Here is a 44273-nt window from a genome sequence, read left to right on the forward strand (position 1 = left end):
GCCCCCTTCCCCGTAGGGCGCACCGCACACCGCGTACCCCCGACCCGCGGACATGCGACCGGGCGGGCCGATCGGCCCGCCCGTTCGCATGTCCGGAGGTGTTACGCGCCCAGCAGCGTCCGCACCCGGTCGGCACCCACCGCGAGGAGCAGCGTGGGCAGGCGCGGCCCGGTGTCCCGGCCCACCAGCAGCCGGTACAGCAGCGCGAAGAAGGAGCGCTGGGCCGTCTTCAGTTCGGGCGTCGGCTTGGCGTCCGGCTCCAGGCCCTCCAGAACCTTCGGCACTCCGTAGACCAGAGTGGTCAGGCCGTCCAGCGACCAGTGCGAGTCGAGCCCTTCCAGGAGCAGCCTGAGCGACTCACGGCCCTGCTCGTCGAGGGAGCCGAGCAGCTCCTTGTCCGGCTCGCTCCGGACGATGGTGCGCGCCTCCGCCGGGACCTGGGTGGTGATCCAGTTCTCGGCGCGGTCGAGCCTCGGCCGCGCCTCGTCGAGCGAGGTCAGCGGGTTCTCCGGGTCGAGCTCGCTGAGGATGCGCAGCGTCTGGTCCTCGGCGCCCGCGGTGATGTCGGCGACCGAGGCGAGGGTGCGGTAGGGCAGCGGTCGCGGGGTGCTGGGCAGCGTCCCGGCGGCCGTGCCGACGGCCCGTGCGTAGGACGCGGCGTCGGCAGGCAGGACCGTGCCGTCCGCGACCTTGCGGACCAGCGAGTCCCACTCGTCGTAGAGCCGCTGGATCTCCTGGTCGAAGGCGATCTTGAAGGACTGGTTCGGCTTGCGCCGGGCGTAGAGCCAGCGCAGCAGCGGCGCCTCCATGATCTTCAGCGCGTCGGCCGGGGTCGGCACGCCGCCCTTGCTGGAGGACATCTTCGCCATGCCGGAGATGCCGACGAAGGCGTACATCGGGCCGATCGGCTGGACACCGTCGAAGACCTCGCGCACGATCTGCCCGCCGACGACGAACGAGGACCCCGGAGAGGAGTGGTCCACTCCGCTGGGCTCGAAGATCACGCCCTCGTAGGCCCAGCGCATCGGCCAGTCGACCTTCCAGACCAGCTTGCCGCGGTTGAACTCGTTGAGCCGGACCGTCTCGGCGAAACCGCAGGCCGAGCAGGTGTAGTTCAGCTCGGTGGTGTCGTCGTCGTAGGAGGTGACGACGGTCAGGTCCTTCTCGCAGTTGCCGCAGTAGGGCTTGTACGGGAAGTAACCCGCGGTGTTCGAGCTGCCGTCGTCCTCGTCCGCCGCGCCGGAGCCCTCGGCGGCCTCCAGCTCGGCCTCGTCGACCTTCTTCTGCTGCGGCTTCTTCCCGCCCGCGGCAGGGTCCTTCTTGGTGCGGTAGCGGTCCAGGACTGCGTCGATGTCCGCGCGGTGCCGCATCGCGTGCAGGATCTGCTCGCGGTACGTGCCCGCGAGGTACTGCTCCGTCTGGCTGATCGGGTCGTACTCGACGCCGAGCTCCTCCAGCGCCGCGGTCATCGCGGCCTTGAAGTGCTCGGCCCAGTTCGGGTACGCGGAACCTGCCGGGGCCGGCACCGAGGTCAGCGGCTTGCCGATGTGGGCCTGCCAGGAGTCGTCGACCCCCTCGACGCCGTTCGGCACCTTGCGGTAGCGGTCGTAGTCGTCCCAGGAGATCAAGTGGCGCACGGTGTACCCGCGGCGGCGGATCTCGTCCGCGACCAGGTGCGGGGTCATGACCTCGCGGAGGTTGCCCAGGTGGATCGGGCCCGACGGGGAGAGACCCGAGGCGACGACGACCGGTTTGCCAGGCGCACGTCGCTCCGATTCGGCGATGACATCGTCCGCGAAGCGGGAGACCCAGTCGGTCTCGGTGCTGCTCTGACTCGAAGCCACGGTCGGCACGTCCTTCTCTCGTGTAGGACTCGTAGGGGGCACCCCCGTCAGGGGTGCATCCATTCTCCCAGGTACCACCCGCAGCGCGAAAACGGCTTTGCACCCCGTGGGATACTGGGGTGATCCCTTGTCCTCTACCGAAACGGCAGCCGGCTCATGGCTTCGGTCCCTTCCCTCGCTTCCACGCTCCAGCAGCAGCTGGCGGACGCCCTGACGGCAGCTCTGCCGGAGGCCGGCACCGCGGACCCGCTGCTGCGCCGAAGCGACCGGGCCGACTTCCAGGCCAACGGCATCCTCGCGCTCGCCAAGAAGCTCAAGGGCAACCCGCGTGAGCTGGCCTCCAAGGTCACGGCGGCCCTCCCGGCCGGCGACCTGATCAAGGACATCGAGGTCTCCGGCCCCGGCTTCCTGAACGTCACCCTCACCGACCGGGCGATCACCGAGACGCTCGCCGCGCGGGCCGCCGACGGCGACCGGCTCGGTGTCCCGGCGAAGGCCGCCCCCGGCACGACCGTGATCGACTACGCCCAGCCGAACGTCGCCAAGGAGATGCACGTCGGCCACCTGCGCTCAGCCGTCATCGGTGACGCGATGGTCCAGATCCTGGAGTTCACCGGCGAGAACGTCGTCCGGCGCCACCACATCGGCGACTGGGGCACCCAGTTCGGCATGCTCATCCAGTACCTCTTCGAGCACCCGGACGAGCTGCAGCACGAGGGCCACGAGGGTGGAGAGACGGACGGCGAGGCGGCGATGTCCTCGCTGAACCGCGTCTACAAGGCCTCGCGGGTCCTCTTCGACTCCGACGAGGAGTTCAAGGCGCGCTCCCGTGACCGGGTGGTGGCACTCCAGGCCGGTGACCCCGAGACGCTCGCCCACTGGCAGCGGTTCGTCGACGAGTCGAAGATCTACTTCTACTCCGTCTTCGACAAGCTCGACATGGAGATCGACGACCCCGACATCGTCGGCGAGTCCGGGTACAACGACATGCTCGAGGAGACCTGCCGGATCCTGGAGGAGACGGGCGTCGCCGTCCGCTCCGAGGGTGCCCTGTGCGTGTTCTTCGACGATGTGAAGGGCCCGGACGGCAACCCGGTCCCGCTGATCGTCAAGAAGACCAACGGCGGGTACGGCTACGCCGCCACCGACCTCTCGGCGATCCGCGACCGGGTGCAGAACCTCAAGGCCGACAGCCTGCTCTACGTGGTGGACGCCCGGCAGTCCCTGCACTTCAAGATGGTCTTCGAGACGGCCCGCCGCGCCGGCTGGCTGAACGACGACGTCAAGGCGCACCAGCTGGCCTTCGGTACCGTCCTCGGCAAGGACGGCAAGCCGTTCAAGACCCGTGAGGGCACCACGGTGCGGCTGCAGGACCTGCTGGACGAAGCCGTCGAGCGGGCCACCGCGGTCGTCCGGGAGAAGGCCGAGAAGGTGGGCCTCTCCGAGGAGGAGATCGTCGAGAACGGCCGGTACGTCGGTGTCGGCGCGGTGAAGTACGCCGACCTGTCCACGTCCGCCGTGCGTGACTACAAGTTCGACCTGGACCAGATGGTCTCGCTGAACGGCGACACCTCGGTGTACCTCCAGTACGCCTACGCCCGGATCCGCTCCATCCTGCGCAAGGCCGGCGACGCCCGGCCCGCCGCGCACCCGGAGCTGGAGCTGGCCCCCGCCGAGCGTGCGCTGGGCCTGCACCTGGACCAGTTCGGCGCGGTCCTGGAGGAGGTGGCCGAGGGGTACGAGCCGCACAAGCTGGCCGCGTACCTCTACCAGCTGGCCTCGCACCTCACCACCTTCTACGACCAGTGCCAGGTGCTGAGCGACGAGAACGCGCCTGAGGTCGTCGAGAACCGTCTCTTCCTCGTCGAGCTCACCGCGCGCACCCTGCACCAGGGCATGAAGCTGCTCGGCATCAGGACCCCCGAGCGCCTCTGACTCCGCCCTGCCCTGCCCTGACAGCACGGAATCGCCCGTGCGGGACCTCGTCCCGCACGGGCGATCGCCTTTCGGGCGCCGTCAGCCGTGCGCGGCGGCGAACATTCCCGGCTCGTAGGAGCCGCCCTTCTGGTGCGTGATCACGGCCAGCCGGTTGGCCGCGTTGATCAGACCGACGAGCACGACCAGAGTGGCCGTCTGGTCGTCGTCGTAGTGCTTGCGGACCAGCGCCCAGGTCTCGTCGGAGACCCCCTGGTGGGCGTCGGCGAGCCTGGTGCCCTCCTCCGCGAGCGCCAGCGCCGCCTGCTCGGCCTCGGTGAACACGGTGGACTCCCGCCAGGTGGCGACGAGATGGAGCCGTACGGCCGTCTCACCGGCGGCAGCGGCCTCCTTCACATGCATGTCGACGCAGTGCCCGCATCCGTTGATCTGGCTCGCGCGCAGCGAGACGAGTTCCTGTGTGGACTGCGGCAGCCCGGACTGCTGGAGCACCTGGGCCAGACCGGCGAACCGCTTGGCGAACCGGGCACCGGTCTCGTTCTCGAACAGGTTGAACCGTGCGTCCATGACGTCGTTCCTCACTCGTGTTCCTGCGGTTGACGAACACGAGATGCCTGCGAGCCGCGCCCTGTGACGGCGACCGGGTGTGACGCACCCCACGCGCGAGGGGTGTCACGATCGGATGCCACCCGGCGTCTTGTGCGCGTGGAACCGACGGGACCCAACCGGAACCGACAGGCGGGAGCAAGCGGATGGAACACCTGGACGCAGACGCGCAGGAGCAGTCCCCCGGCCGTGGCGGCCCGGATGCCGCCACCGAGTCGTTCGTCGCCCACCGGAACCTGCTGTTCACCGTCGCCTACGAGATGCTCGGCTCGGCCGCGGACGCCGAGGACGTCCTGCAGGAGACCTGGCTGCGGTGGTCGGGGGTCGACCTCGACGAGGTGCGGGACCGGCGCGCCTACCTGGTCCGCATCGTCACCCGCCAGTCGCTGACCCGGCTGCGCACGCTCGGCCGCCGCAAGGAGTCCTACGTCGGCACCTGGCTGCCGGAACCCCTGCTCACCACGCCCGACGTCGCCGAGGACGTCGAGCTCGCCGACAGCGTGTCCATGGCGATGCTGCTGGTGATGGAGACGCTGACGCCCAGCGAACGCGCCGTGTTCGTGCTGCGCGAGGTGTTCGGCCTCGGCTACGACGAGATCGCGGACGCCGTCGGCAGGAATCCCGCCGCGGTACGCCAGATCGCCCACCGGGCCCGCGGGCACGTCGCGGACCGCCGGCCCCGCGAGGAGGTCTCCCGGGCCGAGAACCGGCGGGTGATCGAGGCGTTCCGGAAGGCGACGGAGACCGGCGACCTGCAGAGCCTGCTCGACGTCCTCGCGCCCGACGTCGTCCTGCTCGGCGACGGCGGCGGTATCAGGCAGGCCGTGCTCCGGCCCATCGTGGGCGCGGACAAGGTGGCCCGCCTGATCCTCGGTGGACTCGGCAAGGCCCCCGCGCTCACGCTGCGCCTCGCCCAGGTCAACGGCGCGCTCGCGCTGATCGCCATGACCGGCGACGACCTCGACACCGTCATGGCGCTGAGCGTCACCGCCGGCCGCGTCACCGGGCTCTACGCCGTCCGCAACCCGGAGAAGCTGACGCGCATGGAGCGGGTGACCTCCCTGAGCCGCTGAACCGGGGCGTCCCCGCTCCACCGGACCGGGGACGCAGGCCGGCCCCGCCCCTGCGTCAGTGCTCCGACGGCACCCACTGCGCCGTGTCCGCGCGGTAGGAGTACTCCGGCCTGGTCGCGAGGCTGCTCGTACGGAACGGCTTGCCTCCGTCGTCGATGCGCAGGGTCCCGCTCCGCCCGCCGCTGGTCCACTCCAGCTCCAGGTACCAGGTCACGTCGTGCCCCTCCACGTGCGCGTCGAGGTGGAACACCTCCACGTCGGTGGAACTCACCTTGTACGGGAAGTCCTTGGCGGGTACGACCATGTCCCCGTCCTGCCCGGCGACGGGCTTCGAACGCGGGAGTGAGTCGTCGAGGTCCACATCGAAGCTCTGCGGCGTGACGCCGCTACCGCAGCCGCTCCCCATCGAGTACGCGTTCCATGCGAGCGCCGGGTTCCGCCCCAGCACCCGCACATGCAGCCCGTTCAGGACCACCGCCTCACCGGACGTCCCCTGGACGGTGAGCGCTAGCTTCATGGCACCCCCGTCGACACCGTCGAGGGAACGGGCCCAGCCGCGGGTGTACTGCGGTGCAGGCGGCGGAGGTACGTCGTCCGGTTTCTGGTCGAGCAGGTAGTACTGACCGCAGGGGGACTCCCAGTTGTACGAACTGATCGTCGCGCGCACCGGCACCCCGGCGTCCTGCCGTCCGCTCGCCGTGGGACCCGGTGCGTCCCGGCCGGCGCTCGCCGTCGGCGTGGGGGCGGTGGAGCCGGCCGTGGCACTCGGGCTGCGGCTCCCGCTCGGCCGAGGGCTCGCGCTCGCCTCGCCGCTGGGCACGGCCGGGAGGGGGCTGAGCTCCGCGTTCGACCGCTTGCCGTCCGCGGGCCCGTCGTCGCCCAGCCCGCGTACGACGAGAGCCGCGGGGACGACGAGCGCGACGACCGCCACTGCGGTGAGGAGCACCCGCAGCTTCCGCCTGGTCCGCGGACGCGGAGCAGGCCGGGCACCGGTGCCGGCTTCAGGTGTCACGTCCTCCGCGAGACTCTCCGCGCCTGAACTCCGGAAGCCTGAAACCTGAGCGTCCGAACCCGGAGCGCCCGAACCCTGGACGTCCGAACCCGGAGCGTCCGAGCCTTGGGCTTCCGAACCCTGGGCCGGGCGGCCCCGCCCGGCCTCCGGGACGAACTCCTCCGCAGCCGCGCCGTCGGCTTCCGGTACGGGATCCTGATCAGGTTCCGCTTCGCCGACCGGCACGGTCGTGGGCGCGGCCGCCCGAGCGGCCTCCCCCGCTTCGCCGACGGCACCGGCCGGATCCGGCTTCCGTGCGCCTCGCCTCTTCGCCTCGTCGGCCAGGATCCATCTCCGGTGCAGGGCCATCAACTCGTCGGCCGAAGCCCCGCACACCCGCGCGAAGCGCTCCACGGGTGCGTAGTCGTGCGGTACAGCCTCCCCGTTGCAGTAGCGGTGGACGGTCGAGGTGCTCATGTGCAGTCTCCGCGCGAGCGCCCCGTAGCTGAGCCCGGACCGCTCCTTCAGCCCCCTGAGCAGCGCCGCGAATTCCTGGATCTCTGTGCCCACCCCGACCGTTCCCCTTCTGTTCCTTCCCGGAACGGCGTCCCAGGGAGGTTGCGTTCGCGCAGGTCGGAGGGGGTACGAGCGTTCCAGCGTCCCGAACGCCCCGGCAACCGTTGCGACCGGAATCCGGCCCCGGAAAGGATGTGGACACACCGCGGCGTTCCCCGCGATCCGTACGTCCCACCCTCACCCTCGCACCGGGAGCCGCCGTGCGTACCCGACCTGACATCACCCTGACCGACACGCTCGCCACGGGAGTCCTGATCGCCTGCATCGCGATCGTCCTCTCACTCCTGTGACACCTCTGACCATGCGTCACCGACCAGTACACCCGCCCGCACCGCACGGCGCCAACCCGGCGCCCCGGGCGTTCACCACCTTGAAACGGGGAGATCCACTCATGCGCAACCTTCGCTTCCGCCACGCCGCCCACACCCCCGCCCTGAGCGTCGCCGCCCTGCTCACCGCCCTGTCCCTGACCGCCTGCCAGGGCGGCGGCCAGGAATCGGCGGACAGCGCCGGCAAGGCCGCTGCCACCGCCGAGGCCTCCGAAGCCCCGACCGCGGCCACCGACGGGAAGACGGACGACGGTGCGTCCGACCGACCGGCCACCGATGGTTCCGCTTCCGGCAATTCGAAGGGTTCCGGTTCCGCACCGAAGCCCGTCGCCGAGCCGGCCTCGCAGCAGCGGGGCGACCACGACGACGACACGGCGGAGGAGGACGGGCCGGTCACCCGTGCGTGCGACGGCTCCAACTCCCGGGTGAAGCTCACGACCGCGCCCCGGCCCGTCAACCACATGCTGCTCACCGTGACCAACACGAGTTCGCAGGCCTGCAGCGCCTATTACTACCCCTTCGTGCGGTTCGGCGAGGCGCAGTCCACCCCGCCGGTGTTCGAGGAGAGCAAGCCGCAGGCCGTGGTCACCGTCCTTCCGGGCGAGTCCGCGTACGCCGGCGTGCTGACCTCCTCGGCCGACGGGAGCGGCACGAACGGCTACTCCACGAAGAAGGCGACCGTGCACTTCCAGGGCAGGGACGGAGTCGGCTCCACCGGCCCGTCGGCGAACGCCCCGCTGAGCAAGGCCGTCTACGTCGACAGCACGCTGAGGGTGACGTACTGGCAGACGGACATCGACACCGCCCTCATGTACTGACCTCCGCGGGTGGTCCGCCGCGACCACCCACCCACTTCCCTCGGACGGGCGTGACACCGCACAACGGTGTCACGCCCGTCCGGCGTGCGCGGCCCCCGACCGCATAGCGTTCACGTTCAATTCATTGCAACGCTTCACTTCAGTTCATTGCATTAACCGTCTGCACCGTTGCAACGAAATTCCTCCAACTGCCTGCAATAACGGGTTCCTGACGCGACAACATAGTTGCCGCCCCATCGAACGCAACGTAGCGTTTGCGATGTCAGAAACACGAACCCAAGGAGTTGGCCATGCAGAACTTCGACACCCCCACCGCCGTGAACGCCGTCCTCGACATCCCCGCGGGCCGCATCCGGTTCATCGCCTCGGACCGCACCGACACCACCGTCGAGGTCCGCCCCGCCGACCCCTCCAGCAGCCGCGACGCCAAGGCCGCCGAGCAGACCGAGGTCACCTGGTCCGGCGGCGTCCTCGACATCAAGGCCCCTGAAGCGAAGAGCCGGATCCTCGGCCACTCCGGTTCCGTCGAGGTGACCGTGCAACTGCCCGCCGGCTCCCGGGTCGAGGCGAAGTCCGCAGCCGCCGAGTTCAGGGGCGTCGGCCGGCTCGGCGACGTCACCGTCGACGGCGGCCACGGCTCCGTCAAGCTCGACGAGGCCACGAGCGTGCACCTCGCGGGCCTCGACGCCCACATCACCGTCGGCCGGCTGCACGGCTCGGGCGAGATCAGCACCATGAGCGGCGACGTGACGGTCGTCGAGGCCTCGCGCGGAGAGCTCACGCTGAGCACCCAGCAGGGCGCCATCGCCGTCGGCGTCACCCAGGGTGTCTCCACCTCCCTGGACGCCGGGACCGGCTACGGCCGGGTCGACAACGCGCTCATGAACACCGGCGGCGCCCCCGCACTGACCATCAAGGCGACCACCCAGCAGGGCGACATCACCGCCCGCACCCTCTGACCGGCGTACGACACGCGAACGCCACACGGACCGCGAAGGAGCACCGGCATGACGAACACCGCCATCTCGGCGAACAACCTGCACAAGTCCTACGGGGACAAGACCGTCCTGGACGGCATCGGTCTGACGGTCCCCGAGGGGACGGTCTTCGCCCTGCTCGGCCCGAACGGAGCGGGCAAGACCACCGCGGTCAAGATCCTCTCCACCCTCGTCCGGCCCGGCCCCGGTTCCGGGGCGATCCGGATCGGCGGCCACGACCTCGCCACCGACCCTCAGGCCGTGCGCGCCTCGATCGGTGTCACCGGCCAGTTCTCCGCCGTGGACGGGCTGATCACCGGCGAGGAGAACATGCTCCTCATGGCCGACCTGCACCGCCTCTCCAAGAGCGAGGGGCGGCGGGTCACCGCCGAACTGCTCGAACGCTTCGACCTCACGGAGGCCGCGAAGAAGCCGGCGTCCACCTACTCCGGCGGTATGAAGCGCCGCCTCGACATCGCGATGACCCTGGTCGGCGACCCAAGGATCATCTTCCTCGACGAACCCACCACGGGTCTCGACCCGCGCAGCCGCCACAACATGTGGCTCGCCATCCGTGAGCTCGTCGCGGGCGGCGTCACAGTCTTCCTCACCACCCAGTACCTGGAGGAGGCCGACGAACTCGCCGACCGCATCGCCGTACTCCACGACGGGCGGATCGCGGCGGAAGGCACCGCCGAGGAGCTCAAGCGGCTCGTCCCCGGCGGCCACGTCCGGCTCCGCTTCACCGACCCCGACCTCTACCGGTCCGCCGTCGCGGCCCTGCCCGGCGCCACCGCGGATGCCGAAGCACTGTCCCTGCAGATCCCGAGCGACGGCACCCAGCGCGACCTGCGCGCCGTACTCGACCGCCTCGACGGAGCCGGCATCGAGGCCGACGAACTGACCGTGCACACCCCCGACCTCGACGACGTCTTCTTCGCCCTCACCGCCACCACCGTCCCCGCCCAGACCGGGACCCGGAACCAGGAGACCGCACGATGAGCAACCTCTCCCTCGCCGTACGCGACTCGTCGACCATGCTGCGCCGCAACCTGCTGCACGCCCGGCGCTACCCGTCGCTCACACTGAACCTGCTGCTCACCCCGGTCATGCTCCTGCTGCTCTTCGTCTACATCTTCGGCGAGACGATGAGCGGCGGCGCCGGACGCTCCGAGTACATCGCCTACATCGTCCCGGGCATCCTGCTCATGACCATCGGCTCCACCACGATCGGCACCGCCGTCTCCGTCTCCACCGACATGAGCGAAGGCATCATCGCCCGCTTCCGCACCATGGCGATCCACCGCGGTTCCATCCTGTTCGGGCATGTCGTCGGCAGCGTGCTGCAGACGATCATCAGCGTGGTGCTCGTCGGCGCGATCGGCGTCGCGATCGGGTTCAGATCCGTCGACGCCACCGTCCTGGAGTGGCTGGCCGCCTTCGGACTGCTCGCCTTCTTCGCCCTGGCCTTCACCTGGATCGCGGTCGGCATGGGACTGGGCAGCCCCAACGCCGAGGCGGCAAGCAACAACGCCATGCCGCTGATCCTCCTCCCGCTCATCTCCAGCGCCTTCGTCCCGCTCGACAGCATGCCGGGCTGGTTCCAGCCGATCGCCGAGTACCAGCCATTCACCCCCGCCATCGAGACCCTTCGCGGCCTTCTCCTCGGTACGGAGATCGGCAACAACTGGTGGATCGCACTCGCCTGGTGCCTCGGTCTCACCGTCCTCGGCTATCGCTGGTCCAAGGCCCAGTTCGACAACGACCAGAAGTAACCGGCATGAACGCGCAGCTCGTCCGCGCACCCTGCCCGACCCGTCCCACCCGGGGGCGGCGCACTCCGGCACCACACCGGAGAGCGCCGCCCCTTCCCGTTGTGGCATTGATCACAGGGAAATCGTGTACAGGGAAAGCAACTGCACCCTTTCACCCCATCCATCCACCCCGGCCATGTGATAAAGGCCGAGGCAGGTGAAGAAAGTGTGCAGCTCGACCGTCATCCCGGTCATACGATCACCTCAAGTCGCATCCGCGTGAGTCATTTCCGCTGCGACCCTTCATCTCTTCTTCCGTACCTCGAAGGGCCCTTGTGAAGATTCGCCGCACCCTTGCCACAGCAGTCGCAGCCGCAGTCACCGCCCCTGTGCTCCTGCTGTCGGTCACCCCCGCGTTCGCCGACGACAAGCCGGCCGCGCAGACGCAGAACAAGCCGTCGATCGCCGACCTGGAGAAGGCCGCTGCGGCCGCTCAGACCGCGTACGACGACGCTGAAGCCGCGGTTGACGCCGCGATCGCAGAGCTCGAAGCGTACGACCTGGACACCAACCCCCTGAAGATGGCGGCCGTGGCCGCCAAGACGGCGGCCACCGAGGCGGCCGCCGCGAAGGAAGCCGCCGACGAGGCTGTCATCGCCGCGCAGGCCGAGGTCGACCGCCTTGCCGCGGACGAGGCTGCCACCGAGGAGCAGAAGACCGACGCCGCGACGAAGCTCACGGAGGCGAAGACCACCGCCGAGACCGCCGCCACCGCCAAGACGGCCGCCGACGCCAAGCACGTGGAAGCCCAGGACACCCTGGACGACGCACGTGTCGCGGCCGCCCGGAAGATCAACCAGGCGCAGAAGGATGCCGCGAAGGCACTCGCCGACAAGAACGCCGCCGACGAGGCCCTCGCCAAGGCGAAGGAAGAGGAGGCCGAGGGCGGCGAGGACGGTGAGGACGGCGACGGTGACGGCGATGCCTGCGTCCCCGAGCCGAAGCTCACCACCGTCGTGAAGGGCCTGCCCTCCACCGTCGTCGCCGGCACGACGACCAACTTCACGCTCCGGGTGACCAACGGCACCAAGAAGACGCTGGACGAGGTCTACCCGTTCGCATACGTCCACGCCACGGACAAGAGCGGCATGAAGGACATCGACGACCTGGTGCACCTGCAGTGGTCCTCGTCCTCCTCCAAGTGGCAGAACGTCGACAACGAGCACTACATGGACGCCATCAGCCCCATGAAGGCCGGCGCCAAGGCCGACATCAAGATGCGTCTCAAGATCGACGCAAAGGCGCCTGCGGGCAACGGCGTCACCTTCGTCGCCGGTGACTACTGGAACGACAACGGTGACTGCGGCGGCACCCCGGACCTCGAGGGATACGAGTTCCTGATCGCCGCCGCCGGCAGCAACCCCGGCAAGGTCCCCGACGCCACGGCCGGCACGAGCAAGCCGAAGGACTCGGCCCTCACTCCGCAAAGCGGCGGGTCCGCGAGCCCGGCGGGCGGCACCCTCGCCTCCACCGGCTCGTCCTCGGCGACGTCGCAGCTCGCCCTCGCGAGCGGCGCGGCCCTGGCCATCGGCGCCGGTGCGGTGTTCGTCGTCCGCCGCCGCAAGGCGGGCGCGCACGTCTGACGGGTGAGGCGCGGTGCCGGCCAGGCACCGCGCTCCACGCGCTGAACATTTCGTGGGACCCGGCACCGGACGAGGTGCCGGGTCCCTCGGCATGAGGCCTCCCGCACCGCCGGGTCAGGGCCCGGTGACCCCGTCGACGCGCTCCCTCAGCAGGTCCGCGTGTCCGTTGTGCCGGGCGTACTCCTCGATCATGTGCACCAGGATCCAGCGCAGTGACAGACCGCGGTCCCCGACATACGCCGCCTCCGCGTCCGGCAGTGCGCCCACGTCGTCGAGCGAGGAAGCGTCCGTGACCAGCTGACGGCTCAGAGCGACCTCCTTGCGCCAGATCGCCAGCGCCTCGCCGATCCCCCGGTCGTCCGACAGCGCGAACCCGTCCCCGCTCCCCTCGCCCGCGTACACCGGCTCCACGTCGGCCCCGCCGAAGATCCGCTGGAACCAGTTGCGTTCGATCTCCGCCAGGTGCTGCACGAGCCCCAGCAGTGTCATCTCCGACGGCGCGACCGCCGCGGTCCGCACCTGCCGGTCGTCCAGCCCTTCACACTTCAGCACCAGGGTCTCCCGGTGGAAGTCCAGCCAGCTCTCCAGCATGTGGCGCTCGTCGGCATGCGGGGGCGGCACGGTCCGGCCGTCGGGCAGGGTGGTCATGAGACAGCGTCCTTACGTCGTTCCGGGGTGGGCATCAGGCGCGGAGAACGCGCACCACACGACCTTCCCGGGGTCCCGCTCCCCGACACCCCACCGGTCGGCAAGCGCCTCCACAAGCAACAGCCCACGCCCCGACTGCTCGCGAGGCTCCCGCACGACCGGCTCCCCACTCCCGCTGTCGTGCACCTCCAAGACCAGCTCCCTGCCCCGGTCCTCCAGAATCAGCCGTACGAGATATCCCCGCCCCGGCGGGACCCCGTGCCGCAAGGCGTTCGTCGCCAGTTCGCTCGCGCAGAGCAGCAGGTCGTCCACCCGCGCCCCGAAGCCCCACTCCTCTGCGGCGGCCCTCACGAACTCCCGCACGACGGCCACGGACCTGCGCTCACGTCGGCAGAGCCGCTCGCGCAGCAGAGAGGGTTGCATCGTCTCGTTCACGGGACGATGGTCACCCTGTGTGCATACCCTCCTGCAGTAGGTGAGCCCGTACAGATCTCTTGTACGGGCCGCGCATGCATGACGTACGTACGAGGACGGGGAGTTCCGACCGTATGCGCCCCACGAAACGCCGAAGCCGGAACGCCTCAGCCATGAAGCTGATCGGCAAACTCGTCGGCCTCTTCCGCGTCACGGCGGACCTCACCCAGGCCCAACTGGCCGACCGAGCAGCCGTGCAGCTCGAAACGATCGCCTCCATCGAACAGGGCCGCCGCGCGCTGCTGCCCGATCTCGCCCGCCGCTTGGACCAACTCCTCGATACGAAGGGGGCACTGGGGACGGCGGTGGACAACATGCCGGAGGTGGACCTGATCCCGGCGTGGGCGGAGACGTTCATCGATCTGGAGCGGGAGGCGTCCACCCTGTCCTTCTACGAGAACCAGGTGCTTCCGGGCCTCCTCCAGACGGAGAGCTACGCCCGCGCCGTGTTCAACAGCCGAGTGCCGGCCTTCTCCGAGGAGGAGATCGAGGCCCAGACCACCACACGGCTCGATCGCCAGGGAATCCTGCACAGCCATGTCCCGCCGTGCATCAGTTTCATCGTCGCCGAAGCCGTGCTACTCGACAGGCTCGGCGGTGACGCCGTGTACAAGGAGGCTCTGGAACACCTCCGCACGTGCTCAGCCCTCCCCGGTGTCACCATCCAGGTGATGCCGGCCGGCCGGCACTCCCATGCCGCCCTGGACGGGCCGTTCGTGCTGCTGGAGACGGCGGATCACCAGCATCTCGGCTACACGGAGACCCAGCGTGGCAGCCAGCTCATCGCCGACCCCGACGAGGTCAGCATCCTCTCTCAGAAATATGCGATGCTGCGGACACAAGCCCTGAACACGGAGGACACCAGGGCCTTGCTGGACCGGCTGCTAGGAGAGCAATGAGCACCGCACACGAGTGGTTCAAGTCGAGCTACAGCGGCAGCGAAGGCGGCAACTGCCTCGAAGTCGCCTACGCCCGCACCGAGTCCGCCGCCCACCCCACCACCGTCCACCTCCGCGACTCCAAGAACCCCGACGGCCCCACCTTCACCGTCACCCCAGCCGCCTGGGCATCCTTCACCACGTACGCGGCCGGGAGCTGACCGCCGGGACATGACGGCAGAGCCGGGCACGGTCGAGCTGACCACACAGGACCTCCGCGCGGTGGCGGCATTCGCCGCGGCCTGCGCGGAGCCGGCACTCGGCCTCTTCGAGGCCGGTCGGCCCGACGACTCACGCCCCCGCAAGGCGATCGAAGCGGCCTGGGCGTTCGCCCGGGGCGGCGAGCGCGGGAAACTCCTGCGCGACACGGCCTGGGCGGCGCTCAAGGCAGCCGGAGCCACGGATGACGCAGCCGCCGGCCAGGCGGCGAGAGCGGCGATGGCTGCGGCAGGCGCCGCGTATCTGCATCCGCTGGCCAAGGCCACCCAGGTCAAGCACATCCTCGGAGCGGCCGAGCTCGCCGCCGGCGACGACCGGACCCGGGGCGCGGAACACATCGCCCGCGCAGCCGCCACCGCGTCACCGGAGGTCGTGGACGTACTCGCCCGCTACCCGGCGGCCCCGGAAGGCGGAGGCCGCGTCGGTGAGCTGATCCGCCTGCTCGACACCGCCCTCCGCCCCGAAGGCACCCGGCACCGTCCGTTCTGAGTAGCAGCACTCATGTGAGGCTGTTCCAGCGGGTGTTGACTCGCGCACATGTCGGACAACCTCAAGGCGCCCAGCGACTCGAACACCGCCTCTCGCGACCCCCGCGCCTGGGTGGCGCCTCTGCTCTCGACGCTCCTCACCCTCCCGGCGGCCGGCTTCGCCTGGTTCTACGGAGCCCTGTCCCCGATGGCCTGCGACTCCTGCGACGGCGCCGAGGCCGACCGGTTCGACGCCTCCTACGGCGCGGCCTGGGGCGTGCTCTGCACCGGCCTGGTGATCGCGCTGGTCATCATGCTGGTCAGCTGGTGCGTGCCGTGGGAACGCCGGCACGCCGCCAAGCGCGCACTGCTCGCGGTCGCCGCTCCCGTCGTCGTCGGTGCGGCCCTCGTGGCCTTCCTCGGCATGGTCGACTGGCCGTGACGGCCGCACTCGGCACAGACGGCCCGGCCGGGCGGTCACGGCGTCAGTGGTGGTCGCGCAACTCCGCGAACCACCGGACGATCAAAGGCGTGGCCGCGACGTTCGACCCCACGTGCCGCGAACCCTGATGGTCCACGGGACCCACGTCGACGACCGGTGCGTACACGCCGTTCCCCGCCAGAGCAGCCCTGCACCGCTCGGTGTTGGCGGTGACGGCCTGCTCGTCCCCTGATGCCATGTACAGCCGCACCAGGGCCTCCGGTACCCAGTCCGTGCACACGGCGTCCGTCGTACGCAGCGCGTCCGCCAGCCGGCCGGTCGGATGCTCCAGCATCCTGCGGCCCCGCTCCGTCAGCAGCTCGTCCAGGGACCCCGGGGTGCCCTGCATGACCTCTGCGCCGGTGTGGGTGCCGTCGAAGAGCGCCTCGATGTGAGAGGCGTACCGCGCCTCGAAGACCTCACCGGGGTCGGCGTAGACGCGATGCAGCCGGTTGAAGGCGACCAGGGTGTACGCCGCGTAGACGACCCCGGACTTGGCCTCCACGTCACCGGCGAACAACGCGGGCAGTTCCGTTCCGCCGAAGTCGTACGCGCCGCTGACCGGCGCGAGGGCGCCGAGCCGGAACCACCGGTCCTCCCCGGCCTCCAGAGCCCGGCCGAGCCCCAGGGCCGCCGAGGCGCCCTGGGAGAAACCGGTGACCATGACGTCGCGCTCCAGGACGTGCCCGGTACGCGGGACGAACGCACGCGCCGCACGCAGCATGTCCAGGGACGCCGTGGTCTCCGATGGGACGTCCATCCATGGATGCGGACCGGGACCGGTACCCATGCCCAGGTAGTCGGGCGCGACCCCGGCCGCCCCCGCCGCCGCGTGCGCCACGGCAGGCGCGGACACGAACCTGGCCCGCTGCACGGACGGAGCGTCGCCCCTGTGGACACCCGTGCCGTGAGCGAACGAGACAGCGCTCAAACGGCGTTCGGAGGACAGCGGCAGTACGAGCAGCCCGCTCGCCGTCGTACGCCGCCCGTGGGCGTCGACGGTCCGGTAGACCAGCCGGTAGGCCACGACGCCGTGCCGGACGGTGTCGCCCGAGAAGCCCGCCTCGGTAAGTTCGCCGACCACGGCCTCCGGTGTGGGAAGCGTGTACAGCCTCTCAGCCGAGACCAGCGCGCCCCGCGTCCACATCGTCCCCCGCTGCTCCCCGGCCTGCTGTAATACCCGCGCGTACGACGTCGGCTCGACGGCGTGGGCGGCGGACGCGCCGAGCAGGAGAGCGCAGCAGGCGGCAGCCGCCACTGCTCTCAGCGGACGGCGGTGGGTCCGGTCACGACGAGCACGCACCCATAAGGGCCGGTGCCGGCCCCTTCTCAGAAGACGGGCGGCGCTGGAGACGGCCATGGTTCCCCCAAGTAGGTCGGGACTGCGGTCCGTCAAGCCTTACGGACCCCGGCCGCCACCGCACTGGTACTTCCCCCCGGCACCGGATGGGGCCTTCCCCACTCACACCGCCGACGGCGCCCGCCACGCGGATCCGGCGCGGGACACCGGGCTCCCCGCCCGATAGCGTCGCCGCCATGGACTCTTCGGAATCAGGGATCAGCCACATCAGCGTCCGCATCGACCGCCCCGCCGGTGAGGTCTACGACTACGCGTCGGACCCCCGGAACCTGCCCGCATGGGCTTCCGGGCTCAGCAGCTCGATCACGGAGACCGGCGGCCGCTGGGTCGCGGACTCCCCCATGGGCAGGGTGTCGGTGTCCTTCGCGCCCAGGAACGAATTCGGGATCCTGGACCACGAGGTCACGCTCCCCAACGGCGAAACCGTTCACAACCCGGTACGGGTGATCCCCGACACCGCAGGCTGCGACGTCGTGTTCACCCTGCGCCGCCAACCCGGCATGAGCGACGCCGACTTCCGGCGGGACGCCGAAACCGTCACCGCCGACCTCGCGACGCTCAAGCACCTCATGGAACGGGCGTGACGACAGAGCTGTCCTGATGTCGGACAGGGCCTGACGACGGAACGGTCCTGACCAGGAGGGCCGCCCGGCTCAGGTCCCCGTGATCCGGGCCTCGTCGCCGGCCCCGTCGGACAGGAACGACGCCAGGCTCCTGCCCTCCTCGACGACGGCACCACGCTCGCCCCTGGTGAAGGGACGCAGCGGCGTCACCGACACCGCGCCTGCCTCCACGGTCCAGGTCGCACCCACGCGCCCGTCGACCAGCACCACCCGCGCCCCCTCCACCGACAGGCCCCGGTGCGCGTCGTCGATGATCCGGCTCCGGTCGTGATAGCCGAGGATCGCGTTGTCGAAGGCGGGCAGGAACCGTACGGGCGCCGGGGTGTCGGGGTCCGGGCGTGGCGCGCCGGGCAGATCCAGCAGCTCGCGGCCCCGCTCGTCCCGGAAGGCGACCAGTTCGCCCCTGACGGCCGCCACCGCCTTCGGAAGCCCGGCAAGGCCGCACCAGGCCCGCAGATCCGCCGAGGCCGCCGGCCCGAACGCCGCGAGGTAGCGGCGTACGAGCGTCTCCCCCACCGGGTCCGAGCCCTCCGGAGCCGGGGGATCGGGGTCGCGGCCCAGCCAGTCGGTGAGCGGAGTGTTGCGGACGCCCGCCTTGACGCCCCACAGCCCGCGCGGCGGCATCTGGACCATCGGCACGAGGGCCACCACCATCTCGCCCAGGGCCCGCCGCCCCCGATCGGGCCACCGCTCTGCGAGCGCCTCGGCGATCCCGGTCATGGTCCGGGGCTGTCCGTCCGCCATCAACGTGCGTGCCGCCGAGGCCAGTTCGCCGAGGTCCACACCATCGAGCTCACGCCGGTACACACCCAGCACCTTCTGCCGGAGCATCGCGTCATGGCGTGTACGCCAGGCCAGGACGTCATCGGCCGCGACGAGATGGACCGTACGCCGCATGAGGTGCGTGCGCACCACGCTCCGCCCGGTCAGCAGGGTGTCCAGTGCCGGCGCCTCGAACCCGCTCAGCCGGGCCCACAACCCAGTGAAGGGTTCCTGCGGCTCCTGCGCCTGGAGCCCGCACAGGTGGACGACGGCCTCCTGCGGTGTCATCGCCGATCGCTCCAGCAGCAGTTGCCGGGCGAGCGCCGCCCGGTTCAGCGCGCGGTCGCCGAGTACGGTCACGCCCCCACCACCTGATGGCGCCGCGCTCCAGCCCTCGCACCCGTCGGTCTACGGACGGCGTTCACGCGGGGACCGCCCCCAGCCACTCCCGGGTGCCCCGGTCCGCCGCCGACGCGAAGCCCAGCCAGGTGTGCCGGTTACCCGCCCAGCACCAGCCGATCTTGGGGGCGTTGCGGCGCTCCCGGCCGTCACGGCCCGTACCGTTGCTGATCCAGATCGCCGGAGTACGCGCGTCCAGCGCGCCGTTCGCCTTGCGCAACCTCGAACCGATGGTCATGAAGCAGCGGTTGCGCTCCAGGGCGGCCGGCTGCTGAAGCACCCATTGGATGCCCTCGGTGAGCAGCAACGGGGTGCGCCCGTGCTTCGTGATGGCGGGCAGCGCCTCGTCCGGGCTCCAGTTGGACATGTCGTCGCCACGGTCGAGACCGGTGACGAGATAGACCGGCGCGTCCGGCAGCCCGACGGTGTCCAGCGGGCCGAACTCATCGACGTCGGTCATGTCACCGACCACGAAACCGGGTCTGCCCTCGCGGTTGAGCAGCGGCGCGAGGTCCGAAGCCGGTACGCGGCCGGGGTGCACCGCGAGGAGCGCGTCGCCGCCGCTGCCGTCCCCCTCGGCGCCCGCGGCGAAGGCACGCAGCTCGGTGGCGGAGATCCCCGCCCTCTCGTGCAGACCGAGCTCGGTCAGCACCTCGGCCTGGTCTACGAGTGATGGAAGGGCAGTCACGGCGGCTGTGGGTGTCGGCTCGGGCACGGGGCTCCCTCGGTTCGTGATTGCGGACGAAGCGGGCGCCGGGTCAACGAGGTGCCGCTCCGGATCGTTCCCGGCGCCGCCACGCCCCACGCCCCTCTCTCTTTACGTCCCCGGCCGGCATACCCGCTCACTCGGGCAGTGCGAGGAGTTCGCGGAGTCCTGCGACATAGGCCTTCACATCCCGGTCGGCGGGCGCCCCCGCATCGGCAGCCGTGGCAGTGCCCGCGTCCGTGGATGCGCCGGTCAGCGGTGCGGCCGGCTGACGGCAGGGGCGGCAGAGGCCGTCGAGAAGCGCCTCGGGGCGGCCGGGCACCCCGCACTTCACGCACTCCAGCATCGCCCGCCGGACCGGCGTCTGCCTAAGCTCCGACGCGGCAGCGGCAGCCCGGAGCCGAGGGGGCATCTTGTCGGCGAGGCGGCGGCGGACGAAGCCGACCGGCGAGTCGACGGACGCGGGAAGCCCGGCGGTGAGCGCCTGGGTGAGGCGGGCGGCATCGGCGCCGCGAGCCAGCCACTCGGCGGCCAGCGGCTCAAGGACCGCGCAGTCGGCCTCGGACAACCCCAGGCGTGCGTCCCGCTGTCCGAGCCGGGCGAGCGCGAGGAACGCCTCCGACGGCTCCTGGCGACCGGCCACCGCCACTGCGGGCACCGCACCGGCCTCCGGCGCGGGTACGGAGACCGGGGCGGCAACCGAAGCGGGCTCAGGCGCGGCAGGGACGAACGCCACGGGCTCCGGCGCGGCAGAGGCGGACGCCTCGACCGTATCGGCGCCCACAGGCCCACCGGGCGCCCGCTGCACCGGGACGGCTCGAACGGCGCCCGGCCGTGCGCCGGCTCGGTCGCCGGTGTCGGCGATCAGCGCGGCCCACCACTCGTTGTCCCGCGCGGTCCGGGACCAGAAGGTGCGGAACACCCAGCGCACCGGGCCGCCTTCGCCTCCCACGAGGCACCGCACCCGGCGCAGATACCCCGCCACCGACAGCGCCTTGAGCGCGGAGGCGACGGCCTGCTGGCCGTACAGGGGGAGTTGCTTCGCCAGGCCCTTGACGTCCATGGCCGCCCCGTCGGGCAGGCGGTCGACGAAAGCGGCGATACTGCGCTCCCTGACCGGTAGCAGCTCGAAGTCGGCCGCCGTGCGCGGCTGTTGGCCCGGAGCGGAACGCTTGCCGTAGCCGGGATGTGCCATTGGGTACGGGCGGGAGCAGGCAGGCGCCTGCGAGGCGGAGCTAAGGTGCTGGGTAGCCACGGGATCGCGCTTTCGATCTTGGGGTGAGACCCCGGCCTGGTGTTGTGAGCACCGTGTCGGGGTCGTTCGTTTTCGGCACCGTAAACAGTCGCGACTCTCCGCTGCAAGTCGCTCACGATTAGTCATACTTGCTGGCCGTGGCGGGTCTGGGAGGTCAGGGAGGTTTTCCCAACCTGCTTTTACCTACCGGATGTAAGAAGGCGCTCGACTCTCGGAGCCCGCATCCCGTCCCTCGGATCCCGAAACCCGAGCTTCGGGCCCGGAGGGCCGTCAGCATCCCTCGAACGAGTGAGACGACCTGTCCGACGCTCGAACCCCGGCTCTCGAATCCCGACTCTCGGAACCCGGCGCTCGACCCCCGAAACTCGACCCCCGGCTCTCGGATCCCGAAGCTCAGGCCCCGAGCCACGGGCCCGATGTCGGAACCCCGTAGACCTCACCCCAGCACCGGCACCCTGGCGACCACGAAGCCCTCACCGTCCTGGAACTCGATCAGCACCCCGTCATCCACGAGGAAGACCCAGCACTCGGGACAGTCCAGGACGGCGTCGGCGTACGCGCCCACCAGCGCGAGGTCCACGGCAACCGACGGCACACACAGGTTGCCCGGGAACACGACGCCCAGGCCGCCCCCGCCGTACTCGCCCACCAGCCTGCACAACTCGGCGGCGTCGAACCCGCTGGTCCGTTCCAGGACTTCGGCCCCGCTCCAGTCCAACCGCGTCGACCCCACCGAGCCGAAGCGGTTCAGGCTCAGCGCGGCGAACGCCCTGTCCTCCTCGAACGAGAGCACCATCGCCGAAGGCCCCGCGGCGTTCAGCAATGCCTCCACGGTTTCGCCCTGTGTCCCGTAGCCCTCGATCGCGCCCACTCCGCCCCTCAGACGAACCGCGAACTGCTCACAGGCCCCGCCGAGTGCAGCCCCGCCCGGTCGCCCCGCAGCCAGGTGCCGCGCACTCCGGCGACGAAGGCGGTCAGCACCTCGTCGGAGTCGGACGGCGTGGCCCCGTCCCCCTCCTCCGGCTTCGGATCCGCCGCCACGATCTCGGCGGCGATCTCCGCCTCCGGCCGGGTGTCCGGCTCCCCGAACCCCATCTCTCCGTCCTCGCCCGGCATCAGGCGCTCACCCCACGGGGCAACGACCGACTGGTACAGGAAGGTGACGCTGTCGGCCGCGACGGCCGGTGGATCGGTCCAGCAGCTCGCGTGCTCGTGCAGGACCTGCCCCGGAGCCCGGTCGAAGAGCTGCGTGACGACCTCGCCTCCCCCGTCCGCCCGCGCCGTCTCGTCGAGGTCGTGGGCGATGACTACGGTGTCCTCCCGGCCGGCCTCGAAGGGGACCGCGGGAAGGCCCAGCACCTCCGCGGCGGCCAGCCCCAGGATCCGGCTCCCCCGGTCCGGCAGCAGCGACACCGAACGAGGCCGTACCTCCGCGGCGGCGAGTACCGCCCGCAGCCGGAGCAGCCCGTGCAGACACAGTTCATGGCTGTCCTGCGTCCAGGCGTAGCGCCCCGTCATCCCCGCGTCGAATCCGAACGGGGAAAGGGTGCCCAGCACCGTGCCGCCCATGACGTACTGCCAGCCCCGCAGGTCCGCCTCGTCCAGCGTGCTCACCGCCTCGGCTCCCGCCGCGCGCTCCAGCATCAGGTTCTGCCGGTCCCGCGCCCTCAGCCACAGATCCTCGGACGGAGCGCCCAGACGTCCGTGGTGCAGCCGGGCGAGCTCCAGATCCCCCGCCAGCGCGGCGTTGAAGACCAGGAGATAGCGGTCCGGCCAGTCGGCCAGGCCGTCCTCATGGGCGAGCAGCACGTCGGCGGCGTCCCGGTGGCGCCCCTCACGCTCATATGCGGAGACCAGCTCGCGTATCAGCCCCGCCGTACCGGGCGCCAGCCGCAGCGCCTCGCGCATCGCGGGTATCGCCAGATACGGCACCCCGCGCTCCACGCAGGCGTACCCGTAGTCGTAGAGCGACTGCACCCGGTCGGGGTGCTTGGCCAACGCCCCGGCGGCCTCGGAGAGTTCGTCGAAGCCCGCGGCCTCCGCCGCACGCCCCACGACCGACGCGACCTGCTCCAGCGGCGCCGCGGGCACCTGCCTCAACGCGCGCAGCGCACCGGGGACATCATCCCCGTCGAGGCACTCCCAGGCGGCGGCAAGCTCGGGGGACGCGGGGCGTCGATTCCTGCGTGAGAACATGCGGGCGATCCTCCCCCTCAACCCGCAACGACCTCAACCCGATTGATCGCCGCCCGGTTCCTGTCCCCCGTGCGAGCTACGCGCAGGTGTCCACCGTGAGGTGACGATCGGGAACCGCCGGATCCGTAGCGTTCGAGGCGCCGCGGCACCTGGGCCGCGGACCCGGTGAAGGAGCGTTCATGAGGTTCATCCGGCAACTGCTGGCTGTCGTGCTGGTCGCCGTGATCGGTGGTCAGGCCCTCGGCGCCGTCGAGGACAATCCGTGGCTCCAGCTCGTCCTGGGGCTCCTGACGGCCACGGCCGCCGTACTCGTCTACGGATGGGTGGTGCGCAGGACGGAGCGCCGCCCGTCCACCGAGGTGGCCCGCGAGGGCGCCGAGGCCGCGCTCGGCCGGGGGCTGCTGATCGGCACGGCGATGTTCGGCGCCGTCATCACGAACATCTACTTCAACGCCCACTACGAGATCAACGGCCTGGGATCCCCCGTCGGCGCCCTCGGGCTGGTCGGCTTCATGGCGGCGGCCGCCGCGACCGAGGAAGTGATCTTCCGCGGCGTCCTGTTCAGGATCATCGAGGAGCGCACCGGCACCTGGATCGCGCTCACCCTGACCGCAGCCCTGTTCGGCGCCTCCCACCTGCTGAACCCGAACGCCGATCTGTGGGGCGCCACCGCCATCGCGATCGAGGCCGGCGGGATGCTAGCGGCCGCCTACGCCGCGACCCGCAACCTGTGGGTGCCGATCGGCCTGCACTTCGGCTGGAACTTCGCCGCGGCAGGCATCTTCAGCACCGAGGTCTCCGGCAACAACACCCCGCAAGGGCTGCTGGACACCGTCACCTCCGGCCCGGCATGGGTCACCGGCGGCGACTTCGGCCCGGAAGGCAGCGTGTACGCGGTGGTGTTCGGAGCCCTGATCACCGCGGCGTTCATATGGCTGGCACACCGGCGCGGCAACCTGGTGCCCCGCCGCCGCGGCGCCGGCAAGGCCACCGCCGCAACTACACTCCCCCGATGACCGGACTTCCGCGGATCCTGCAACGGTGGCGCCGGCCGAACGCCGTGCTCTGGTACACCCCGCTGGCACTGCTGCTCCTCGCCGCGTCGTTCCTGCCGGGATTCCGCAACAACGGAACGGAGCTCGGCGGCCTCCCGAACCGCCCCTTCGACGCGCTGGCCGTCGTGGCGATCGCCCTCCAGAGCCTCCCGCTCGCCGGACGCCGGCGGTGGCCGGTCGCCTGCCTCACCGCTGTATCGCTCGGCTTCGCCCTCGACCAGCTCCGCGGTTACCACACCCTCGCGGGCACCGCGCTGCCCATCGCGCTGATCAGCGTCGCGTCACTCGTCGAACACCGGCGGCGAACCATCGCGATCGTACTCTCCGCCGCGTACATCCCGTTGGCGGTCGCACTCCACCGGCTCGGCCCGGGCGACCCGCCCAGCGAGTTCGTGGCGTTCTACCTCGCCGTGGCACTCGCCTGGGGCGTCGGGCTGTGGCTTCGCAACACCAGGGCCATGGAGGCCGAGCGCCGCCGCCGCGTCGCAGAGGACACCCGCAATGCCGAACGGACCCGCATCGCCCGCGAACTCCACGACGTCGTGACCCACCACGTGACGGCGATGGTCGTACAGGCCGAGGCCGCACGCTATCTGACCGCCGCGCCCGACCGCCTCGACCAGAGCCTGCGGGCCGTCACGGACACCGGCCGAGAGGCCATCACCGATCTGCGGCACCTGCTCGACCTGCTCGACCCGAACCACGGCGCCGAGACCACCCCGCCGCCCGTCGGCAAGCTCCTGACGCTCGTCGAACAGACTCGACGGGCGGGGCAGCCGGTGGAGTTCACGGAGGAGGGCACCCCCGCCGAGCCGGCCGGCAGCGCCGTCCTCGTCACCTACCGGGTGGTGCAGGAAGCCCTGACGAACGCCCTCAAGTACGCTCATGGCAGCGCCACTTCGGTCCGCGTGCACCATGGCGAAAGGGAGATCTCCGTGGAGGTCAGCACGGACGGCTCCAGCACGGACGGCTCCAGCGCGAAGGCCGCTCCCACCCGCGGAAGCGGACGAGGCCTGGCCGGTCTCCGCGAGCGCGTCGACGTGCTGGGCGGCGACTTCAGCGCCGGCCCGCAGCCGGACGGCGGCTTCGTCGTCCGGGTCCGCATACCCGCCGGGAGCCCTTCGTGACCGACCCGATCCGCGTCCTGATCTGCGACGACCAGGTACTGATCCGCACCGGCCTGGCGACGATCATCGACGCACAGCCCGACCTCGAGGTCGCCGGCGAGTGCGGCGACGGCCGGACCGCGGTCGGCCTCGTCGAGAAGCTTCGCCCGGACGTCGTGGTCATGGACATCCGCATGCCGGTGCTCGACGGCATCGCGGCCACCCGCCTGCTGGCCGGCGCGGGAGTCCCGCACCCCGTCAAGGTGCTGGTCGTGACGACGTTCAACCTGGACGAGTACGTCTACGAGGCGCTGCGCGCCGGGGCGAGCGGATTCCTCCTCAAGGACGCCCCGCCGGACCGGCTGCTCCACGGCATCCGGACCGTGGCCGCCGGCGCGGCACTCCTGGACCCCGAGGTGACACGCCAGCTGGTGGGCCGGTACGCCGCCCGGATCCGGCCCACCGAGGACAAGGGCGCCGACATCCCACTGACCCCCCGCGAACTGGAGGTGCTGCGCCTCATCGCGGACGGCCTCTCCAACAACGAGATCGCCGCGTCCCTCGTGATCAGCCGGGAGACGGTAAAGACCTTCGTCTCACGCATCCTCACCAAACTCGGGCTCCGCGACCGCGTCCAGGCGGTCGTCTACGCCTACCGCCGGGGCCTGGTGTCCTGAACGGCCCCGGCCCCGGCCGGCCTCAGCGCCCCAGCCGCTGCGCGACCTCCGTCGCCCAGTACGTCAGGATCATCCGCGCTCCCGCGCGCCGGATGCCCGTCAGGCTCTCCAGGATCGCCGCGTCCCGGTCGATCCAGCCCTTCTCCGCCGCGGCCTCGATCATCGAGTACTCACCGCTGATCTGGTACGCCGCGACCGGCACGTCCACCGCGTCGGCGACCTTGGCGAGAACGTCCAGGTAGGGACCGGCCGGCTTGACCATGACCATGTCGGCGCCCTCCTCCAGGTCAAGCGCGAGCTCCCGCATCGACTCCCGCAGATTCGCCGGGTCCTGCTGGTACGTCTTGCGGTCGCCCTTCAGGGAGGAGCCGACCGCCTCGCGGAACGGGCCGTAGAAGGCGGAGGAGTACTTCGCGGTGTAGGCGAGGATCGACACGTCCTCGTATCCCGTCTGGTCCAGCGCGTCACGGATCACCCCGACCTGGCCGTCCATCATCCCGCTCGGGCCCACCACGTGCGCGCCCGCGTCGGCCTGCACCTGCGCCATCTCCGCGTACCGCTCCAGCGTCGCGTCGTTGTCGACGCGGCCGTCCTCGGTCAGCACCCCGCAGTGACCGTGGTCGGTGAACTCGTCCAGACAGAGGTCAGACATGATCACCAGGTCGTCACCGACCTCCTCCCGCACCGCCCGCAGGGCGACCTGGAGGATGCCGTCCGGGTCGGTCCCCGCCGTGCCCCGGCCGTCCTTCTTCTCCTCCAGCGGGACACCGAAGAGCATGATCCCCGAGACACCCGCCGCGACGGCGTCCACGGCGGCCTTCCGCAGCGTGTCCAGGGTGTGCTGCTGGACACCGGGCATGGCCGAGATGGCGACCGGGGCGTCGATGCCCTCACGTACGAACGCCGGCAGGATCAGGTTCGCCGGATCGAGCCGGGTCTCGGCCACCATGCGCCGCATGACAGGGGTCGTACGCAGCCGGCGGGGCCGCGAGCCGGGGAAGTTTCCGTACTCAGTCATCCTTCGAGACTAGACCCGTACACATCGCCGATTTACCGACAGTCCACCCGGAAAAAGCGGGACCGAAGCCACCCGGGGGCGAGGAATTACGTCGACAGCCCCCGGCCGGTCCGGCAGAGTGCTTGCCCGTGACGAGCAGCGACCTGTGGGACCACGAGACCGCCGAACGCTACGACGCCGGGGAGGCCCCGAGATCCACCGCCGCCTTCCTCCGGCCCACCCTCGACCTCCTCGCCGGACTCGCCGGCGACGGGCCGGCCCTGGAGTTCGCCATCGGGACCGGCCGCGTCGGCATCCCGCTCCGTGAACGCGGCGTGCCCGTGACCGGCATCGAGTACTCCGAGCACATGGCGGCCGTACTCCGACGCAAGATCGGCGAGGACCGGCTCCCGGTCCACATCGGGGACATGGCCACCGCCAAGGTCCCCGGCACGTTCTCCCTGGTGTACGTCGTCTACAACACCATCGGGAACCTGCTCACCCAGGACGAGCAGGTCGAGTGCTTCCGCAACGCCGCACACCACCTGGAGCCCGGCGGCCGGTTCGTCGTAGAGCTCGGTGTGCCGCCGCTGCGGCTCCTGCCCCCGACCCAGACCGCCGTGCCGTTCGACGTCTCCGAGCAGCACCTCGGCTTCGACACCTTCGACCTGACCGAGCAGCTCCTCGTCTCGCACCACTTCTTCCGCGAGGAGGACGGCCGCTACCGCAGGGGCGCCTCCCGGCAGCGGTACGCCTGGCCGGCCGAGCTCGACCTCATGGCGCGCATCGCCGGGCTCCGGCTGGAACGCCGGGTCGCCGACTGGGAGGGCACCCCGTTCACCCAGGACTCCGACGGCCACATCTCCGTCTGGCGCAAACCGCTCTGAGACCGGGAGCCCACGCGTGAGGGGCCGGCCGCTCCCCTCGGGAAGCGACCGGCCCCTCGGCCGTACCTACGCTCAGGTGGTCGACCTGCGACGCCGCGCACCCGGGCGCCGCTCGCTCGGCCGGGTCACCGGGTCACCGGCCTCCTTCGCCGCGTCCCGGCGCTGCGCGCCGAAGTCCGCGAGCGCCTGGGCCAGCTTGTGCACCGAGGGCTCCGGGGACAGCACGTCGACCCGCAGGCCGTGCTCCTCCGCCGTCTTCGCCGTGGCGGGACCGATACAGGCGATCACCGTCACGTTGTGCGGCTTGCCCGCGATACCGACCAGGTTGCGGACGGTCGAGGACGAGGTGAAGAGCACCGCGTCGAAACCGCCGCCCTTGATCGCCTCCCGGGTGTCGGCGGGCGGCGGCGAGGCGCGGACCGTGCGGTACGCGGTGACGTCGTCGACCTCCCAGCCGAGCTCGATCAGCCCGGCCACCAGGGTCTCGGTGGCGATGTCCGCACGCGGCAGGAACACCCGGTCGATCGGGTCGAAGACCGGGTCGTACGGCGGCCAGTCCTCCAGCAGACCGGCGGCCGACTGCTCACCGGACGGCATCAGGTCGGGCTTCACACCGAAGTCCACCAGCGCGGCGCCCGTCTGCTCACCGACGGCCGCGACCTTGATCCCGGCGAAGGCACGGGCGTCGAGCCCGTACTCCTCGAACTTCTCCCGGACCGCCTTCACCGCGTTGACCGAGGTGAACGCGATCCACTCGTAGCGCCCCGTGACCAGGCCCTTGACCGCCCGCTCCATCTGCTGGGGCGTACGCGGCGGCTCGACCGCGATCGTCGGAACCTCGTGCGGCACCGCGCCGTAGGAGCGCAGCTGGTCGGAGAGCGAAGCCGCCTGCTCCTTCGTACGCGGCACGAGGACCTTCCAGCCGAACAGCGGCTTGGACTCGAACCACGCGAGCTGGTCACGCTGGGCGGCGGAGCTGCGCTCCCCGACCACGGCTATGACCGGCAGGTGCCCGTCGGGCGAGGGGAGGACCTTCGCCTGCTTCAGCACCTGGGCGATCGTCCCGAGGGTCGCCGTCCAGGTGCGCTGGCGGGTCGTCGTCCCGGCGATCGTGACCGTGAGCGGGGTGTCGGGCTTGCGGCCCGCCGAGACCAGCTCACCGGCGGCCGCCGCCACCGAGTCGAGCGACGTGGACACGACGGCCGTCGCGTCGCTCGCGCCGACCTCGGACCAGCAGCGGTCCGAAGCCGTACGAGCGTCGACGAAACGCACGTCGGCGCCCTGCGCGTCGCGGAGCGGGACACCGGCGTACGCGGGCACACCGACCGCGTTCGCGATGCCGGGCACGACCTCGAAGGGCACGCCCGCGGCGGCACAGGCGAGCATCTCGGCGCCCGTCCCAGCGTCCAGGCCGGGGTCGCCCGACACGGCACGGACCACCCGCCTGCCACCCTTGGCGGCCTCCATGACAAGATTGGCGGCATCCCTGAGGACGGGTACTCCGGCGGGTGTTGACGCCGTGTCAACAACCGTCATCTCAGGCGTGCTTACCCCTGCCCTGGCATGGCCGCGAACGACGTCGAGAACGTCCGGTTCGGCGACAAGGACGTCCGCGCTCGCGAGCGCCTCGACAGCGCGCAGAGTCAGCAGTCCCGGGTCGCCGGGACCGGCGCCGAGGAAGGTGACATGCCCTGCGGACAGGACAGGGAAGTCGGATACGACAGGGCCGGTGGGGCTCAAAGTGCTCGCTCCCCCATAAGACCGGCCGCACCCTTGGCAAGCATCTCGGCCGCGAGCTCGCGACCGAGGGCCGCCGCGTCGTCGTGCGACGTGGGGACGGGACCGGTGGTGGACAGCTGCACCAGGGAGGTGCCGTCGGTGGAACCGACGACACCGCGCAGGCGCAGTTCGTTGACAACCTGCCCGTCGGCCAAGAGGTCGGCCAGCGCACCCACAGGTGCGGAGCATCCGGCCTCCAGGGCGTTGAGCAGGGCACGCTCGGCGGTCACGGCGATCCGGGTGTACGGATCGTCGAGCTCGGCGAGCGCCGCGGCGAGGTCGGCGCTGCTTTCAGCGCACTCGATCGCCAGTGCTCCCTGGCCGGGAGCGGGAAGGACGGTGTCGACCGGCAGGAAGCCGGTGACCTCGTCCGTGCGTCCGAGGCGGCTCAGCCCGGCCGCGGCGAGTACCACCGCGTCCAGCTCTCCGCTCCGTACGAAACCTATGCGCGTATCGACGTTCCCGCGGATCGCGACGGTCTCTATCTCGAGGCCGTGCGAGCGGGCGTACGCGTTGAGCTGCGCCATGCGGCGCGGCGAGCCGGTGCCGACGCGGGAACCCGGCGGCAGCTGCTCGAAGGTCAGGCCGTCGCGCGCCACCAGGGCGTCGCGCGGGTCCTCACGGACCGGCACCGCGGCCAGGACGAGGCCTTCGGGCTGCACGGTCGGAAGGTCCTTGAGCGAGTGGACGGCGAAGTCCACCTCGCCGCTCAGCAGCGCCTCGCGCAGCGCGGCGACGAACACACCGGTCCCGCCGATCTGCGCCAGGTTCTCCCGGGACACGTCTCCGTACGTGGTGATCTCGACGAGCTCGACGGCACGTCCGGTCACCTCACGGACCGCGTCGGCGACCATGCCGGACTGCGCCATGGCGAGCTTGCTCCGCCGGGTGCCCAGCCGGAGCGGTGTTGTGGTCTCCCCACCCAGGGGTGAGTTGTCGGTCATGACCGCCCTCTATTCGGGTCGTTCAGGTCTGCCCGGGAGACGGCGGCCACCGTCTGCGGGTCGAGGTCGAAGAGTTCGCGCAGCGCATCCGCGTACCCGGCGCCGCCGGGCTCGCTCGCGAGCTGCTTGACCCGCACGGTGGGCGCGTGCAGGAGCTTGTCGACGACGCGGCGCACGGTCTGCGTGATCTCGGCGCGCTGCTTCTCGTCCAGGTCGGGAAGGCGCCCGTCGAGCCGTGCGATCTCGCCCGCCACCACGTCGGCGGCCATCGTGCGCAGCGCGACGACGGTCGGGGTGATGTGGGCGGCGCGCTGAGCGGCGCCGAACGCGGCGACCTCGTCGGCCACGATGGTGCGCACCTGGTCCACATCGGCGGCCATCGGGGCGTCGGCGGACGCCTCGGCGAGCGACTCGATGTCGACGAGGCGCACACCGGCGACGCGGTGGGCCGCTCCGTCGATGTCGCGCGGCATCGCGAGGTCCAGCAGGTGCATCCGGGCCGGGCCGGATGCGGGGGCCGGCCGCGGCGCACGGCGCGCGGCGCGGTCCCGGTCGGCCGTCGTGGCGGATCCGTTCTCCACCCACGCCGCGTGCTGGTCCAGCTCGTCGGGCGCCGCTACGGCGGGAGCCTCGGGCGCCTGGGTGGCGGTCTCGAACTCCACGCCGAGCGCGTGGGCGACGGCCTCCGCGGTCAGCACCAGGCCGGTCGCTCCGGTGCAGGAGACGACGATGTCGGCACGTGTCAGCTCGCCCGCCACCGCGGTCATCTCCACGGCACGCGCGGTCGGTACGCCGGCCTGGCCGAGGATCTCGACGAGCCGGTCCGCACGGGCCCGGGTCCGGTTGGCGACGACGATCTCCTCGGTCCCCGCGCGGGCCAGGGTGGCGGCGGCGAGCGAGGACATCGATCCGGCGCCGATGACCAGGGCGCGCTTGCCCGCAGCCCACTCGGTGACCTCGGCGCCATCGGCCAACTGCTCCAGACCGAAGGTGACGAGCGACTGCCCGGCCCGGTCGATCCCGGTCTCGCTGTGCGCGCGCTTGCCGACCCGCAGGGCCTGCTGGAACAGGTCGTTCAGCAGACGGCCCGCCGTGTGGAGCTCCTGCCCCAGCGCGAGCGCGTCCTTGATCTGGCCGAGGATCTGGCCCTCGCCGACGACCATCGAGTCCAGCCCGCACGCCACCGAGAAGAGGTGGTGGACGGCACGGTCCTCGTAGTGCACATAAAGATAAGGAGTGAGCTCGTCCAGACCGACCCCGCTGTGCTGCGCGAGGAGGGTGGACAGCTCGGCGACACCCGCGTGGAACTTGTCCACGTCGGCGTACAGCTCGATGCGGTTGCACGTGGCCAGGACGGTGGCCTCGGTCGCGGGCTCGGCGGCGAGGGTGTCCTGAAGGAGCTTCGTCCGGGCGTCGACCGCCAGCGAGGCCCGCTCCAGCACGGAGACGGGGGCGCTGCGGTGGCTCAGACCTACGACCAGAAGACTCATGCCGGCATCACTGCGGGCATGTCCCCGTCAGGTCCCTTCCGGCCGGTGGGGGTGGCGCGCATCGGCGGCGCCGCCTCCTCGTCCTCGTCCGCGACCGCCCTGCCGTCGGCCGCGGCCTCCTCGCCAGCCTTGCGCTGCTCGTGGAAGGCGAGGATCTGCAGCTCGATCGAGAGGTCGACCTTGCGCACGTCGACACCCTCCGGCACGGAGAGCACCGTCGGCGCGAAGTTCAGGATGGAGGTCACACCGGCCGCCACGAGCCGGTCGCAGACCTGCTGCGCCGCACCCGGCGGGGTGGTGATGACACCGATGGACACACCGTTGTCGCTGATGATCCGGTCGAGGTCGTCGGTGTGCTGCACGGCGATCCCCGCGACGGGCGTGCCCGCCATGGCGGGATCGGCGTCGATCAGGGCCGCGACCCGGAAGCCGCGGGAGGCGAACCCGCCGTAGTTGGCGAGCGCCGCGCCGAGGTTACCGATACCGACGATCGCGACCGGCCAGTCCTGTGTGAGCCCGAGCTCACGGGAGATCTGGTAGACGAGGTACTCGACGTCGTACCCGACGCCACGCGTGCCGTAGGAACCCAGGTAGCTGAAGTCCTTGCGCAGCTTGGCGGAGTTGACCCCCGCCGCCGCGGCGAGTTCCTCGGAGGAGACCGTGGGGACCGAGCGCTCGGAGAGCGCGGTCAGCGCGCGGAGATACAGCGGAAGCCGGGCGACGGTGGCCTCGGGAATTCCTCGGCTACGGGTCGCCGGTCGGTGAGTTCGGCCAGTTGCCACGGTGCTCCTGCGGGATGAGCGGGGCTGCAGGCGGCCGTATGTCCTATGACCGCCCCGTCGACAGCAGGCTATGTCTTTGTGAACGCGTGCACAAAGATTGTGTCCGTTTTGTCCTGTCAAAGTGACCGGGGTCACGCGTATTGCCTGCGCGATCCCGGAACCGGTGGCGCCATCAGCCCGTTGCGGGCCCGAAGGGGGCAAGACGGTACACACTCCTCATGTCCACGCCCCCGAGACCACTCAAAACGCCCACGATGTTAACCGGGTTTCGCCGTGGAAGCCCCCTCACGTACGCAGGGCGGCGCGCAGCCGGTCCGGGTCCACCCGCCAGAAGGTGTGCTGCTCGCCGTCGATCAGGACCACCGGGATCTGCTCCCAGTACTCCTTGTGGAGCGACTCGTCCTGCGTGATGTCCCTCTCCACCCAGGACGCCCCGGTCTCCTCGCAGACCGAGCTCACCACGGTCCGCGCGTCGTCGCAGAGGTGGCAGCCGGGCTTCCCCACGAGGGTCACCACCCGCTCCGCGGGCTTCTTCTTCGTACGACGCAGCAGTGCACTCATACCTTCATTCTGCTCCCCGCCCCACGGGCGGTCCCGTACGAGGACGACACGGAATCACCCGTTTAACGCCCCGGTCCCGGAGAGTTCACACCGCCGCATCCCGCCAGGTCGGGAAGAGCCGAACAGAATGGCTATGCTCACGACATGGCCGCTCTTGGATGGCTCACCCCCCGCAGGCGCCCCGCCACGGCACGAAGCGTGCTCGCAGGCGAGGCCGCAGCCGAGGCAGCGCGGAAGTCGGCACTCCCCACCGGTACGGAGGAGCCGCCGGCCGCTCCCGGAGAGGCCGGGGAGCCACCGTTCCCGGTCGCCGGAGACACCCGGGCCGCGGCATTCTTCGACCTCGACAACACCGTGATGCAGGGCGCCGCGATCTTCCACTTCGGCCGCGGCCTGTACAAGCGGAAGTTCTTCCAGCGCCGTGAACTGACCCGGTTCGCCTGGCAGCAGGCCTGGTTCAGGCTGGCCGGCGTCGAGGACCCGGAACACATGCAGGACGCCCGCGACAGCGCCCTGTCCATCGTCAAGGGCCACCGCGTCTCCGAGCTGATGTCCATCGGCGAGGAGATCTACGACGAGTACATGGCCGACCGCATCTGGCCTGGCACCCGCGCCCTCGCCCAGGCCCACCTCGACGCGGGGCAGAAGGTCTGGCTGGTCACCGCCGCACCGGTGGAGACCGCGACGATCATCGCCCGCCGGCTCGGCCTCACCGGCGCACTGGGCACGGTCGCCGAGTCGGTCGACGGCGTCTACACCGGCCGCCTGGTCGGCGAACCGCTCCACGGCCCGGCGAAGGCCGAAGCCGTACGGGCTCTCGCCACCGCGGAGGGCCTGGACCTGGACCGCTGCGCCGCCTACAGCGACTCCCACAACGACATCCCGATGCTCTCCCTGGTCGGCCACCCCTACGCGATCAACCCGGACTCCAAGCTCCGCAAGCACGCCCGCTCCCTCGACTGGCGGCTGCGCGACTACCGCACCGGCCGCAAGGCGGCCAAGGTCGGCATCCCCGCCGCGGCTGGCGTCGGCGCCCTGGCCGGCGGCACCGCCGCCGCCGTGGCGCTCCACCGCCGCCGCCGCTGACCCTCGGCACCTCCCACCACTCCCCCCGCACCCCCGCCGGCCGTCCCGGCGGGGGTGCGGCGCCATGACCGGAGGCGATCCCCCGGCCCGGCGGGAGCCCTCCTGCCGCGGAGGCGACGGCACGCCCGGAGACGTACGGCCAATCGAGAGCGGAACAGCGGCACGGACCATTCATCGCCCCGGCCAGTCGCGTTGCGTCCGGGCGACCACAACCCGCCGTCACCGTAAGCAGATCCCGAAGCCAATCGATCAATAACCGGTCACGATATGCAACTTGAACCGTCACTTAGAGGATACGGAAGCGACGTAATCGATGATTTGAGCAACTGGGTGTAGCACGGCCTGTACGAAGCGTTATTCTCCTCAGACGCACAAGGAGCCCGTCACCCGCTACCACGAGTGATGGTTTTCGAACTGCACGTGATGGAAGCTCTGCCTCTGGGAGTCCCGTGTACCCACACGTCGGGGTTGACACCTCGGGCCTGGCTACGCTGCGCGCAACGGTCCTCGACCACTTGCGCGGCTTCGTCCCCACCGCGTACGCCGTCCCCCAATTCGCCACCCCTGCACCTGCCGGTCCCTGCTACGCGCTGGCCGAACGCAGCGCCGCCGTCGGAAGACGGAGCAGCCGCGGCAGCTCGGCCACGCCTGCCGTCCGTCGGCCGACGGCCGACAGCGACAGCGCGCGCATGATGGATCTCGTCGAGCGCGCGCAGGCCGGTGAGGCCGAGGCCTTCGGCCGCCTGTACGACCAGTACAGCGACACCGTGTACCGGTACATCTACTACCGCGTGGGAGGCAAGGCGACAGCGGAGGACCTGACCAGCGAGACGTTCCTCCGTGCCCTGCGCCGTATCTCGACCTTCACCTGGCAGGGCCGGGACTTCGGCGCCTGGCTGGTCACGATCGCCCGGAACCTGGTCGCGGACCATTTCAAATCCAGTCGCTTCCGACTGGAAGTGACCACCGGCGAAATGCTGGACGCCAACGAGGTGGCCCGGAGCCCGGAGGACTCCGTCCTGGAGTCCCTCTCCAACGCCGCACTGCTGCAGGCCGTGCGCCGCCTGAACCCGCAGCAGCAGGAGTGCGTGACCCTCAGGTTCCTGCAGGGACTCTCGGTCGCCGAGACCGCCCGCGTCATGGGCAAGAACGAGGGCGCGATCAAGACCCTGCAGTACCGGGCGGTGCGCACGCTCGCCCGGCTCCTCCCGGACGACGCCCGCTGACGCCCTTCCCGAGCGCCCGCAGGGCGTCCGTACATGACGCTCCGTGACGTGCTCGTGACACACCGATCGGATCATCTTTCGTCCGTAACCCAAGTGCCGCGCCGCTCGTTGTGCCGGATGCAGGCCCCCTGTCGCCTTGCCTGACCGTTTCCAACCGTTCGCTCGTTCGTGCGGAAACGACTCAGGTGGGCAACCTTCCGGACCCTCAGGGGAGTCGACCGTCATGACGAGAGGAGGTGCCGCCAGTGATCGCAAACGTCTCGGCACACCGGCGGGCGAACGCCTTCGCCCAGGCCCTGGAGGAGCAGTCCCCTCCCGGTGCGGCGGCCGTGCAGCCCGAGGACCCGGCCGAACCGGCCGACCACGGAGAGCTGTTGGCCCTGGCGAACGGCCTCGGTGAGCTGCCGCAGCCGCAATTCGATCCCGAGGTCAAAGTGGTGCAGCGAGCCCAGCTCGTGGCAGCCATGGAGACCATGTTCGCCGAGGGCGGTGCGTCCTCGGGCCCTACGGTGCCCGAGCAACGGACCAAGGGGGCCCACCGGGCCTCCCCGATCCGGAGGCTCCGCCCCCGCTCCCGCTGGGCGAAGGGCCTCACCGCGGGAGGGCTCACGGTCGGTGTGGCGGCGGGAGCGTTCGGCGGGGTGGCCGCTGCCAGTTCGGACGCCCTGCCAGGTGATTCGCTCTACCCGCTCAAGCGCGGGATGGAGGACATCAGCCTCGGCATGGCCAGCGGTGACGCCGACCGCGGCGAGGCCTACCTCGACCAGGCCTCGACCCGCCTCGGCGAGGCCCGCAGGCTGATGGAACGCGCCCGCTCGGGCGAGATGGACCACGAATCGATCGGTGAGATCAGACGCGCCCTCGACGGCATGACGCACGACGCCACCGAAGGCCACCGCCTGCTGCACACCGTCTACCAGCGCGACGGCTCCATCGGGCCGATCCAGAAGCTGGACTCCTTCTCCCGCTCGCACCGCGCGAGCTGGAGCAGCCTCCGCGAGCGCCTGCCCGTCCAGCTGGCCGACATCGGGGACAGGGTCAGCTCCGTCTTCGAGGCCATGGAACAGGAAGTCGCACCGCTGCAGTCCCTGCTGCCACGCACACCGGGCACCGGACAGGACGCACCGTCCGCCGGCTCCCCGCGACAGGACGAGGACTCCCCGGCCCCCGGCCGCAAGGCTCCCTCGTCCCAGACTCCGGAGGACGACACCTCCGCCGGCACCACACCGAAACCGTCCGGCTCCGACAGCGGCCCGGACGAGGGACTGCTCGGCGGCTCCACCGACGGCCTGCTCGACGACCTCCCGACGGACGGCGCCACCCCGTCGTCCCCGGACGACAGCTCCGACGCGTCCCCCGCGCCGGACGTCACCCTGCCCCCGCTGCTCCCGGGCCTGCTGCCCGGTCTGGGCATCGACGGCGAGGACATCGAACCGTAATCGGGATGCGTGCGTGAGGGGCGCCGTCCGGCCGGACGGCGCCCCTCACGCATGCGAGTCCGTGTCAGAAGAAGACCGACCGGCGCTGCACCAGCAGCTTGTACAGGGTGTGCTGGATCTGCTCCCGCACCTGGTCGGTGAGGTTGAACATCAGCATCGGGTCCTCCGCCGCCTCCGGCGGATAGCCGTCCGTCGGGATCGGCTCCCCGAACTGGATGGTCCACTTCGTCGGCAACGGCAGCACACCGAGCGGACCCAGCCACGGAAACGTCGGTGTGATCGGGAAGTACGGCACCCCGAGAACCCTCGCGAGGGTCTTGGAGTTGCCGATCATCGGATAGATCTCCTCCGCGCCCACGATCGAGCACGGAATGATCGGCACACCGGCCCGCAGAGCCGTCGAGACGAATCCGCCCCTTCCGAAGCGCTGCAGCTTGTACCGCTCGCCGAACGGCTTCCCGATGCCCTTGAAGCCCTCCGGCATCACCCCGACGACCTCACCGCCGGTCAGCAGACGCTCGGCGTCCTCGGCGCAGGCCAGGGTGTGCCCGGCCTTCCTGGCCAGCTCGTTGACGACCGGAAGCATGAAGACGAGGTCGGCCGCGAGGAGACGCAGGTGCCGCTGTGCCGGGTGGTTGTCGTGCACGGCGACCTGGAGCATCAGACCGTCCAGCGGGAGCGTCCCGGAGTGGTTGGCCACGATGAGCGCCCCGCCGTCCGACGGGATGTTCTCGATGCCCTTGACCTCGACCCGGAAGTACTTGTCCGCGAGCGGCCGCAGCACCGACATGAGGACCTGGTCGGTCAGCTCCTCGTCGTAACCGAACTCGTCGACCTCGTAGTCGCCGGTGAGCCTGCGCCGCAGAAAGGCGAGCCCGCCGGCGATACGCCGGTCCCAGTCGCTCGCGGGCCCCTTCACGCTCTCGTCCGAGGGCACACCGGCCCCTTCCGGCACCTGAGTGCCCGGAAGGGCGCTGACGGGCGCGGGAAGGGCGGACGCGGGCGCCTGCACCCGTCCACCACCCGCAGGGATGCCTCTGCGCCGCCCCACGCCCGTGCGTGAGCGGTCGTCGTCGAAGGGAATGACCTTGGCGTCCGCCATCGTCGGTCGCGCTCCTCTACCTGGCGCTGTGTGTCGGATGTGTCGTAACGGCGGGTCCACCGCCGCGGGAAGGACCGGCGAGCCTGCCGACCACCCTGCCCACCAGCTCGGGCGGCAGCAGCCCCGGCCCGCGGCTCCGCACGAACTCCGCGAAGGTCTCCGCGGTGCTGAACCTCGGCCTGAAACCCAGGGTCTCGCGCATCTGCACCGTCGAGACCACCCTGCCGTGGGTGAGCAGCCTGATCTGTTCGGGGGAGAAGTCGGTCATGCCGATCGTGCGGAGCGCCGAACCCACCCAGGTGACGGCAGGCAGCAGCACCGGCACCGTCGGCCGCCCCAGCCGCCGGGAGCACTGCGACAGCAGCAGCACCCCGTCGCCGGCGATGTTGAACGTGCCGCTGTTCAGCGTCCCCCGCCGTGGTTCACGAGCGGCGATCTCCAGTACGTCGACGACGTCGTCCTCGTGGACGAACTGCAGCCGGGGGTCGTACCCGAGGACCGTCGGAAGGACCGGCAGCGCGAGGTAGTCGGCGAGCGGGGAGTCCGGCTCCGGGCCCAGGATGTTCGCGAACCTCAGTACGCACACGGCGACGTCGGGCCGGCGCCGCGCGAATCCGCGGACGTACCCCTCGACCTCCACCGCGTCCTTCGCGAAGCCACCGCTGGGAAGGGACTTGGGCGTCGTCGTCTCGGTGAAGACCGCCGGATCACGCGGGGCCGACCCGTACACGTTCGTGCTCGACTTCACCACCAGCCGCTGCACCGACGGGGACTTCTGACAGGCACCGAGGAGCTGCATCGTGCCGATGACGTTGGTCTCCTTGACCGTCGTCCTGCCACCGGCGCCGGAGGCCTTCGCGGACACGTCGAGGTGGACGACCGTGTCGACGGAATGCTCGGCGAGGACCCGGGCGATGGCCGACTGCCGGATGTCCGCCAGGACGAAGTCGGCGTCGCCCAGCTGATGCCCCGGCGCGACCGCGTCGACCGCGATCACCCGGTCCACACCCGGGTCGCGCTGGATGCGCCGTACGAAACGGCCTCCCAGCTGCCGGGCCGCGCCTGTGACGAGCACGATCTTCCCCAAGATCAGCGCCTTCCGTCGATCGTTCACCGAACGGGGTCTTCCCCTAAGGGCAGTCACGCAATTCCCGGTGGATCAGCGCGCGGCGTCAGATGCGGTGCATCGCAAGGCGGAGGGACGTCCGCATACTGGATGTATGCGGACGTTCCGACAACGCGGCGAGGCGCCGTAGCTGACGCCGCGCGCCCACCGGGAATTGCGGGACAGCCCTTAGCCGTCACCGTAGTCGGTCGATGTTGCCCTGTGATGACCCCAGGCGGGCTTTACCGAACCGATGGCGGGAATACCACCGAACCGCCGCACGGCTCTCACCCGCGCGGGCACCGGAAACGCGCCGAGGCCCTCCCGCCAGGACGGCGGGAGGGCCTCGTACTCACGAACCGCGTTCGCTTACTTCTTGTTGCGACGCTGAACGCGCGTGCGCTTGAGCAGCTTGCGGTGCTTCTTCTTGGCCATCCGCTTGCGCCGCTTCTTGATAACAGAGCCCACGACTACCCTCGCTCACTTCTTCTTCACTGGTGCGGGGCGTCTGGGCCCACACGACCTACGTCGGCCTAGCCTACCCGCCACCGCGTGAGGGACGTAATCCGAGGGGGACGTCAGGCCGACTCCACCCCCACGAAGGAGTCGCGGAGATACTCGTGAACCGCTTGCTCCGGGACCCTGAACGACCTTCCCACCCTGATCGCGGGCAGATGACCACTGTGCACCAAGCGGTACACGGTCATCTTCGACACCCTCATGACCGAGGCGACTTCCGCCACGGTCAGGAACCTGACCTCGTTGAGAGGCCTCTCGCTTCCAGCAGCCATGACCCACCTGTACCTTCCGCACGAGACGCGCACCGGCTTCCCCTCCGGTGACTCTTCGTCGTTGTGCGCTCACTCCCCAGATTAGGTGCGGGTGATGCGAGTGGGGAAGAGGTAAGGAAATCGGCGGCCTACCGTGACAGACGCGCGCGATTGAGCACATACCGAGCGATCGGCCCGTAGTGGTCCGACGGCACACCGTCATCCAGGGGAACAGCGACGGATACCCGTCCCTCCTCCTCACCCACGAACAGCGCGGGATCGTCCGTATCACCCAGCCCGATGGCCTCGATGCCCAGCTGACCTGCACCGCAGACCCATCCGTGATCCCCGACCACCAACTCGGGCAGCGCCCCCCGGGCCTCCACCGCCGCCTCCAGGACAGCCCGGACGGGCAGCGGCGAGTGGGTGTGCGCACCGGCGGCACTCCCCTGAACCCGCACGCCCGGCTCGCGCACCAGGGCGACACCTCGTACGTAGTCGAGGCTGTACCGACGTACGCCGAATCGGGTCATCACGTCGACACCGCGCCCCCGCGCGGGAGTGAGAACCAGGCATCCGGCCGCCGACAGGGCGTCTGCCAGACCGGCGTAGAAACCGATCAGACGGTGCGGGTGCCCGGTGCCGAACAGCACCGGGACCCGCCTCCGAGCAGCCCCCGCGAGCCGCTCCGCGAAGGCGTCCAGAGCCGCGAGAGTCCGCTCCGGGTCGATCATGTCCGGGCCCGACACATGGCCGGGGTCGTCCGAGACACCGCACTTGTCCGCCATCAGACGCAGCAGATCACGCTCGCCCCAGACCCGGTCGGGATCGAGGCCGAGCAGCAGGCGGGGGTCCCGCGCCGCGAAAAGCCGGTAACTCCGCAGGCTGGTCTCCCGCGGCGTGGCCACGGGCCCGGCCAGCCGGGCCGCCAGCAGGTGAGCGCGCAGCGCTCCGGTGCTCAACACCCTCCCGATGATTCCGCACCACGAGGACCCCCGGGCGTGAACCCGGATACCGCACCACCGTTGGCGTAAACCCCCCGCTCAGGCCAGGAGACCCCGCAGCGGGAACGCCGCCCGCCGGGTGGCCAGCACCGCCTGGTCCAGCCGGTCCGCGGGGTCGTAGCCGTCCTCCCAGGGCTTCCACGCCGGCGCGCGGCCGTCCGTCATCCGGGCAGGGCCCAACTGCCGCGTGCGGGCGTAGACCTCGTCCCGCCACGAAGCCGGGATCATCGACTCGGGGTCCACCGGGGCGTGGGCTGCGATGCCCACGAGGTGGGTCCACGACCGCGGCACCACGTCCACCACGGCGTAGCCGCCACCGCCGAGCGCGACCCAGCGCCCGTTGTCCGCGTAGGAGTGGGCCAGCTCATGACAGGCCGTCATCACCGCGCGCTGGGCGTCCAGCGACACCGCGAGATGGGCCAGCGGATCCTCGAAGTGCGTGTCGGCGCCGTGCTGGGTGACCAGGACCTGCGGCCTGAAATCCTCCAGCAGTTCCGGCACCACCGCGTGGAAGGCACGCAGCCAGCCGGCGTCACCCGTACCGGCAGGCAGCGGCAGGTTCACCGCACCGCCCTCGCCCGGCCCGGCGCCCGTCTCCTCCGCCCACCCGGTCTGCGGGAACAGGGTGCGCGGGTGCTCGTGCAGCGACACGGTCAGCACCCTGGGGTCCTCCCAGAACGCCGCCTGCACCCCGTCCCCGTGGTGGACGTCCACATCCACGTACGCGACCCGCTCCGCACCGAGCTCCAGCAGCCGTGCGATGGCGAGCGCGGGATCGTTGTACACACAGAAACCGGAGGCCGCGCCGGGCATCGCGTGGTGGAGACCTCCGGTGAAGTTCACCGCGTGTGTGCTCTCCCCACGCCAGACCGCCTCGGCGGCGCCCACCGAGAGCCCGGCGATGAGAGCGGACACCTCGTGCATCCGCGCGAAGGCCGGGTCGTCGACGGTCCCCAGCCCGTAGGCCTGGTCGGCGGAGCCAGGATCGGCCGAGGCGGCACGGACCGCTGCCACGTAGTCGGCGCGGTGCACGAGCCGCAGAGTGGAGTCACCGGCCGCCTTGGCGGACCTGACGTCCACCTTCCCGTCCAGACCGAACGCCCGCACCAGCCCCATCGTCAGAGCCAGTCTCACCGGGTCCATGGGGTGACTGGACCCGAAGTCGTATCCCGTTACTGCCTCATCCCACATCAGCTGCGCGCGCCCGCTCATGCCCGCCACCGTATCGGGCGGGTTCCGCGCCGAACGACCGGGCGTACGCGAGCGTCGCGAGAACCAGCACCATCGGCACCAGCATCGCGCCGCGATAGCTCCAGGCGTCGCCCAGCGCCCCCACGAGCGGCGACCCGACGAGGAACCCGACGTAGTTGAAGACGTTCAGCCGGGCCACCGCCACGTCGCTCGCCCCGGGGAACATCCGTCCCGCCGCCGCGAACGTCTGGGGCACGATCACACAGAGCCCGAGCCCCAGGAGCGTGAACCCGAGCATGCCCCACCAGGCCCCGGGGGCGAGCGCCACCACCGCGAACCCCACGGCCGCCAGCACACTCCCGCCCCGCACGACCGCGACGGCCCCGAACCGCCGCACCCCCAGGTCACCGACGGCCCGGCCCAGCAGCGTGGTCACCATGTAGACGTTGTACGGAACCGTCGCCAGCTGCTCGGAGCTGCCCAGGACGTCCTGGAGGTACTTCGCACTCCAGTTGGAGACCGTCGAGTCCCCGATGTAGGCGAACGCCATCACCAGGCAGAGCGGCAGCAGCAGCCTGAACGGCACGGACGTGCCCTGCCCCGCCCCTCCCCCTGCCGGAACGTCACCGCCCTCGGCCCCCTCGGTGTACCAGCGGCTCCCGATCAGGGCCGCCGGCAGCAGAAGGACCACTGCGGGGAGGTAGGAGACCAGCAGGGACAGGTCCCAGTGCGCACCGGCCCACGCCATCGACGCCCCGGCGATCCCGCCGAGGCTGTAGGCGGCGTGGAAGCCCAGCATGATGCTCCGCCCGTACGCGCGCTGGAGGCTGACGCCCATCATGTTCATCGAGGCGTCCAGAGATCCGACGGACAGTCCGAACACCCCGAGTGCGACCGCCACCTGCCAGACCTGGTCCCCGGCACCGACCCCCAGCAGGGCCAGCAGCACGACGGGCTGGGCCCACCTGAGGACGGCCCCGGGGCGGACCCGCGCGACGGCCTTCTCCGTGGCCACGCTGCCGACCCCTGCCAGAACAGGTACCGCCGCCAGGAAGACGGGCAGCAGCCCGTCGGATATCCCGTACCGGTCCTGAATGGCGGGGATGCGCGTCACCAGCAGTGCGAAGGTCACGCCCTGCACCAGAAAGCTGAGGGCGAGCGAGACCCTGCCGTACCGCAACCGCGCATCCGTCATGGCCGCGAGCGTAGAGCCCGGATCTACCGCTGGGTAGATGGATCAGGCGAGCAGTTCGGGCAGTTGTGACATGTCGGAGAAGTGTCCGGTCACTCCGGCCAGCCGGTCCGCCGGCATCATCGAGGTGAATCCGTACACGTCCATCCCCGCGGACCGTGCTGCCTCGACACCGAGGGGGCTGTCCTCGATCACGACGCACCTCTCGGGGGCGATGCCCATCCGCTCGGCGGCGTGGAGGAAGAGGTCCGGGGCGGGCTTCCCTCTCCCCACGTCCTCGGAGCTGAAGATCCACTCCTCCTCGAACCACTGGTCGAGGCCGGTGTTGCGGTGCCCGGCGGCGATCTTCTGGTGGCTCCCCGAGGAGGCGACGCAGTACGCGACCCCGCCGGCGACGAGCCCGCCGAGCAGTTCGTCCACGCCGTCCACCGCTGCGAGCTGCTCCTGCTGGAACGCGCCGAGGGTCCGCCTGTGGAGTTCCTCGTCGAAGTCCGCCGGAAGCTTCTGGCCCGTACGCTCCTCGACCATGTCGTGGACGCGGTGGATGGCCGCCCCCATGTAGTCGCGGAGGGACTCCTCGTACGAGGTGGGGTGGCCGAGCTCCGTGAGGTAGTCGGCCAGGACGGTGTTGGAGATCGGCTCACTGTCGACGAGCACGCCGTCGTTGTCGAAGATGACCAGTTCGTAGCGCATGGTCCGACCCTAGACGCTCGGAACGCAGAAAAGCCCCGTGCCACAAGGGCACGGGGCTTTCCCGGAATAATTGTTCGGCGGCGTCCTACTCTCCCACAGGGTCCCCCCTGCAG

General features: G+C 70.7%; 45 protein-coding genes. 19 read left to right on the forward strand and 26 right to left on the reverse strand.

Translation table 11 applies throughout. The features are described 5' to 3' along the window. Positions 1-101 precede the first annotated feature (101 nt). Positions 102-1853, reverse strand: coding sequence for a lysine--tRNA ligase (gene lysS, locus ACGFNN_RS28275; protein WP_393560044.1), 1752 nt, complete (start codon positions 1851-1853; stop codon positions 102-104). 147 nt (positions 1854-2000) lie between these two features. On the opposite strand from lysS, the gene argS reads away from it, so the two are divergent. Then, positions 2001-3779, forward strand: a complete 1779-nt coding sequence (gene argS / locus ACGFNN_RS28280) for an arginine--tRNA ligase (protein WP_393560046.1) — start codon at positions 2001-2003, stop codon at positions 3777-3779. An 81-nt stretch (positions 3780-3860) separates the two neighbouring features. Here the strand turns inward: argS and ACGFNN_RS28285 are convergent, their stop codons facing one another. Then, positions 3861-4346, reverse strand: a complete 486-nt coding sequence (locus tag ACGFNN_RS28285; RefSeq protein WP_362553291.1) for a carboxymuconolactone decarboxylase family protein — start codon at positions 4344-4346, stop codon at positions 3861-3863. 185 nt (positions 4347-4531) lie between these two features. Here ACGFNN_RS28285 and ACGFNN_RS28290 point away from each other — a divergent pair, with 185 nt between their 5' ends. Continuing rightward, complete coding sequence (locus ACGFNN_RS28290; protein ID WP_393560048.1) at positions 4532-5458, forward strand: RNA polymerase sigma-70 factor; 927 nt, start codon at positions 4532-4534, stop codon at positions 5456-5458. A 55-nt stretch (positions 5459-5513) separates the two neighbouring features. Here the strand turns inward: ACGFNN_RS28290 and ACGFNN_RS28295 are convergent, their stop codons facing one another. Further along, positions 5514-7019, reverse strand: a complete 1506-nt coding sequence (locus tag ACGFNN_RS28295; RefSeq protein ID WP_393560050.1) for a helix-turn-helix domain-containing protein — start codon at positions 7017-7019, stop codon at positions 5514-5516. 397 nt (positions 7020-7416) lie between these two features. Between ACGFNN_RS28295 and ACGFNN_RS28300 the strand changes: the two genes are divergently transcribed. The 4 genes from ACGFNN_RS28300 to ACGFNN_RS28315 all read left to right on the forward strand — a co-directional run bounded on the left by ACGFNN_RS28300 (position 7417) and on the right by ACGFNN_RS28315 (position 10924). Next, positions 7417-8172, forward strand: coding sequence for a DUF4232 domain-containing protein (locus ACGFNN_RS28300; protein WP_393560052.1), 756 nt, complete (start codon positions 7417-7419; stop codon positions 8170-8172). Positions 8173-8462: 290 nt separating this feature from the next. Continuing rightward, complete coding sequence (locus tag ACGFNN_RS28305) at positions 8463-9131, forward strand: DUF4097 family beta strand repeat-containing protein (RefSeq protein WP_393560054.1); 669 nt, start codon at positions 8463-8465, stop codon at positions 9129-9131. A gap of 48 nt (positions 9132-9179) precedes the next feature. Then, positions 9180-10151, forward strand: a complete 972-nt coding sequence (locus ACGFNN_RS28310) for an ATP-binding cassette domain-containing protein (RefSeq protein ID WP_393560056.1) — start codon at positions 9180-9182, stop codon at positions 10149-10151. Next, on the forward strand, positions 10148-10924 hold the full coding sequence (locus tag ACGFNN_RS28315; RefSeq protein WP_362553309.1) for an ABC transporter permease: 777 nt from the start codon (positions 10148-10150) through the stop codon (positions 10922-10924). Before ACGFNN_RS28310 ends, ACGFNN_RS28315 begins: the two co-directional genes overlap by 4 nt. A gap of 111 nt (positions 10925-11035) precedes the next feature. Here the strand turns inward: ACGFNN_RS28315 and ACGFNN_RS28320 are convergent, their stop codons facing one another. Further along, positions 11036-11158, reverse strand: coding sequence for a hypothetical protein (locus ACGFNN_RS28320; protein WP_393560058.1), 123 nt, complete (start codon positions 11156-11158; stop codon positions 11036-11038). Positions 11159-11238: 80 nt separating this feature from the next. Between ACGFNN_RS28320 and ACGFNN_RS28325 the strand changes: the two genes are divergently transcribed. After that, a complete protein-coding gene (locus ACGFNN_RS28325; RefSeq protein ID WP_393560060.1) occupies positions 11239-12546 on the forward strand; it encodes an LAETG motif-containing sortase-dependent surface protein in 1308 nt (435 codons plus the stop codon). Between the two features lie 114 nt (positions 12547-12660). Here the strand turns inward: ACGFNN_RS28325 and ACGFNN_RS28330 are convergent, their stop codons facing one another. Then, positions 12661-13194, reverse strand: coding sequence for a DinB family protein (locus tag ACGFNN_RS28330; RefSeq protein ID WP_393560062.1), 534 nt, complete (start codon positions 13192-13194; stop codon positions 12661-12663). 12 nt (positions 13195-13206) lie between these two features. Further along, complete coding sequence (locus ACGFNN_RS28335) at positions 13207-13629, reverse strand: ATP-binding protein (protein WP_393560064.1); 423 nt, start codon at positions 13627-13629, stop codon at positions 13207-13209. 152 nt (positions 13630-13781) lie between these two features. On the opposite strand from ACGFNN_RS28335, the gene ACGFNN_RS28340 reads away from it, so the two are divergent. Genes ACGFNN_RS28340 through ACGFNN_RS28355 form a run of 4 tightly spaced genes read left to right on the forward strand, consistent with a single transcriptional unit; the run spans position 13782 to position 15734 of the window. Continuing rightward, positions 13782-14567, forward strand: a complete 786-nt coding sequence (locus tag ACGFNN_RS28340; protein ID WP_393560066.1) for a Scr1 family TA system antitoxin-like transcriptional regulator — start codon at positions 13782-13784, stop codon at positions 14565-14567. Continuing rightward, positions 14564-14767, forward strand: coding sequence for a DUF397 domain-containing protein (locus tag ACGFNN_RS28345; protein ID WP_393560068.1), 204 nt, complete (start codon positions 14564-14566; stop codon positions 14765-14767). Before ACGFNN_RS28340 ends, ACGFNN_RS28345 begins: the two co-directional genes overlap by 4 nt. Positions 14768-14777: 10 nt before the next feature. Then, positions 14778-15314 (forward strand): putative immunity protein, encoded by a 537-nt coding sequence (locus ACGFNN_RS28350; protein ID WP_393560070.1) that lies wholly within the window; start codon positions 14778-14780, stop codon positions 15312-15314. Between the two features lie 48 nt (positions 15315-15362). Beyond that, a complete protein-coding gene (locus ACGFNN_RS28355) occupies positions 15363-15734 on the forward strand; it encodes a hypothetical protein (protein WP_393560072.1) in 372 nt (123 codons plus the stop codon). A gap of 43 nt (positions 15735-15777) precedes the next feature. Here the strand turns inward: ACGFNN_RS28355 and ACGFNN_RS28360 are convergent, their stop codons facing one another. After that, positions 15778-16857, reverse strand: coding sequence for a lipase (locus ACGFNN_RS28360; protein ID WP_393560073.1), 1080 nt, complete (start codon positions 16855-16857; stop codon positions 15778-15780). Positions 16858-17309: 452 nt separating this feature from the next. Here ACGFNN_RS28360 and ACGFNN_RS28365 point away from each other — a divergent pair, with 452 nt between their 5' ends. After that, positions 17310-17717, forward strand: coding sequence for an SRPBCC family protein (locus tag ACGFNN_RS28365; protein ID WP_393560075.1), 408 nt, complete (start codon positions 17310-17312; stop codon positions 17715-17717). 69 nt (positions 17718-17786) lie between these two features. On the opposite strand, the gene ACGFNN_RS28370 is transcribed toward ACGFNN_RS28365, so the two are convergent. The 5 genes from ACGFNN_RS28370 to ACGFNN_RS28390 all read right to left on the reverse strand — a co-directional run bounded on the left by ACGFNN_RS28370 (position 17787) and on the right by ACGFNN_RS28390 (position 23074). Next, positions 17787-18878, reverse strand: a complete 1092-nt coding sequence (locus tag ACGFNN_RS28370; protein WP_393560077.1) for a winged helix DNA-binding domain-containing protein — start codon at positions 18876-18878, stop codon at positions 17787-17789. Positions 18879-18939: 61 nt separating this feature from the next. After that, positions 18940-19632 (reverse strand): DUF5701 family protein, encoded by a 693-nt coding sequence (locus tag ACGFNN_RS28375; protein WP_393560079.1) that lies wholly within the window; start codon positions 19630-19632, stop codon positions 18940-18942. 127 nt (positions 19633-19759) lie between these two features. Beyond that, on the reverse strand, positions 19760-20878 hold the full coding sequence (locus ACGFNN_RS28380) for a MarR family transcriptional regulator (protein ID WP_393560081.1): 1119 nt from the start codon (positions 20876-20878) through the stop codon (positions 19760-19762). Positions 20879-21314: 436 nt separating this feature from the next. After that, on the reverse strand, positions 21315-21749 hold the full coding sequence (locus ACGFNN_RS28385) for a hypothetical protein (RefSeq protein WP_393560082.1): 435 nt from the start codon (positions 21747-21749) through the stop codon (positions 21315-21317). Positions 21750-21757: 8 nt separating this feature from the next. Beyond that, positions 21758-23074: a hypothetical protein gene (locus ACGFNN_RS28390; protein WP_393560084.1), complete on the reverse strand. Its 1317-nt coding sequence runs from the start codon at positions 23072-23074 to the stop codon at positions 21758-21760. A 179-nt stretch (positions 23075-23253) separates the two neighbouring features. Between ACGFNN_RS28390 and ACGFNN_RS28395 the strand changes: the two genes are divergently transcribed. Genes ACGFNN_RS28395 through ACGFNN_RS28405 form a run of 3 tightly spaced genes read left to right on the forward strand, consistent with a single transcriptional unit; the run spans position 23254 to position 25912 of the window. Beyond that, the gene (locus ACGFNN_RS28395; protein ID WP_393560086.1) at positions 23254-24090 is read left to right on the forward strand and encodes a CPBP family intramembrane glutamic endopeptidase; all 837 of its coding nucleotides are present in this window, start codon (positions 23254-23256) and stop codon (positions 24088-24090) included. After that, entirely contained in the window at positions 24087-25256 is a 1170-nt protein-coding gene (locus tag ACGFNN_RS28400) for a sensor histidine kinase (protein WP_393560088.1), read from the forward strand. Before ACGFNN_RS28395 ends, ACGFNN_RS28400 begins: the two co-directional genes overlap by 4 nt. Then, a complete protein-coding gene (locus tag ACGFNN_RS28405) occupies positions 25253-25912 on the forward strand; it encodes a response regulator transcription factor (protein WP_362663991.1) in 660 nt (219 codons plus the stop codon). Before ACGFNN_RS28400 ends, ACGFNN_RS28405 begins: the two co-directional genes overlap by 4 nt. 22 nt (positions 25913-25934) lie before the next feature. Here ACGFNN_RS28405 and hemB read toward each other — a convergent pair whose 3' ends face one another. Continuing rightward, positions 25935-26930, reverse strand: a complete 996-nt coding sequence (hemB, locus tag ACGFNN_RS28410; RefSeq protein ID WP_393560090.1) for a porphobilinogen synthase — start codon at positions 26928-26930, stop codon at positions 25935-25937. A gap of 128 nt (positions 26931-27058) precedes the next feature. Between hemB and ACGFNN_RS28415 the strand changes: the two genes are divergently transcribed. Next, positions 27059-27796, forward strand: coding sequence for a class I SAM-dependent DNA methyltransferase (locus ACGFNN_RS28415; RefSeq protein ID WP_393560092.1), 738 nt, complete (start codon positions 27059-27061; stop codon positions 27794-27796). A 72-nt stretch (positions 27797-27868) separates the two neighbouring features. On the opposite strand, the gene ACGFNN_RS28420 is transcribed toward ACGFNN_RS28415, so the two are convergent. The 5 genes from ACGFNN_RS28420 to ACGFNN_RS28440 form a co-directional block, all read right to left on the reverse strand. Further along, positions 27869-29536 carry a uroporphyrinogen-III synthase gene (locus ACGFNN_RS28420; RefSeq protein WP_393560094.1) on the reverse strand — a complete coding sequence of 556 codons (1668 nt, stop codon included), beginning with the start codon at positions 29534-29536 and terminating at the stop codon, positions 27869-27871. Continuing rightward, positions 29533-30519 (reverse strand): hydroxymethylbilane synthase, encoded by a 987-nt coding sequence (gene hemC, locus ACGFNN_RS28425; protein ID WP_362663998.1) that lies wholly within the window; start codon positions 30517-30519, stop codon positions 29533-29535. Before hemC ends, ACGFNN_RS28420 begins: the two co-directional genes overlap by 4 nt. Then, positions 30516-32009 (reverse strand): glutamyl-tRNA reductase, encoded by a 1494-nt coding sequence (locus tag ACGFNN_RS28430; protein WP_393560096.1) that lies wholly within the window; start codon positions 32007-32009, stop codon positions 30516-30518. Before ACGFNN_RS28430 ends, hemC begins: the two co-directional genes overlap by 4 nt. Continuing rightward, entirely contained in the window at positions 32006-32791 is a 786-nt protein-coding gene (locus tag ACGFNN_RS28435; protein WP_362553377.1) for a redox-sensing transcriptional repressor Rex, read from the reverse strand. The genes ACGFNN_RS28430 and ACGFNN_RS28435 overlap by 4 nt, the downstream gene beginning before the upstream one ends. Positions 32792-33076: 285 nt before the next feature. Then, complete coding sequence (locus ACGFNN_RS28440) at positions 33077-33352, reverse strand: glutaredoxin family protein (RefSeq protein WP_362553379.1); 276 nt, start codon at positions 33350-33352, stop codon at positions 33077-33079. Positions 33353-33496: 144 nt separating this feature from the next. Here ACGFNN_RS28440 and ACGFNN_RS28445 point away from each other — a divergent pair, with 144 nt between their 5' ends. The 3 genes from ACGFNN_RS28445 to ACGFNN_RS28455 all read left to right on the forward strand — a co-directional run bounded on the left by ACGFNN_RS28445 (position 33497) and on the right by ACGFNN_RS28455 (position 37103). Continuing rightward, positions 33497-34438 carry an HAD family hydrolase gene (locus tag ACGFNN_RS28445; protein WP_393560098.1) on the forward strand — a complete coding sequence of 314 codons (942 nt, stop codon included), beginning with the start codon at positions 33497-33499 and terminating at the stop codon, positions 34436-34438. A 449-nt stretch (positions 34439-34887) separates the two neighbouring features. After that, on the forward strand, positions 34888-35664 hold the full coding sequence (locus tag ACGFNN_RS28450) for an ECF subfamily RNA polymerase sigma factor, BldN family (RefSeq protein ID WP_362553385.1): 777 nt from the start codon (positions 34888-34890) through the stop codon (positions 35662-35664). 245 nt (positions 35665-35909) lie between these two features. Beyond that, the gene (locus tag ACGFNN_RS28455; protein ID WP_393560100.1) at positions 35910-37103 is read left to right on the forward strand and encodes a DUF5667 domain-containing protein; all 1194 of its coding nucleotides are present in this window, start codon (positions 35910-35912) and stop codon (positions 37101-37103) included. A gap of 64 nt (positions 37104-37167) precedes the next feature. On the opposite strand, the gene ACGFNN_RS28460 is transcribed toward ACGFNN_RS28455, so the two are convergent. The 8 genes from ACGFNN_RS28460 to ACGFNN_RS28495 all read right to left on the reverse strand — a co-directional run bounded on the left by ACGFNN_RS28460 (position 37168) and on the right by ACGFNN_RS28495 (position 44160). Next, positions 37168-38205 (reverse strand): lysophospholipid acyltransferase family protein, encoded by a 1038-nt coding sequence (locus tag ACGFNN_RS28460; protein WP_393560102.1) that lies wholly within the window; start codon positions 38203-38205, stop codon positions 37168-37170. 16 nt (positions 38206-38221) lie between these two features. Next, entirely contained in the window at positions 38222-39292 is a 1071-nt protein-coding gene (locus ACGFNN_RS28465; RefSeq protein WP_393560136.1) for an NAD-dependent epimerase/dehydratase family protein, read from the reverse strand. Between the two features lie 387 nt (positions 39293-39679). Further along, a complete protein-coding gene (locus ACGFNN_RS28470; protein WP_003948845.1) occupies positions 39680-39778 on the reverse strand; it encodes a 30S ribosomal protein bS22 in 99 nt (32 codons plus the stop codon). Positions 39779-39888: 110 nt separating this feature from the next. After that, complete coding sequence (locus tag ACGFNN_RS28475; protein ID WP_362675217.1) at positions 39889-40101, reverse strand: helix-turn-helix domain-containing protein; 213 nt, start codon at positions 40099-40101, stop codon at positions 39889-39891. 128 nt (positions 40102-40229) lie between these two features. Continuing rightward, positions 40230-41045 (reverse strand): phosphatase, encoded by an 816-nt coding sequence (locus ACGFNN_RS28480; protein WP_393560104.1) that lies wholly within the window; start codon positions 41043-41045, stop codon positions 40230-40232. Between the two features lie 78 nt (positions 41046-41123). Continuing rightward, a complete protein-coding gene (locus ACGFNN_RS28485) occupies positions 41124-42296 on the reverse strand; it encodes an acetoin utilization protein AcuC (RefSeq protein WP_393560106.1) in 1173 nt (390 codons plus the stop codon). After that, complete coding sequence (locus ACGFNN_RS28490; RefSeq protein ID WP_393560108.1) at positions 42265-43470, reverse strand: MFS transporter; 1206 nt, start codon at positions 43468-43470, stop codon at positions 42265-42267. The genes ACGFNN_RS28485 and ACGFNN_RS28490 overlap by 32 nt, the downstream gene beginning before the upstream one ends. A 42-nt stretch (positions 43471-43512) precedes the next feature. Continuing rightward, positions 43513-44160: an HAD family hydrolase gene (locus ACGFNN_RS28495; RefSeq protein ID WP_362553406.1), complete on the reverse strand. Its 648-nt coding sequence runs from the start codon at positions 44158-44160 to the stop codon at positions 43513-43515. Positions 44161-44273: the final 113 nt, after the last annotated feature.

This window comes from Streptomyces sp. NPDC048590 (assembly GCF_043199535.1).
Lineage (GTDB): Bacteria > Actinomycetota > Actinomycetes > Streptomycetales > Streptomycetaceae > Streptomyces.

What these genes read in the sequence shown, in the direction of transcription:
- ACGFNN_RS28350 (WP_393560070.1), top strand. Translation starts at nt 14,778, where the DNA reads ATGACGGCAGAGCCGGGCACGGTCGAGCTGACCACACAGGACCTCCGC.
- ACGFNN_RS28340 (WP_393560066.1), top strand. Translation starts at nt 13,782, where the DNA reads ATGAAGCTGATCGGCAAACTCGTCGGCCTCTTCCGCGTCACGGCGGAC.
- ACGFNN_RS28475 (WP_362675217.1), bottom strand. Translation starts at nt 40,101, where the DNA reads ATGGCTGCTGGAAGCGAGAGGCCTCTCAACGAGGTCAGGTTCCTGACC.
- ACGFNN_RS28355 (WP_393560072.1), top strand. Translation starts at nt 15,363, where the DNA reads ATGTCGGACAACCTCAAGGCGCCCAGCGACTCGAACACCGCCTCTCGC.
- ACGFNN_RS28315 (WP_362553309.1), top strand. Translation starts at nt 10,148, where the DNA reads ATGAGCAACCTCTCCCTCGCCGTACGCGACTCGTCGACCATGCTGCGC.
- ACGFNN_RS28305 (WP_393560054.1), top strand. Translation starts at nt 8,463, where the DNA reads ATGCAGAACTTCGACACCCCCACCGCCGTGAACGCCGTCCTCGACATC.
- ACGFNN_RS28310 (WP_393560056.1), top strand. Translation starts at nt 9,180, where the DNA reads ATGACGAACACCGCCATCTCGGCGAACAACCTGCACAAGTCCTACGGG.
- argS (WP_393560046.1), top strand. Translation starts at nt 2,001, where the DNA reads ATGGCTTCGGTCCCTTCCCTCGCTTCCACGCTCCAGCAGCAGCTGGCG.
- ACGFNN_RS28440 (WP_362553379.1), bottom strand. Translation starts at nt 33,352, where the DNA reads ATGAGTGCACTGCTGCGTCGTACGAAGAAGAAGCCCGCGGAGCGGGTG.
- ACGFNN_RS28495 (WP_362553406.1), bottom strand. Translation starts at nt 44,160, where the DNA reads ATGCGCTACGAACTGGTCATCTTCGACAACGACGGCGTGCTCGTCGAC.
- ACGFNN_RS28285 (WP_362553291.1), bottom strand. Translation starts at nt 4,346, where the DNA reads ATGGACGCACGGTTCAACCTGTTCGAGAACGAGACCGGTGCCCGGTTC.
- ACGFNN_RS28345 (WP_393560068.1), top strand. Translation starts at nt 14,564, where the DNA reads ATGAGCACCGCACACGAGTGGTTCAAGTCGAGCTACAGCGGCAGCGAA.
- hemC (WP_362663998.1), bottom strand. Translation starts at nt 30,519, where the DNA reads ATGACCGACAACTCACCCCTGGGTGGGGAGACCACAACACCGCTCCGG.
- ACGFNN_RS28330 (WP_393560062.1), bottom strand. Translation starts at nt 13,194, where the DNA reads ATGACCACCCTGCCCGACGGCCGGACCGTGCCGCCCCCGCATGCCGAC.
- ACGFNN_RS28485 (WP_393560106.1), bottom strand. Translation starts at nt 42,296, where the DNA reads ATGAGCGGGCGCGCGCAGCTGATGTGGGATGAGGCAGTAACGGGATAC.
- ACGFNN_RS28395 (WP_393560086.1), top strand. Translation starts at nt 23,254, where the DNA reads ATGAGGTTCATCCGGCAACTGCTGGCTGTCGTGCTGGTCGCCGTGATC.
- ACGFNN_RS28390 (WP_393560084.1), bottom strand. Translation starts at nt 23,074, where the DNA reads ATGTTCTCACGCAGGAATCGACGCCCCGCGTCCCCCGAGCTTGCCGCC.
- ACGFNN_RS28445 (WP_393560098.1), top strand. Translation starts at nt 33,497, where the DNA reads ATGGCCGCTCTTGGATGGCTCACCCCCCGCAGGCGCCCCGCCACGGCA.
- ACGFNN_RS28320 (WP_393560058.1), bottom strand. Translation starts at nt 11,158, where the DNA reads ATGACCGGGATGACGGTCGAGCTGCACACTTTCTTCACCTGCCTCGGC.
- ACGFNN_RS28430 (WP_393560096.1), bottom strand. Translation starts at nt 32,009, where the DNA reads ATGAGTCTTCTGGTCGTAGGTCTGAGCCACCGCAGCGCCCCCGTCTCC.
- ACGFNN_RS28460 (WP_393560102.1), bottom strand. Translation starts at nt 38,205, where the DNA reads ATGGCGGACGCCAAGGTCATTCCCTTCGACGACGACCGCTCACGCACG.
- ACGFNN_RS28365 (WP_393560075.1), top strand. Translation starts at nt 17,310, where the DNA reads ATGGACTCTTCGGAATCAGGGATCAGCCACATCAGCGTCCGCATCGAC.
- ACGFNN_RS28490 (WP_393560108.1), bottom strand. Translation starts at nt 43,470, where the DNA reads ATGACGGATGCGCGGTTGCGGTACGGCAGGGTCTCGCTCGCCCTCAGC.
- hemB (WP_393560090.1), bottom strand. Translation starts at nt 26,930, where the DNA reads ATGACTGAGTACGGAAACTTCCCCGGCTCGCGGCCCCGCCGGCTGCGT.
- ACGFNN_RS28300 (WP_393560052.1), top strand. Translation starts at nt 7,417, where the DNA reads ATGCGCAACCTTCGCTTCCGCCACGCCGCCCACACCCCCGCCCTGAGC.
- ACGFNN_RS28400 (WP_393560088.1), top strand. Translation starts at nt 24,087, where the DNA reads ATGACCGGACTTCCGCGGATCCTGCAACGGTGGCGCCGGCCGAACGCC.
- ACGFNN_RS28290 (WP_393560048.1), top strand. Translation starts at nt 4,532, where the DNA reads ATGGAACACCTGGACGCAGACGCGCAGGAGCAGTCCCCCGGCCGTGGC.